Genomic DNA, 57,671 nt, shown 5'->3' with positions numbered 1-57,671 from the left:
GATGTAGCCTTCTCTTTGGGCACAAGAATAGAATCAGAAGATTTCATAACAGAAATATCCTTCGATGAGCCTATGCTTCTGTTAACCGCCCCTGGACATCACTTAATAGATAAGTCCGAAGTGCTACCAGAAGACATAGCAAAGGAACCTCTTATATTAACGGAGCTTGGCTGTAGCTACAGAGCTGTGTTTGAAAACATGTTAAACAGCTTAAACCTTAAGGCAAATGTTGTTTTAGAAACTGGTAGCGTTCAAGCAATAAAGCAGTTTACCATGAGCGGCCTTGGTGTTACACTGTTACCAAAAGTAGCTGTTGAGGAAGAGTTGAATAGCGGAAGATTAGTTTCTCTTAACTGGTCTGGCCCTGACTTTGGTATAGTATCCCAGGTACTTTATCACAAAGACAAGTGGCTATCTCCTGCTCTAAAGGCATTTTTAAAACTTTCAAGAGAGATGATGTAGATACCAGGATTAACAGATTAATGAAGATGCACACTTCAATACGAAGACAATTTTAAATTCTCCTCTATTTTCTGAGAGGAGAATTTAAAATTATAAACCTAAATATGAAGTGATGCATCTATAGAAAACCTTACTATCGACTATATTTTAATTCTATCACTTAAAGCTTCTACATAACTTTTAGGGTCTTCACTGTTCATAACAGAAGACATCACTGCAACACCATAGGCTCCACATTCCATTACTGAATTCATGTTTTCTTCATTTATTCCGCCAATGGCTATCACAGGGATTTTTACAGTATTACAGATTTCTCTCAAAAATCCTAATCCCCGTCCAGCAAGTCCTTCCTTACAAGAAGTTTCAAAAATATGTCCCGCTATTAGGTAGTCTGCACCTTTATGCTCAGCATCTATAGCCTCTTCCAAGGAATGGATGGACACACCTAAGAGCCCCGAAAATTCATCTTGAAAATCTATAAAGGCACTAAAGCCTAAATGTAATCCATCAGCATTAACTTTCTTTGCTACCTCATAACTTCCATTAATTATTAAAGGTACTCTTCCATTAAGCTTGTTCTTCAACCTATAGGCAAGTTCTAACAATTCATCTGTTTTTAGATACTTTTCCCTAAGTATAATGGCAGCTGCTCCACCTTCTGCACTTTTCTCGCAGATATCTTCAAGTGCCCCTTCTTTAATCAGCTTTCTATTTGTTACAACATATATACCTTTTTTCATAGCTCTACACCTTCAACTATCAGCCTTTTATATAGGGAACCAACTTCAACTATTAATTTATATATGCCCGATAATCACCATAAGTCGATACTATCAAACATGTATAAATTCAGTTTTCGTAAAGGATACCTATTTATAATAAGTTTATTCAAATCAAGTGGTTATAAAAGGAGATGGAATTAATTATCCTCTACTGCCAATCCTTCATGACAGCGCAATAACCTTTATCAGAAAGCATAGCTTTTATCTCAGCTACGCTCCTTTTATCAGAGATTTCAAACTGCCCATCACCTTTATCTTCTTTAGTATGTCCACCTATTTCTGTAGACACTCCTGCTGACATTTTAGTGACTCCTAAAGGTATAAGGTTATCTCTAAAATCTGCACTTTCCCTTGTGGTCATATTTATTCCTGCTCTAGGTATAAATAGCTTAGTAGCAAGCATTATCTGAACTAAGTTCTTATCACTTATTTCATGTAAATCTGTAAAGCTTCCTGCATGAGGCCTTATCCTTGGAATAGATATATTCATCTCCATATGAGGATAATTATCCTCTATATACTTGGCATGTAATCCAGAAAGATAAGCTTCCCTTCTCCAATCTGTAAGTCCATATAAAGCTCCTACACCAATTCCTCTTATACCAGCTTTGCAGGCTCTTTCAGGAGTCTCCAGTCTAAACCTGTAGTCCTTCTTAGGTCCACTAAGGTGTATCTTATCATAAACTTCCATATTGTAAGTTTCCTGATATATAGTCAATGCGTCAACACCAACTTCTACAAGTTCTTTATACTCTTCTTCCTCTAAAGGATATATCTCTATAGCTATGGAGTTAAAATACTTTTTCATTATCTTAACTGCATCCTTTATATAGCTCACAGGACTATGAAATCTTGATTCCCCTGTAAGTAGAATAATATGTCTAAGCCCACTATCATAGATACTTTTACACTCTTTTTCAATCTCTTCCATCGTAAGCTTTTGCCTGTTTATGCTATTGTCTAGATTATATCCGCAATAAGCACATCTATTAACGCAGTAATTAGATATATATATTGGAGTATACAAAACTACTGCTTTTCCAAAGTTGTTTAAAGTCAATCTATGGGCTTTTTGAGCCATTTCCTCTAAAAACTTTTCTGCAACTGGAGAAAGTAGAGCCAAAAATTCTTCTTTACTTATATGATCCTTCTCAAGAATATATCTTATCTTTTCCTCTGTTATATTTTTAAAAAACTCTTCTACGTCGTAATCTTGTAATTCCTTTGCTACATCATAAAAGCTCATATCCTACACTTCCTAAAATTATATTTAGACCTATCTCAAGAAACCAGTTAGGGGTGATGAGGCCTCTGCATACACTTTTTCACTGCCTAACTTTGCTAAGTATCCCTTTCTACCACCTTCTACAGCAAGCTTGAATGCCTCCGCCATAAGTACAGGATCTCCCGCAGTTGCTAAAGCAGTGTTAATTAGTACAGCATCTGCCCCCATTTCCATTGCTTCTGCCGCATCCGATGGCTTACCTATACCTGCATCTACAACTATTGGAACCTTTATTTCTTCAATCAATATCCTTATCATCTCTTTTGTTCTGATACCTCTGTTGCTTCCTATAGGTGAACCTAGAGGCATTATTGCTGCAGCACCTACATCCACCATTCTTCTAGCATCCATAAGGTCGGGGTTCATATAAGGTAGTACAATAAAGCCATCTTTAGCCAAAACTTCTGTAGCCTTTAAGGTCTCATAATTATCTGGTAAGAGATATTTGTTATCAGATATTACTTCAATCTTTACCCAATCTCCACAGCCAGCTGCTCTTGCTATTCTTGCTAGTCTTATAGCTTCCTCTGCATTTCTTGCTCCAGAAGTATTAGGCATAATAACACAGCCCTTTGTATAACTTAATATATTTTCCTCAGCGTCACTAAAATTAACTCTTCTTAAAGCAGCGGTTACTACTTCAGTTCCACTGGCCTTTATTATATCTGGAATTATTTTATTTGAACTATACTTACCAGTTCCTACAAATAATCTGCTATTTAAGCTTATTCCACCAATTACAAGTTTGTCATCCATTTATATATCCTCCCCTAAGATCAATCTTACTGCTGCATTAGCTTCATGATTTGCTGCTACTGCTACTCTAGATGCCATAAGCCCACAGCCTATACCAGCTTCAGTCTCTAAGTCACCTACCATATATAAATTATCCTTAAGCTTTCTTGTTACCACTGAATTACTACTATAAAAACCAGAAACCCCTGAAGCGGCTATTATCTTTTTATCCTTCATGCTGGTTAAGGCTGTCCTTACTAACGTTGCCTTAGCAGTAGGATCATCAAAAGCTTCTATTATTATATCTACATCTTTAAAGGTCTCTACTATATTAGTTTCATCCAGCTTCATATCCTTTACTTCAACCTCTACAAAGGGATTGCATTCACTAATTGTATCCATCATAGCTTCAGTCTTTTTCATACCTATGTGCTTTACAAAGTAATACTGTCTATTCAAATTGCTTGGTTCAACTATATCAAAGTCTATTAATAGAAGTTTGCCTATTCCCATCCTTGCCAAGGCCACCGCTGCATTTGAACCAAGTCCTCCAAGGCCAGCTATTCCAACCTTAGCTTTTTTTAACTTCTCATGAACAAATGGAGTATGTCTTGCTACCATTAAAGCCTCTAGTTCTTCCTTTGATGGCATCTCTCCTCTTTTTATTAATACTATCTTATCAAACTCCTTAACCTCAATATCTTTCTTCAAAGGAAAGGAGTTGTATATCAAGATATCTGCATCACTTTTAAAAGCTTCTCTTATAGAAAAGGCTGTAGCTTTGTCATTAACTTCTCTTAAAACTTCATTAACATATACCTGCATTTTAGCCGCCTCCTACAAACCTTATTAATTCTACTTCTGAAGCAGAGCTTAGTTTTCTTATGGAATATTGATTTTTATCTATTATCTCTCTATCTACTTCCACTACTACTTTGTCTGAGTTTATCTTTAGTTCTTCCAGTAGCTCTGACACAGTAATATTTTCTTTAAAATCTTTGTTTTCACCATTTAAAAGCATTCATTGCACCTCCCAAGTTTTTATTTATATGATCTTATCACCAAATATATTTAAAATTAATTATTCTTAATAATATTGTTGAAATTAAGTGATTATAGAGGATATTCTATGTGAGCGAGCTACTAGAATTAAATGATTTTTTGTGCAAGCTCATTTAAGCCTCTGATGACTGACCTCTTAATTTCAATATTGTACTTTAAGAGTAACTAAGACCTATTAGATATTTAAATCCTCATTGTTAAGTATCTTCTTCATAGTTCTCATGGAGCACATCTTTCCACACATAGTACAGCTATCTTCATTTTCTGGTGAAGATTCTTTTCTATATCTTCTAGCTTTTTCTTGATCTATAGATAGTTCAAACATCTTCTCCCAATCAAGGTCTGCTCTTGCCTTACTCATAGCATTGTCCCAATCAGTTGCTCCCTTTATCCCTTTTGCTATATCGCCAGCGTGGGCTGCTATTCTTGCCGCTATTATGCCTTCCTTCATATCTTCCAAAGTTGGAAGTCTTAAGTGTTCCGCTGGAGTAACGTAGCAAAGGAAGTCTGCTCCGCTGGCAGCAGCTATGGCACCACCTATAGCTGAAGTTATATGATCATAACCTGGAGCAACATCTGTAACTAAAGGTCCAAGTACATAAAAAGGCGCTCCGTGGCATAACTTCTTTTCTAAAAGCATATTTGCTTTTATTTCATTAAGAGGCATATGTCCTGGCCCCTCTATCATTACTTGCACATTTCTCTCCCAAGCTCTCTTAGTAAGTTCTCCTAGGGTTATTAGTTCTTTTATTTGAGCTGGATCAGTAGCATCATTTATAGAACCTGGTCTGCAAGCATCTCCTAAGGAGATAGTGATATCATATTTTTCACATATATCTAAGAGTCTGTCATAATGCTCATAGAATGGATTTTCAGCATTATTAAGTTCCATCCAAGCAAAAAGTAAAGACCCTCCTCTTGAAACTATGTTTGTAAGTCTAGGATTATCTTTTACTATCCTTGCAGTTTCTTTGTTAAGACCAGCATGAATAGTTACAAAATCTACTCCATCTTGTCCATGTTTTTCCACTACTCTAAAAAATTCATCCACAGTTATATCTTTAAGATCTTTGTCATAAAAGCCTATTGCATCATACATAGGAACAGTTCCAAGCATTGCTGTGGACATATCAACAATCTTTTTTCTTAAATGCTCTGTCTTACCATAATTTGATAAGTCCATTATAGCTTCTGCCTTCATAGCAATAGCTGTTCTAACCTTTTCAAGCTCACCATCAAGATTACAGCAGTCCTTAGATATGCCTAAATTTACGTTTATTTTTGTACGAAGTCCCTGCCCTACACCTTCAGCACTTAAAGATTTGTGATTCTTATTTGCAGGAATAACTACCTTTCCTTCTGCGATTAGTTGCCTTAAGGCCTCTACATCAATATGTTCCTTTTCAGCAACTACCTCCATTTCCTTAGTTATAATTCCTTTTTTTGCAGCATCCATTTGCGTTGTATAATTCATAAAACCCTCCTAAAATATAGAATTAGTTTTTAGAACCTAATAATTTACTAAAAAGCAAAAAGCAGTCAGTGCGTGAATGCAAAGACTGCTTTTTAAGCATATTTATTCAAATAAAAAAACTTGCAAAAAGCAAGCTTATTAACACTGAATAAAGCCCTTGCTTCCCTACGATGGTTCTAACCATATCAGGTTCATGGAGTTAGGATAAGTTGTATCCCTCTCAGCCTTGCGGCACCCCCAGCAAATAACTGGTTTATTTAATTTTATTTTTCTTACAATATGATTATAACTCTATTAGCTTTATTTGTAAATTGTATTAATTATTTTTTCTTAATTTTAACACTTTACTTATCAACAGTGATCCTAATGGGAATATTATTTCTGGTATCCAACCATAAAAAACATATATGTTGGTAGCATTAAAGGATTCCTCTACTGATGAATTGTACATAGTTATAGCAAAAAGTGCGCTTATTGCCATAATAGGCGAAACTATATGTTTATAACTTCTTAATTTAAATAGCTGTGAAATACTCATAACAGTAGCATATGCAAATATAGCAATTTTAATAAAAACATTAGTTAATAGCAATACAGCTACTATTACCTCTGCTCTGGTTATTATATCTCCAATATTTATTATCTTCGTTACCTGATAAGAGGATTGAATATCTAAAGAACCACTCCCCCCAAGCACAGCAATATTCCTAACTATTACCATAAAAAAAAGAGCTACCCCAATAAAAAAGCCTAAGAAAGTATGTTCCTTTATGCACTCTTTATTCTTAACCTTAGGAAATATCATAAGAAAGACCATGATTTCACCAAATGGGATAGTTACAATTAAGTCTACACCATGAATAAACTCCAAGGGTTTTATCTGCATAATAGGAAGTAGATTCGTTATGTCTACTTCTTTAATCAACAGCACACTTATCAATATTGCAACTATTCCAGTAACTATAACAAATATAGGTACTATCCTAGATATTACTTCCAACCCTTTTTTCAAAGCATATATACAGGTAATAGCCAATACCACAATAAAAATTATTATTTCTGTTTCCTGCATTAGAAAGCTTCCGTAGAAATCTCCTATAATTCTAAGGTTCGCCGCTACTATAAACCAAAAGTGATAAATATAGATTACTGAAATAACCTTTCCTATATATTTACCGTAAGTTATATCATTAATTTCAATTATGTTTTTTTCAGGGAAAACTTCTGCTAGCTTTATATAACCTAGTAGAAGACCGCACATAATAAAAAAACTAACAAGTATTACAATCCAGGTATCTTGTTTTGTAACTCCGCTTATAAAGGCAGCAGTTAAAGTGGACCCTTGTAAAAGACCTATAACTAAGTACATTAGTTGTATACTTGATATCTTACCCTTTTCTATGTGCATAATGTTCTCCTAAAAACTATATGTTGTACTATAGAAACGATTTGTAATTATGTGTTAATAAAATAATTAATTCTGACACATTTGTAACTAATTTGTTGATTCATTACTTAATATAAAACCTTAGTTAAAAACTTAAATTAAGAACTTCTTTTATCAAAAATTCGAATATCTTCACAGGATTTATGATAGGAATCTTTAGTGCAAAAAAAATCCATAGTGTAAATGCAAGTATGAAAAAAGCACAAAAAACTATTAATTGCCTTAGGTCGCCTTCTTCAATAAGTGGTGGCACTTCAATGTAGCACATAATTGTAAAAGTCAATATTATAATTAACATTTTTACCTCTACTAACTATTTTCCTTGGAAGGTAGCTGGTTTAGTTATCTTTCCCATTCTTCTAACCTTAGTATCAACTACAACCTTAACAGCCACCTTAGGAAATTCCTCTTCCCATTTGTTCTCTACCTTTTTCCACTCTTTTGTCTTAAATTTATATAAATTATCACCAAAACCAAATATATCAGCGTTTAACTCTTTAGCTTTATCCCAGGCTTCCATAACTTGATTTTCTATATAAGTATTCTCAATTTCCTCTATTGCTTTGAAACTTTTAGGATTGGCTAAATCTTCAGATGTAGTCTGTTCCAATATATCTCCTTCAGCCTTGATATTTATATTCATATAGATTATTCCATCTTTTACTTCTGGTCTTATCTTCCCCTTTGCTCTGGTAATCTTTATTCCAACCTTTTCATTACCTGATGGAGAGTTTACTAACATGGTGCCATATTTAACCTTATTCGTTGCCCATAACAATCCCATTGATTCACTTTCATTAAGTTCTCCTACCATCTTTTCCTTCTTGAATACTGCTGTTTTAGCTATATAAGGAATCTTTTGGTTATTATCAATTGGCTTTAAATCTACTATGGGCACTACTGGAGAAGTAGTTTTACTCATAAGCTTCATAGTAAAATCTTTGAAATTAACTATTGGAAGTTGAGATACGTTTTCTTCATTCTTTATTAATTTACCTATGCTAATTCCAGGATCATCCCTGCTACTTGGATTCATATCAAGGATATCTGTTGCCTCACCATTACTTACCATTATCCAAGTCAATGGTCTAGTTTCCCTGTTTCTCAAGAAAAAATCTATTTCCGAGCTTATTCCTTGATATGCAAGCTCTTTATTAATAATTACCACTTGATTATGAGCGAAAAACAAAAGCCTGTTATATTCTCTACTTATGTTTTTTAAGGCTTCTGATACAGTCTTTCCTTTTTCTTTTATATTCACATACTGCTTACTAGCCCCTATTCCTGTATTGGATTTTTCTAGAGAAGGTACACCTATCTGCGTAGTAACAGTAATATCATCACTTTTCTCTTTTTTATCAAGTGCAACACCAACAACTATACCAAGCTTATTCAATTCTACTGAACTCCAGCATCCTGTTAAACTTAGTGATAAAAATAGGTATGTTGCTAAGCTAATTAATTTTATTCTATTTTTCATAATATTATCTATCCTCGCTATGCAGCATTCCTAAAGATAAAATAAACTTTACTACTGATTATTTTCCTCATCATAATCTGGCTTAGCATCCTCACTCTGCCTAAAAACATTTAATAATCCTATCAATTTAGGTCTCTTATTCATTTTCCATAGTGGAGCTCTTATTAGACTATCTTTAATATCTTCTTTTACTAAAGGAGCCAATGGTGTAACATATGGCACTCCAAAGGAATTTAAGGAGACTGCGTGTGCAAGCACTAAAATAACTCCTATACCAATGCCAAAAATACCAAGCACTGATCCTAAAACTAAAAATACTATCCTCAAAATAGATATAACATCCGTAAAAGTGGGAACTACAAAGCTAGAAACAGCAGTCAAAGCTATAACTATTACTAAAAGCCCTCCAACCAAACCTGCTGAAACAGCAGCTTCTCCTATTACCAAAGCTCCAACTATGCTTACCGCCTGACCTACTGGTCTTGGAAGTCTAACTCCTGCCTCTCTCAAAATCTCAAAGGTGATTATCATCAATCCAGCCTCTACAGCTGCTGGAAAAGGTACACCTTCTCTACCAGCAGCCATAGTAAAAAGTAATGTAGTTGGAATTAACTCTTGGTGAAAGGTAGATAGAACTACATAGCTAACAGGAGCAAAAATACTTGAGTAAAAGCAGAAATATCTTAATAGTCTTATAATACTTGTTAAATATGGTCTAGAATAATAATCCTCAGCACTTTGAAATCCTTCTACAAATAACATTGGAACCGTAAGTACAAAGGGGGTTCCATCAACTATTATGCATACTCTTCCCTCTAATATCTTTGATGCTGCTGCATCCGACTTTTCAGAATTCCCTACTGTAGGAAATATTGAATTTGGCTCATCCTCTATAAGCTGCTCTATATAACCTGACTCTAAAACCGAATCTATGTTTATATTTTTCAGCCTTTTTTTAACTTCATCTACCGTTCTAGGATTAGCAATATTTTTTAGATATACTATACAAACACTAGTCCTTGTCTGCTTACCTATTCTCATTGATTCAAATACTAGATTAGGGCTTTTTATTCTACGTCTTATGAGAGCCATGTTTGTTTGTATATTCTCTGTAAACCCTTCTCTTGGTCCTCTTACCACAGCTTCAGTTTTAGCCTCTTCCACACCTCTTGTTTCAAAACCTTCTGAGTGAATTACTAAAGCTCTGTCTGCTCCATCGATAATAAATATTGTTTCTCCAGAGAGACATGCATCTATAATTTGATTTTGATCAGACATATCTCTCAAGTTTGCCACAGACATCATGCTTTCCTTTATAAAGTATATATCTCCAGCCTTTATATTTTTCATATCAGTCATGCTGCTGTCATACATAAAGGATTTCATTATAATATCATTTATAATAGTTTTTTCAGCCAATCCCTCAACATAAATTATAGCCGCTTTTATCTGTTTGTTATTGCCAAAAGAAAACTCTCTAAAAACTACATCAGTGTTTTGCCCAAATATGTTTTTCAAATTATCTATGTTTTCTTGTAAACTGTTAGATAGTTTAATCTCATTTGACTGCTGACTATTGGCTAAGCTGCTATCAAAACAATTAGCGTCTTTATTAATACTTTCATGGTTAATTTTAAATAGTTTATATAAATATCTAAGCATGTTTATTACCCCTATATATATTTATACATATTGTTCCTCTTACTTCTTTTAATATCCATATAACTTATATATTTCTATAACTTATTTACCTTTTCCTTATTTCTTATTTTTATTTCTATTCACATAGTCTACAAATTCTTTATTTTTATATCTAACTTTAAATAGTAATAAAATAACTTGAACAAACAAGTAAACAAGTAAAAATATAAGCAAAACCCATGAGGTTAGTGTAAAAAAGGTTATATACCAATCCCAACCTTTAAAAAATCTTTGAAGGAAGCTTATAACTTCCATGAACCTCACCTTCTCCAATAATAACTAGAATATTAAAATTCAATGCGCTTCTTCTTTATCAGAAGCACCAGTAACAATATAAGTGGAATTATATTAGTGTGTATTATTGCATAATAAGGTGAATCATAATTCACCATCCACTTATGATAAGCGTAGTTAGGTTCAAACATTATAGAAAAAAATAATAAAAATACACCCATGCATAACAGTGATAAATTAAAATTTTTAATTTTAAATATATTTGTAAATACAATATTTATAGCATTTAGATATACTGTCATCTTAAAAAATCCACCTAAGAACATAATAATGACTCCTAAAGCATCAATATTGCTTATAACCCCTTCAATATTGATAAGTTTTATGGTTTCTACCAAAGGAATTGTAGCTATATCTGTATATTCAGCTCCTAAGGCACATATATCCATGATTACAGACATACATAGTAATATACCTGAATAAAAAACAACTTTAACTCCAGTTTTTCTTAATAGTTCTTTTTCACTTGCCATATTCCAATACATAATGAACACAAAAACTTCTCCAAAAGGAAACATGATTACTATAGGAAGTTGTTTTAATACAGGCTTCAGACCATCATTTAATACTGGAAGTAAATTGCTAAACTCAAGTTTTCCGGATATGTAAATAAAAAAGTATATAGCAAGCATGGAAATTATTATGGCATAAAAAATCAATTCTCCTAGCCTTGCAAACACCTCGATTCCTTTAATAAGAACGTGGACGCTGGCACCTATAAAAAATATCAATATTATATACATAGGAGTAGTTGGCAATAGGGTCATAATCAATAATTCACTAAACTCTCTTGTATTTCTAGCACAATGCCATATAAGATCAAACATATACATAAGCACTACTACAGTACCAATTTTATTTCCCAGTATAAGCTTAGCTATTCCTATATAATTTTTGTCTGGAAAGCTTTTTTGTAATTCTGTGTAAATAAACATAAAAATTATTCCTATGACCAAAGCAAGCAATATTACAATCCAAGCATTTTGCTTTGCTCCTATACCTAAAGCAAAAATAGTAGTGCTGCCTATCTCAAATATAAACATTAGGCTAAATAATTGATGATCACTTAATTTATTCATGTACTGTGTTTCCTTCTTTTGTATTTAAGTACTTACTCTATATATGAGCATTTCGCAAGCAAGCTTTTTTACTCAGCCCTTTTTCTGAACTTATGTGAAGAAATTCTAGCAGGAGACATAATTTTGTTTTTACTGTTTACGCTAAATAGCTGTGCTAAGCCCTTTAATTTACTAGGTTTTACTATCAAAACATCTTATATTTATATTAACAGCAAAAAAGCAATATCATTAATAATCTCCTCTTCCTAGAGATTTAATTTTAACCTTAACATTAACTTTTATATCTGAATCACTAACAACCTTATTCCAATCCTTTCCTATGTTTCTTCCATAAGTAGCAGCTGCAACTCTTCCTAGATCTAGCACATCCACTCCATATTTCCTATGAATATCATTTATCAAAGAATTACACTGAATATCTATTTTAGCTTTTAAATCTTCTTCTAAGTTATTCATATACTTCTTTTTTGTATTTAAATTTCTATATAATTCATTAGAAATTATCTCACCACTAACCTTCAAATCAATGGTAAATTTATATCTACCATCTTCTTTAGTACACTTAATTTTTCTTTTAGTTTTGCAAAATACATTTATATATTGTTTTGAATCCTGTTGCAGGGTGATTATGCCTTTTACCCTATTTTCTTTCAGCATGTTTATCACTTTTGCTTCCCTTATATTAGCTTTAGCCACCATTTTATCATTATCAAAAATAGCTATACCTGTGGTTTTTATCTTATCATCAACAATCTCTATATAAGGTAAGAGTACTTCTCTGCCCTCAGCATCTAGCCTTACTATGATATCATTGGTAGTGTATTGCATGGAGAAAAAATTAAACTCCTTAAGATTCTTTATCATTCCCTCTATGAACTCTACAGAACTAGAAACATCAGGAATCTTATATGCCAGCATATCCTTAGCTTTCCCTTTACAAACTACACAGACAGTCCTATCATTATAGAAGGCATTGTTCATATTAATATCTATAAATTGTCTTATTCCAGTTCGAGCTGCTTCTTCACTCATTACATATACTCTACCAACGCCTAAGCTAAGCTTTTTATCAGATTCAAGTTGCCTATCTTCCCTTGTTTCGCCAATGGTAGTTGCCTTTCCAGTAAGTATACTTGGAACAAGCTCTTCTCCTTTTCCTGCAGAGTATGTAAGTAATGGCACTACATATGTTATCTCTCCACCTTTCTTTTCAACATCGGCGCCTACCCCTGCCAACAGCTCTAGATTTTCCACTAACTCTCCTTCAGATCCTATAAAAGAAATAACCAAGATGAATGCAGCAATTATAATAAATATAACTTTACTCTTTCTCATCTTCTCCTCCACTTTCTCTTCTTATTGCTATGGCTATAACTGTTATAAAAAAGAGGTTAAATAAAACATATATTGGCATAATATTTCCTGTCAATTCTCTTCTTTCAATTGAATTTCCGAATTTCAGCGCCATATAAGCAATTAAAGGATATATAATGACAGTAAGCTTTTGTATTGATAACTTATTAGTAATCTGATTGATACCAAAGCATACTGAATAGTAAAACACAGCTATACATTTAAATATAATAAGACTCCATAAAGATAAAAATATATATCTAAAACTATTTATGATAGGTATATTTATTGCATCTGTTAACGCAACTACGGGCCATAAATATTTAGGAGCTATATCTATTCCAAGGTAGTATATAGTCAAAAAAACTGTCCATACATAAACTATCGCTATAAAAATTATACTGATAGCTCCGCATTTAAACATTTTATCTTTTTTATTGAGAAATGGATAAAACAAAAAAATTGTTTCTATTCCAGCATAAAAGAAGGCAGTTTCTTTTGCTGCTTTTAAAAGATTTATTATATTAGCATTAAAGGCTGGTTTTATATTATAAATACTCCCATTAACTAATGCTCCTGATGGAAGTGCTATGAGTATTATAGTAGTGTAGAATATTATTTCATTTACCCTAGCTAAAGGTTTCAATCCTTTATATACCAGATATCCTGTAGCCAATAAAGTAACTAAGATTATCTTAAAATCATCTATAAAATAGGTTACATAGGTATAGAAAGCATTTTTAAAACCGTTTACTTCAGAGGCAAATACAAATATAAAATATGAAACATATACTATGTTAAATAAGTTTCCTATAATTGTTCCGAAATATCTTCTAGATAACATCAATATATTTTCTTCTGGATGCTTACTACACATATACTTAGCGATAATAAGCATATAAAACGGATAGACCGATCCAATTATACAAGCCATCCAAGCGTCTTGATTAGCATACTTTATTAAACCATTAGGTATATATAAAATTCCAACACCTAGTATAGAAGATATTATCATCTGAGAAAATTCACTTGTGGACATACTTATTTTTATCTTACTCATCTTTCTCACTTCCTGCATACTTTTAGCTTGTAAGGTCATTGATTCACATTGTTACAATTAATAGGTCTATATATTATTTTTAAAAACTTCGACTAACTACACTAACCTTCGTTTCTTCTTTTTATAGCTACAGCCATAATAGTTAGAAAGAAAATATTAAAATAAGCGCAAATAGGCATAATAATCCCACTGACTTCTCTCCTTGTAGTCTCATTTCCATATCTAACTGCTACATATACTATAAATGGATATATAAGTATAGCAAGCTTATGAATAGAAATTTTAGTGACTATTTGATTTATACAAAAGCAACTTGAATAATAATATACTGCTATACATTTTAAGATTATAAAACTCCATAGTGCTAAGAATATATATCTAAAACTATTAATAATTGGTATATTTATTACATCCGTTAAAGTTATTACTGGCCACAAATATTTAGGTGATATATCTACTCCTAGATAGTATATAGTTAAAAAAACCACCATTACGTAAGTAAAGGCTATATACCCTACACATATAGATCCATACTTTAACAGCTTATTTTTTTCTTTCATAAAGGGATGATATAGAAAAACAGCTTCTACACCTGAATAAAAAAAGGCAGTTTCCTTAGAGGCTTTTGCTAGTTTTGCTATTGGAGTTTTTAGTATTGGCTGTATATTATAAAGACTTCCTTTTATTAAAGCACCTGCAAGCAGCAGTACAAGTATAATTGTTGTGAAAAATATTATTTCACTAACTCTTGCCAAGGGCTTCAAGCCTTTATATGTTATATAAGTTGCGCCTAATACAACTATGGCCACAACCTTATAAGCACTTATAAAGTTAGTCAAGTATACAACTGAAACATTTTTAAATCCATCAATTTCAGAGGTCAAAAGAAATATGAAAAAAAAAGTGTACAATATGTTCAAAACATTTCCAAACCCACTACCAAAATATCTTCTAGATAAAGCTAGTATATTTTCATCTGGATGCACCTTAGCAATATAACTAGCTAGTAACAACAGATAAAAAGGATATATAGCTCCAAATATACAACTAATCCACGAGTCTTGCTCTGCATATTTTATTATGGTATTAGGTATATAAAGGATTCCTACACCTACCAAAGAAGCTATTAATATCTGAGAGAATTCACTTATTGTTAAAGATATCTTTCCATCATTCATTCTTCTCACTTCCTGTATATTCTTGCCTTACAGGATTGTTATTGGGTATTGCTTCTGGTCTTGTATTAAGTTTTCCATGAGGAGCTCTTACTAAAGTGTCCTTCAAGTCATTTCTATTTATATTAAGATAAGGCACTCCTAAGTTTTCTATTGAACATAAATAGGAAAGTAACACAAACCATCCTACAGTAATCCCTAACACTCCTAACCAATTTGCAAGAACAGTCATAGGGTAAGTTATAAGTCTTATAGCTACTGCCATCTTATAGTTTGATATGGCAAAAGATGCAACAGTTGTTGTACCTGCCACAAGCAACGTAGCTGAACTTACGAATTTAGCTTTTATAGCAGCGTCTCCTATAATTATTCCTCCAACTACGCTCAGTGTCTGACCTATTTTTGTAGGCAACCTTAGTCCGCCTTCCCTCAATAGTTCTATGGTTATCTGCATCATCAATAAAGACATAAAGGGGGTAAGTGCTAAATCCTTTCTGTTTACTACTAGAGTTTTAATAAATTTCAACGGTATCATCTCAGAATTAAATTTTAGAAAAGTAATATATATAGATGGAAAAGTTATAACTATAAAAACCGCAAAAAATCTTAAAATCCTTACAAAGCTTGATATAGCTGTACGCCCATAATAATCTTCTGGAGTCTGTAAAAATTCAGTAAAGGTAGTAGGATAGGTGGTTACATATGGGGTATTATCCAATAAAAAAGCTATTCTTCCCTCAATTATATGAGCCTGTATTACATCTGGCCTTTCTGACCCAAAGGTTTGTGGAAATATGCTAAATTTATTAGCTTCAATAAACTGTTCTACCACTCCATTGGCCTGTATTAAGTCAACATCTATTTTTTCTATTTTTTTTCTTAATTCCTCAAGATACTTTTTATCCACAATATCCTCTATATACATAATAAATAAGTCTGTCTGAGTTCTTGTTCCTAAAGTAAATTTTTCTGTTTTTAAATTTACATCTTTTATTCTTTTTTTTAATAAACTTATATTAGTCTGAACATTTTCTATAAATCCATCTCTTGGACCATTTAAAGAGGTCTCATTTGCTGGCTCTTCAATAGCTCTAAAATTTTCTGATGAAGCATCTAGAACTATAAAATTATCAGCATTTTGAAGAAGTAATACTGTTTTACCTCTCTTTAATCCATTAGTTACACTATTTATATCATTTTCGATTGAAGTATTACTTATGGTAATATATTTTTTACATACATATTCAGAAACATTATCTACTTTTGATATATCTTCATTGACGTCTATCATTAAATGTGTAAGAACATCTCTATCTATAATATTTTTATCAATTAATCCATTCACATAGCATAAGGCAGCTTCAATAGTATTTCCATTTCCAATTAGTATTTTCTTTACAACAAACTCTTGTGGGATACCTAATCTCGATCTTAGGTCATCTATAGTTTTCTGTATATCCACTTTCTCACTCCCTTATCTGAATAAATCCAATTTTCATGTATCTCTAATATTTCCTTGGAATAATATAGTACCTTTTTAAGTTCCAAATGGTATTTCTATTTTGTCCTCATTAAAATTAAATATTTGTGGTAATTTTTCACTATGCCTGATCTTTTTTCATATACCTTTTCTCACCATATATAAAAACCTTCTATCCAACCAGTACGTTTTCTTTCATTACTGTCTATTATTAAAAATAATCTCTTTCTTTTCCATTGATAAACTTATCTCATATAGTAAAAAGCCATGAATAAGCAGCTTAGTATACTGCTAATATTCATGACTTTCGTACTTAACAATTTATATTCATAACTATGAAATACATTAAGAAAAGCTATATTAAGAAAGCACTTCTTTTATAATTTTAAGATCCGGTAGATTTGTAGTGTCTTACTCCATATCTCCATAAAATATTACTAGGTATCAAAAATAATAAGGCTACTATTGGAGAAAACATGTAAAGAACGCTATGTCCCTCTGTTCTACCTATTAGGTATAGAAATGGATAATAGTTTATAAAAGCTAGCGGTACTATAAAGGTAAAAAACTTAACTACCCACTCTTTATATATGTTTATGGGATACTGAGCAAGTTCTCTCCCTCCATCGGTAAATATATTTATAATCTCTAGCCCTTCCAAGGTAAAAAAACATATGGCTGCATATATCATAAATAATCCAGAGAACACACCAATCCCCCCTACCACCATAAGGATTATGGTTATTACCTTTGATATATCCCATTGAATACCTCCCTTAAGGATGGCATAGGTAAATACCATTATTGCCTGTATAAGCCTTCCTACTCTAGTAAATTCTATTCTTGAACCTAGAACTTGAAGTATTTCATTTCTTGGTCTTACCATTATTCTATCAAACTCACCATTGGAAATAATGGAGGAAAATGAATCAAAACCCCTAGCAAAGCATTCTGCCAGTGAAAAAGACATAAATATGGTGCTAAAGCATATAAGTACTTCATTGAAGCTGTATCCATTTATGCTTCCAAACCTATCAAACAAGAAATACATGCTCAAAAATGAAAACAAAGTGGTCATTCCTTGACCTACAGCCGTTAAGAAAAAAGAGGTCTTATACTGCATAGCAGATTTTAAGTGCATTAAAAAATACTTAAAATATAGTTTCATATTTTATCCTCCTTGTACCACTACATGCTTTAGTGCTTTTGACAATATTACCTTACCTACAATAACCAGCAGTACTGTCCAAACTAATTGAAGCAGTAAACTATTTAAGCATTGTGCTACTGGAAGATTACCACTGTATATTCTAAAGGGAGTGTTTTGCATAGAGGCAAAAGGTAATAAATTTATGTATTTCGTAAAATAGTCCGGCAATAAAGGCAAAGGAACTAGACCACCTGCAAGAAAATCAGCTAGCATTACTAAAACCATTCGTATACCCATAGGAGATATAGTATACATTGTAAAAATATATATAAGCATACAATATGCAACCACTAATAAAAAAGCCAATATCATCGATATAAAAAAGAATATTGAGCTTTCTATTGAATATGGCCCATGAAATCTATAGGGCTCTGGTAAAAACATTGAGATAATGAGAATAGGAAAGCATCTAAGTACTGCCTTAGACAATCTAGTAGAGCAATTTCGAGTGAACCATAGATTGTACAAATCAAGAGGTCTTATAAGTTCATAGGCCACATTGCCACTACTTATCAAATCAAAGATATCATTTTCTAGAAACCAAGTCATAAATAATGCTAAGAAGGCTTGCTGAAGCCATATATAACTAGAAAGCTGCCTAAAATCAATAGGTACTTTTGTAGAACTGCTCTTATAAAAAGCTTGATATAACATTATATACATAAAGCCCCAAGCCAACTGAGTTACTATGCCTGCATAAGCTGCTGATCTGTATTGAAGTCCATTAATAAATCTTATCTTGAAGAAAGATATATATGCTCTCATATGTTGTACTCCTTATACATCTTTACTACAACCTCATCAATATTTAGTTCTCCGCCTTCACTAAACTTATGCTTTAGCTCTTCAAAGTTGCCATCTAAAAGTACCTTTCCTTTTCCTATAAGTATCATCCTTTTGCATAAAGCCTCAATATCCTGGGTATCATGGGTTGTAAGTATAACAGTAGTCTTCTTTTCCTTATTTATTGTCTTTATGAAATCTCTTACTGCTATTTTAGAAACTGCGTCCAACCCTATGGTTGGTTCATCTAAAAATAATATCTTAGGACTATGAAGAAGTGATGCTGCTATCTCACAGCGCATTCTTTGACCTAGGCTTAGCTGCCTAGTAGGAGTTTTTATTATATCCTCAAGCTTTAATAATTCGGTAAGCATATCTTTATTACTTTTATACTGGTTATAGGGAATTTTATATATATCCTTAAGAAGTTCGAAGGAATCAGCAACAGGTACATCCCACCAAAGTTGAGACCGCTGTCCAAAAACCACTCCGATATCCTTTACGTAGTCAATTCTATTTTTCCAAGGTACCTTGCCGTTTATGATACAACTACCACTATCAGGATTGAGTATACCACTCATGATCTTAATAGTAGTACTCTTTCCCGCACCATTAGGTCCAATATAAGCTACCATCTCTCCTTCATCAATTTTAAAAGAAACATCTTCCAGTGCTTTAACCAAATCATACTCTCTCTTAAAGAGCGATTTGAAAGCCTTTGTAAATCCTGGACTTCTTCTAAATACCTTAAAGGACTTAGATATGTTTTTTAATTCAATCAAGCTCTAATCCCTCCCCCACATGTTCAATTTATAATTAACTGGCTTAGCTTTAAGATAAGCTACTTTTTTGAAAGCTTCCTATTATAACAGCTTCTGCCACACCAAAGAGTACACTTATAACTAGTTTTATTCATCCAAGCACATTACCTTATTTAAGCACAGCATTGTAATATTATTACAAATAAATCTTATATTCAATAGTTTTCTTTACCATTTATATAAAATTATCAATTTTTATTTAAATATAGGGTTCCAACTTCAACTATTAAGTCATGCATGCCTAAAGTTCATAGGTGCATGATTTTTGAACATGCATAACTTAAGTTTTCGTAATGGAGCCCTATAAGTCCCCTCAACCCGCATTATTCCAATAAATTCTTAACTTTTTAACTTCTTATATTTATTTATTCTTAACAATATAAGAAGTTTTATTGTTATATTTATATAATTAAATAGTTCCTACTGCAATTATTAATTTATACATGGCTAAAAATCCTTAGAACTGGCAATTTTCCAAGGAGTATAAATTAAGTTTACATATAGGAACTCCTAATTATTTTAACTCAAAAAAAAATCAGCCGAACTCTGTAAATTCAACTGATAAAACTTAGGGATCTGTAATAATATTTTATATCTATATAATAAAGCATAAATGTGAACATATGATTTCAAATTTGATAATAAATGGTTAATTAATTAAATTTTCTATCTTGCTCAATCTAAAAAACAGCTACTTTTTTATGCATACTCTCTTTAAACATAAACTGATTTAAAATTATAAATGCTAATAGGCTTAGTATTATAATCTCCTTATAAAAAGTAAAGGTAGCGAACATTATAAGAGTTTCCAAGCAAAGTATTACTAGCAATTTTGTAATACTCCCCTTTTCAAGTATGAACTTTTGAGTATAGTGCATAACTGCCAGCAACCAAGATAAAGTAATTAACCAGAAGCCTGTATTTTTAAGCTTATAATGCCAAGATTCAGTATAGTCTTCTAATGATCTTCTCAGGCCATCATTATGTTCAGCTATCAATGAATCTATATCTGTTTGTTTACTATGGACAGACCAACCATTTTTATTGTTACCTGATACACATTCTCCTGAATTTCTTATTAGTTCCTCTGATACTTTCTTTTCGTAGTGATAAAAGCTCTTTCCACCATTGGTTATATCTAAATAATATAATCCATTATAATTTTCTTCATTATATCCATCTAACCATTTATTTATTTTAGACTTATCATCTTCAGTTAGCACAACTTTATTCTCTATGTAACATTGTATTTTGTTAAGTATATCACTGCCATTAACTAATCTATTTTTTTCATATTCATTTATAAAGTTTTTCTGTGCAATAAGTCCACCTATCCATACTACTGCACCAATTACAAATACTACCACCGCTGTTTTTATTAGCATATTCGTAAATGTTTTCTGCTTCGCCATTATATCTTGCAGTTCGCTATAAAAAGTATCCTCATCTCCAAAATTTTTTATAGCTATACTAAAACTCTCTTTTTCACTATAACCTTGAGACCTTAGATCTTTTACACTATCATAAAGATGAGCCTTCATTTCTTCTTTCAAAATCTGTACTTCTTCATTACTACCATCAAAATTCTTATATACCTTCTCTACATACTTATCAATATTCAAGTTACTTATCCTCCCTCACAAAATTATCTACAAGCATTTTTAAGATATTCCACTCTCCAACCCTATATTTAAAAAACTCTCGTCCCACTTCTGTAATTCTGTAATATCTCCTTCTCCCTCCGCCAGTAGCTTCATTGTCATTCCAATATCCTTCTAAACACTGCTTCTTTTCCAATCTCTTAAGTGATACATATAAAGTAGCTTCTTTAATCTCATAATCTATATTCGATATTTCTCTTATTCTTTTTGCAATCTCGTATCCATACATGTCTTTTTCATTAAGTACAGATAATATCATCATATCTATATAACCTTTTAATATCTCTTTATCAAAATCCACAATTATCCTCCTTTCAATACATATTCATTATTTAAAGTACTTCATAATATAAGGTACTTCCTCATTATAACCAAAGGTACTTTATAATGTAAAGTACTTTTTTCAAAAATCTTCTACTCCTTTTATAATTAACGCTTTATAATAACTTTAAAATTTGATTATATTTAGAATATTATTGAAATTAAGTGGTTAACACTTCATTGCCAAATTATTCTTTTTTCCTATAATGTAATCGAGCTCATTATCAATTACAAAATATATTGATTTAAAACTTTATTTTTATCATTTATTCAATAAAACCATAGACATGTTAATAATATGAGGTTATACTATATAAAAATACTGATAATATGATAAATGCAATGACGGAGATAATGCTTCTATAACTGTAGAAACATTGTAATATTTAATGTGCTAATTACAGAGAACCAATGGATGCTGAGAGTTGGTGTTAGTAAGAATATTATCCTATCACTCCAGAGCTTTTAAGTTGAAATTATAGTAAACTTAGACGTTTGCCTCCGATATAAAGGCTAGGTTTTAAGTATGTAATTATACATATTTGAACTGATTTGAGATACAACTTTTTTGTTGTAATTAAGGTGGTACCGCGAATATAATCCTTCGCCCTTATGTTTTTATAAGGGCAAAGGATTTTTTTATTTATCTTTTTATTTGTATTAATGATTTTTATTTTATTTATTTGAAAGGGGCAATTTTTTATGGAAAGCACAAAATCAAATTTAACCGATGTAACATACGAAGAAACTCTTGTACCAGAAGAGACAAAAGAATCTGCAAAAGATTTGGCATATAAAGCAGCAACAGGAATTGCAAATGCAGTACTTGTTATGCTTGGAATAGGACTTTTATGTGAAACTATAGGTAAATTCATTCACTGGCCAGCCTTTATCGGCATAGGAACCATTGCAAAATCAATGCTTGCACCAGCTATAGGTGCTGGAGTGGCTTATCAGCTTGGTGGCAATACTCTAATAATATTTAGTTCGATGATTGCGTCAACAGTAGGAGCAAATGCAGTAAAGATTACTCCTGCAGGACTTATATTTGTGTCAGGTCAACCTATAAGTGCAGTGGTGGCTGCCTTAGTAGCTATATTTGTTGGTAAAGCTGTAGCAGGAAAAACTCGTCTTGATATGATGGCAATACCTTTTGCTGCTGTTGTTGTAGGTGGTATTTCTGGTCTTGGACTTGCTGCTGTTACTACTCCGGCTTTAAATTGGCTCAGTGCACAAATTGCATACTCAGTTAAGATATCACCATTTATAGGCTCCGCTTTGGTTTCTCTTGCTTGGAGCATTCTACTTATGACACCAGCATCCTCTGCAGCTATAGCTATTGCACTTAAGCTAGATCCTGTATCCAGCGCAGCTGCACTTATAGGATGTACAGTTCAGTTCGTTGGCTTTACACTTATGTCCTTCAGAGAAAATGAAGCTGGTACAAACATAGCTCAAGGACTTATAACTCCAAAGGTACAGTTTCCAAACATAATAAAAAATCCAAAGATTATAATACCTACTTTTATAGCCTCGATAATAGCTGCACCAATAGCTACAGTTTTATTCAAATTCTCCTCTAGTTATGAACTAGCAGGACTTGGGCTCAACTCACTTATAGCTCCGCTTAATATAATTGCTAACCAAGGAGTTAAAGGAATCTTAATCTTTGTATTTACTGGTGTTATAATTCCATCAGCTATAATTCTTCCAATTTATCTTACAATGAAAAAATCTGGACTTATTAAAAAAGGTGATATGCATTTGGATATCCAATAGGCATAGTTGTCATACCATATAATATGGAATCATATTTTTCTCTATGAACTTAACAAACTGAAAGTCCATAATAAAGATAAAATCGCAAAGTTAATCTCTTTGCGATTTTTTGCTTATATGATTTAAAAATTATATTACACCACTTTATAATACTTTTTTAATATTTTTTATAAAGCCAGCTAACAGCATAAGCAAATCTCTTTCTAAACATATCTTCATTATGAACAGCTTCTTCTTCAATGAGAAATTTTAAGCTTGCTTCTGTAAAACCTTTAGCATTAAGAATGTCGTAAGCTATCTTTATATTCTGCACCATATATTTTTGTACAGAACTTTTGCCAATTCCTTCTTTACTTCCAACATCTAAATACATTTTTCTATTTTCTGTTGCTAGCTTTTTCTCCTTCATAAATTCAAGGAAGCCCTCATACCAAAGAGAAGGTGAGATTGCCCCTATTTTACCGAATTGCTTAGGATATGAATAGGCAGCATACAAGGAGATAAGTCCACCAAGAGATGCACCTAATATACCACAATCTTCATAACTTGTAGATGTATCATATTTTTCTTCTATATAGGGTTTTAAATCTCTTAATATAAAATCCAAATACTCTTTACCCTTGCCGCCAAAGTCTTTAAATTTAGAATCTAATGCCTTTGCCTTCCAAGGAGTATACTCATCAATCCTATTATTACTTTCAATACCTACTATAATTACTTCTCTTGATTTACCGGCTTCAAAATAACTTTCCAATTCCTCTAACACATTAGCATCTCTATAAAATAATTTTTTCCCATCCTGAACATATAGTACTGGAAGTTTAATATTTGATCTTGAATAGGAAAGTGGTATATAAATAGTAAGCTGCCTATTTTCAAATATCTCCTCTACTACTCTTCCATTCATCTACCACATCACCCCATAACCTTCTTAATTTTATATAGAACTGTCATATCCATAGCACACTGGTATGCCTTCATCCTCCATGATTTTAGCTTCTATATTAAATACTCTTCTCAATATATCTTTTGTTATTATTTCCTTTGGTTGTCCACTTGCTATTATCTTTCCATTTTTCATAGCAATGATATTGTGAGAAAATCTAGCAGCATGATTTATATCATGTAGCACCATAACTACTGTACAGTTTTGCTCTTTATTTAAATTTTCTACAATCTTTAATACCTCTAGTTGATGAGCCATATCTAAATATGTTGTGGGTTCATCTAGCAATATAATTTTTGTTTCTTGGGCTAGAGCCATGGCTAGCCAAACCTTTTGTCTTTGCCCTCCTGATAGATTCCCTATTTCTCTATCTCTAAGGTCTGAGATTTTAGTTATATCTATGGCCCAATCAATTATAGCTTTATCTTTATCAGTAAGTTTTCCAAGCTTCTTCGAATGAGGAAATCTTCCATAAGCTACTAACTCTTCAACCTTAAGTTCCGGTGGAGCTACTGGATTCTGAGGTAGTAAAGTCAATTTTTTAGCAATTTCTTTTGTATGTAAACCACTCATACTTTCATCTTCTATATAAACTGCCCCTTTAAAGGCTTTTATTATTCTTCCTAAAGTTTTTAGCAATGTGGACTTACCACATCCATTAGGTCCAATTATAGTAGTTATCTTACCTTCTTCTATATCTAAACTAATATCTTCAAACACCTTAAAGTTTTCATATCTTACCTCAAGATGTTCAGCTTTTAATATACTCATATCTTAAATCTCCTACTAAGCCTTGGCTTTAAACAATAAATAAACAAAATAAGGTATTCCAATGATAGATATAACTATCCCCACAGAAAGCTCTGCTGGCGAAAAAATAGTTCTTGCCACAAAATCTGCTGCAACTACTAAAAGTGCTCCTATAAGCCCTGATATTATAACAACTGATTTATGTTTTATTCCAACAAGAGCCTTTGCTATATGAGGAGCTAGTAATCCTACAAATCCAATATTTCCAGATACAGAAACACATGCACTTACTATACCTACTGCTGCCAATAATAATATTATCTTTTCTTTTTCAACTGAAACTCCTAAGCTCTTTATACTGTCCTCTTCAAGCTGAAACAAATCTAAAATAAATGCCTTTCTCACTATTATAGGTACTAAAATAATTATCCATGGAATAATAGCGGTTATGTATCTCCAGTTAGCATTAGAAATACTTCCATTTATCCAAACAGTAGCTGCCTCAAAATCCGATGGATTCATTTTTAAGGAGATGTATAAAGAAATTGCTCCAAACCCTGAGCTTATAGCTATTCCAACTAAGATAAGCCTCTGCATATCTAACCTTCCGTTTTTCCAAGAAAAAATATATATAAGAGCTGAGGCTAATATGCCTCCAATAAGCCCGAATAGTGGCATAACAAAGATAGAGTACCAGTTCTCATTGATAAACTTTCCTTGAAATAAAAAAATAAAGGCTACAATAGCTACACCTGCACCAGAATTTATACCAACTACTCCTGGATCTGCTAAGCCATTTTTAGTTATACCTTGAATCACAGTACCGGCAATACCCAGCCCAAACCCAACTAGAACTGCAATTATGATTCTTGGAAGTCTAAACTGAAAAATCACTAAGTCACTATCTGAATTAGTATTTATTCTAAAAATAGTGCTTACCACATCTTTTACAGACAAGTCATAACTTCCATTAGTAAGGCTAAAATACATAGCAACTATTATTAAAGCTATAATTACTGTAGAAATAAATAGTTGTCCTCTAAATAACTTCTTAACCACTGTTACGCCCTCCTCTAGTCCTTGCTAAGTATAAGAAGAAAGGTACTCCTATCAAGGAAGTCACAACCCCTATTGGTGTTTCAAAGGGATAATTTAAGAATCTGCTAATTACATCTGAAAGCGCTAAGAAAGCAGCTCCAAAAACAGCAGAACAAGGAACTATCCATTTGTAATCACTTCCTACAAAGAATCTTATTATATGAGGAACGATTAAACCTATAAAAGCAATTTTCCCAACAAAGGCCACAGCTGTGCCTGTTAATATAACCACAACCAGCATAGTAACAGCCTTTACTAGTTTTGTCTGTTGTCCTAAGCTTATTGCTACTTCCTCACCTAATGATAGTATGGTTATTGATTTTGACATAATTAAAGCTAGTACCAAGCCTATTACAGCAAAAGGTACCATAAGCTTTAATTTATCAGGGGTAACCAAATTCAACCTAGCATTGTACCAAAAACTAATGTTTTGAGAGATCTGAAAGTAGGAAGCTAAAGCTGCTGATATACTATTGAAGAAAGTTCCGATTATAGTTCCTATGATTGCCAGCCTAACTGGTGACATACCATTAGGAGTAATAGAAGCTAATCCGAATACAACTAAAGTTCCTATGGCAGATCCCATAAAAGAATATATTATAAGAGCAATTGAAGACGTGTTAGGGAAGAATATCATACATATAGTAATAGCAAATACAGACCCGTCAGAAACACCCATTATTGCAGGAGATGCAAGGTAATTCCTTGTCATCCCTTGCATTAAGGCTCCTGAAACAGCTAGTAAGGCACCAACTAATAGTGCAGTTATCACCCTTGGCACTCTAGAGTACATTATTATTTGATGATTTACATTCCCTGCATCAAAATGAGTAAATGCATCTCTTACTGTTGAAAGATTAATATCCTTTGCTCCATAAAGTATGGATAATACTATTATTATAGCTATTACTATGGGTGAAATACTTAGAATAACCATGGGCCCATAAGATCTTTTTTCCATACTAAAACCTATCTCCTGTCTACTTAGCTAATTCTTCAGTTACGGCTTTTAAGAAGTTAATTTTGCTCCAAGCAGTACCTCCTTGTGCTAATGGATCTACAGCATTTATAATAACCTTGCCATTCTTTACAGCATTTATGCTATTCCATATAGGGTTGTTTTGTAAATCTTCTAAAGCCTTTGGCTTATCTTTGTTTTCGTCTTGTGAAAATTGTAGGAATATATAGTCTGGATTAAGCTCTGAAAACTTTTCTAGAGATATAGCTTCTTGAGCCTTTGCAGCCTTAACTTCCGCTGGAACGGCTAGTCCTAAATCACTGTAAAGTACAGGATTTAAGAATACATTCTGAGGATATATAGATATATTTCCTTGTCTTATTCTCACAGAAATAACCTTCTTATCCTTCAATTTATCTGCAAGCTTTTCTTTTGAAGCTTTTACATCTGATTTATATTTTTCTATTAATTCTTTTGCTTTATCTTCCTTGTCACTTAGCTGTCCAAGCAATAATAAGTTGGCTTCCCAGTCAGTTGCTATATGGGATACAGGTATTGTAGGTGCTACTTTGTTTAATTTCTCTAAAGTTTCAGCTGGGAACTTATCAGTTCCTAAAATAACATTTGGTTTTAGAGATAATATTGTTTCTACATTGGGTTGTGTCTTCTCTCCAATAGACTTAGAACTTGCTGTAATAGACTTGAAAATATCAGGGAACTTTCCTCCAACAGATATGGCTCCAGCTGGCTCTACACCTAATAGAAGTGCATCTTCCATAGATTCTAGGCTTCCTGTTATGACTAATTTATTGCTTTTAGATGATATAGTGTAGTCTTTTCCCAAGTAAGTTAACTTCTTATCTGCTTTTTCTTCAACACTTTTTGTACTTTCTGATTTAGTACTATCCTGCTTTGCATTTGTACATGCTACTAATCCAACTGCCATAACCATTGACAAAGTAAGTGTTAAAAATTTTTTCTTCATTAAAAGTTCCCCCTAAATATATTAAATTTAATTTTTATGTATTCGTCCCATTGATATTGATAATGATTTTCAATAGAAATTATATACTACATGTGTTTTTTTTGTCAATGTTTTATTTTTATTTCCTTACATCCTTTTTAATTGAATAAGTAGCTGTATTTACCATAAAAACTTTAAGAATATACTTAATAATATTGTTGAAATTCAGTGGTTGTGAAGGGGATGTATATGAGCGAGCTATTAGCGCAAAACCATCTAAGCATCGGATGACTGACCACTGAATTTCAACACAGTATTTTACCATGGCAACTATAAATATAAAAAAATAGACTACCTCAGATTTCTAATACTCTGATGCAGTCTATTTTCTATATAATAATTTATTTAGTAGCCTCATTAAAGCATCTGGTGCTTAGCACCTAGTTTCAAAACAGCGCTTTAATAGAGATATTATTTATTAAACAGAGATTTGAATAACCCTTTCTTTTGGTTACTCTCTCCACTAATCTTTTTCATCAATTCCTGTTTAGCTTCCATAGCTGAAGTATTGTGATTATCTATCTCTAGCATTCTATCACAAACCAGCAAAGCCTCTTGATAAAGCCCTTTGTAGTTAAGAAGTCTAAGCTTTAATAAAAGTATATCCAAGTTGTTACCATCTAACTTTAAAGCTAAGCTGCATTCTTTTTCTGCTTCTGCTATTCTTTGAAGTTTATAGTAAGACCAACCTTTATTTTGATGAGCCACCACATAATCTGGATCAATTTCTAAAGCCTTATTGCAGTTCTCTATACAAGCTTCATATTTACCTAGGCAATACAAGGAATAACTTATATTTACATAGCAATTTCTCTGGTCTGGATCTAATTCTATGGATTTATAGAAGTATCTAAGAGCCTCTTCGTAGTTTTCTAACTCATTAAATATATGACCTGCAGCATAATAATATGGTGCATAGTTAGGGTCACTAGTTATGGCCTTTTTATATAAATCAAGAGCCTGATTATAGTCATTTCTTCTCTCCATAATATTGCCTTTTAATTCATAAAAACTATCTTTAAACTGAATATCTTGAAGTTCAAGCACTGTGTTTAATAAGTTTAAAGCTTCCTCTTCTCTAGATCCACTTAGAAGACACTGAACCTTGTAATAATAAGAACCTCCATTATTAACATTAATCTCAATTGCCTTATCAAAAGCATTTATAGCTTCCTCATACTTATCGATGTAGTAGTAGCATAAACCTTTTAAGTAGTAGTATTCATCATTATTTTCGTCTAGCTCAAGGGCATAATCACAGTAATCTGCTGCTTCCTCATATCTGCGTAATTTCATCAGAACTCTTGCTTTACAGTGATATAACTTACTATCCCTGAAGCCTAGATCACTGGCTTTATTATAAGTGTCCAAAGCTTCATCATATAAACTCACAGCAGTAAAGGCTTTTATTTTTATGATATAAGCTTCAAGAAGATATTGATATTTATTAAGGGCTAGGTTACAAGCCTCAAAGCAGTCTTCATAAAGCTCTAGGCCTAAAAGAGCTTCCGCTTTATTCTTGTAGGCATGAGCCATATGTGGATCTAACTCTATAGCCTTATCTGCACACTTTAGAGCTTCATTATAATTTCTTAAAATATTAAAAACATAAGCCTTATTGTTATATGCAGCACAGCTATCATTCTTTATACTTATTGCTCTATCATATTGATCAAGAGCCTCTTCATATTTGCCAAATCTGTCTAACATATCTGCTTTTAAAAAGTTAAGTTCGTAGTTGTCTCTATATATATCTACCCCTTCACAAACAGTGGTGTATGCCAGTTCTTCATTGTTCAGTTTAATCAAAACCTGACAAAGAAGGCAGTACATATCTTCTGTAAAACAGTTTTCCTGCCTTAAATCCTTTAAGATATCATAACTTTCCTCTGTTTTTGAAGTTTTAAAATATGCTTCAGCAAGTCTATATCTTAAAACTTGATTTAGATTGTCTTCCTTTAGCTTAGTCAATATATCCTCTATATAAAAATTATAAGCAGAAGTTAGTATTATATTTATGTCATTTCTATATTGATATATTTCATCTACCTTTTCTAAATGCTTAACAGCTTCCTCATACTTATTTAGATTTATACAACATTTTCCTAATGCATATAAGGCTCCAACATCGTCTGATTTTATTTCTAGAACCTTAGTATAGTCATCATAAGCTTCCTTTAGCTCTCCAACTCTATTACTAATCTCAGCTCTATAGAAGTATCCCTCAATGTCCTTTTCATCTTTTGCTATTACCTGAGAAAGTAACTCCTTTGCTTCATTTAGCCTTCCATTTTGCATATAATATCTAGCTTCCAATATACTAAGATCTGGATGATTAGGGCAAATCTCCTTAGCTGAAGCTATATTTTTACAAGCAGTATATAAATCATAATCGTCTAAGGCATTTGAGACCTTATTATATCTAGAGATGAACTCATCTTCTTGTCCTGGTATACAATCTTTTAGATAGTCATAGCGAAAGGTACTTCCTTTATCAATCTTATATATGACAAAATCAATAAAATTCTTAGGAAAATCTTTATATAGATTATCTTTCTTTGAAGTCCAGGAAAAATAACTATCAAACAACTTCCAAACCTGATTGGGAAAGTTATAATTGTCCATTAGAAAAGTTAAAACTTTATTGCTAATTTCTGAAGCAGTATCTATGTTATAGCATATATCTTTTTCTAATAATTCTGTCCAATATTCACTATTAAGTCTTTTTTCAAAGTCTTTATAGCATGCTTTAAATTCTTCCATGAATTCATCTACTGGCGATAATTCTTGTTTAACTTCACTTTCTGCCTCTTTTGCTATACTACAGGCCTCCTCATAGGCTGCTCTTAGCTTTTTGAAACCTTCTGGATCTTGTTCTGGCGAATACTTTGTTAAAAGACTTGAATAAGCCCTTCTTATCTCATTAATATTCTCTGTCTTTTCAATACCTAGAACCTCAAAACAATCCATCTAAAAATCCCCCTTAGTATCTATTGAATCAAATATGTTCTTTACACGTATTCTTGCGTCCTTAATCTCTTTCGGATCTTGTCTCTCTAGAATCTCTTCAAACTCTCTTATAAGCCTTCCAATCTCTTGTCTTGCATCTCCTAAGTTTTCCTCAAATAACCTCTCTCCTCTAGTTATTATTAGCTTATTTTCATGATTTTCTCTAGGATGTATTTTAAGGCTTGCCAAGGCTTCCATTCTTGTAGCTATTTCCTCCTTAGTCATATGACCTGGATTCTTTTCTATAACTACAGTTTTCTTTGTTCCCGTTGATACCACCGTTACTTCTACCTCTAATATTCCATTAATGTCATAGGTATATCTAACATCTATAGCTTCAGTACCTGCCGATGCTGCGGGCACTGATATATTGAGCTCTCCAAGATAAATATTATCCTTAGATAAACGAGATTCCCCTTGAAGTATCTCCACATTTATTACCTTTTGATTGTCATAAACCGTATATAACCTTTCAACTTTACTTACTGGTATTGTAGTATTCCTTTCAATAATTGGAAGGAAGTGTCCACTTTCATAATGTCCATGAGCCTTTCTAACGGATACAGTAGTACCAAGTGTGTATGGACATACATCCGTAAGTATTATTTCCTTAAAGGCAGCATTCTTTCCTTTTAGCGCTGCTTGAACTCCTGCTCCTAAGGCAACTACTTCATCAGGATTTATGTTTATATAAGCTAACTTTCCAAACAACTTACTTACAAAGCTTCTTATTGTAGGCAGTTTTGTTGCTCCGCCCACTAGTAAAATTGAATCTATATCACTTATTCTTAAGGAAGCATCACTTAAAGCTCTTTCCACCGGCTCTCTAAGTCTATTTAAAAGTCCCTTTACTGACTTTTCATAGTCATCAAGGGAAACTTCACATTCTAATAACTCACCATCTATTTTTGAACTTAAGGTCACTACCCTACTCTCAGAAAAGGCTCTTTTCCCAACCTCTGCTTCCTTCTTTAATAAGGAATACTCCTTTTCATTTATTTCATCACTCTTTTTGTTATGGTGTTTCAAAAACATAGCAGCCAATGCCTCTGTGAAGTCTTCTCCCCCTAAGTAGTTATCTCCGGCAACTGCTCTAACTTCCATTATGTTGTTGAATAACTCAAGTATGGATACATCAAAGGTACCTCCACCTAGGTCAAATACTAGAAACTTAGTATCAGATTTAGTATGATGCAGACCATAAGCAAGTGCTGCTGCAGTAGGTTCAGTCACAAGTCTTTCTACTCTAAGTCCAGCAAGCTCCCCAGCTCTCTGAGTTGCCTTTCTTTGACTATCACTGAAGTATGCTGGTACACTTATAACAGCTTCTGTTACTGGAATACCCAAAAATCTCTCAGCATCTTCCTTCAAAGACCTTAATATAAGTGCTGATAACTCTTCCGGTAAAAACTCCTTATCTAAAAGCTTATATACCTTCTTGCTTCCCATGTTTCTTTTAAATACAGAAGCACTACTTTCTGGATGGGATATCTGTCTCTCCTTAGCGATTTGTCCTACCAAAATCTCTCCATTATCATCCACACTTACTACTGAAGGAGTCAGTCTCTCACCTAAAGAATTCGGAATAATTACCGGACCCTGTTCCGTCCAATATGACACTAGACTATTAGTAGTGCCTAGATCAATACCTATGTTAATCATATATATCTACCTCAATTTATTAATTATTAAGTCTTAATCATTTTATATAGTTGAATATTGTAAATCACTTACTGTTAAATCATCACAACTCCCAAAGATTTCTATATAAACCATATCTATATTTTATTATATTCGTTATATAATTCCAATAGTTTATATTACTTGAATTTAAGCATAAAAATTAAGGTCTTATTTTTATAAAGTTCTATGTTTTTCTACTTTAGCCTTTATAGATTCTATCGATAATTATCCTATATACTATTTATTAGTTGGGGGTAAACAAATGACAAAATCTTTAAAGAACAGCTTAATGTTAAAACTTTCTCTTTGTACAGTGTTTCTGATTTTATTAGTAGCCATATTAGGTAGGTTTTTATCATTCTTTACTATGGATGATATGTCAACAATGTCAAATAGCAGTATTGTAATATCTTACTTAATTGCACTAGTTCCAGTAATATTATTAGGTACAGCTTTTTACCTATATAAATTTAAAAGTACTGAGCACGATAGCATTCCTTTATTATTAACTCTTACTTTGACTTTTTCTAGTATTGCAATAATTGCTGTAGGAAATGGTTTAGTTGAGTATCATTTTTCAATATTCATGGTCATAGCCATGATAGCATACTACGATAGTATCAATAATATATTAATAAGCACAGCAATATTTGCGGTACACCACCTTGGAGGATACTTCTTATTCCCTGAGTTACTTTGTGGATCACATCACTATCCATTCCAAATGCTATTACTACATGCAGTATTCTTAATACTAACTAGCGTAGCTACTATATTTATGATTTCTAGTAATAAAAAGAATGAAGCAGCTCTTAATGCTGAAGGCATGAATAAAAAAGAGGAGCTTGAAGAAATTCTTCTTAACCTAGGTAAAACAATAAATGATATAGCTGGTTATTCAGAGAATCTATCTGAAAGTGTAAAAAATAGTTTAGGAACTTCAAACGATATTAACTTTGCTATGAAGCATATAGAAGATGCTAGCTTAAACCAATATAACTATACTTCGGAAAGTTCAAAAGCCTTAGCTGAAGTATCAAAAGGAATTTATGATATAGCTTCTGCTTCCGAAAGAGCTTCTGTAAAAACCAAGGAAACGGTTAAAGAAGCAAAAGATGGAGAAAATGCAATAAAACAAGTAGTTAAGCAAATGAACTCCATTGATGCATCTGTAGGAAATGTAGCTGAAATCTTAGAAGTGTTTAGTAAACAGTCCAAAGACATAGATCAGGTAGTTCAAGTAATAAGCTCTATAGCGGAGCAAACTAACCTTCTAGCACTTAATGCTGCAATAGAAGCAGCTAGAGCTGGAGAGAGTGGAAGAGGCTTTGCCGTGGTAGCTGATGAAGTTAGAAAGCTTGCAGAAGAATCTCAAGGTTCTGCTATAAAGATTTCCGATATGATAAAGAGCGTACAAGAAAATATCAACAATGCAAATAAAGCTATGAATATAGGTATCAGTGATGTTCATACTGGTATAGAAGTTGTTAACGAAACTGGTAAGACCTTTAATAACATACTTTTAGCAATAGACGTGGTAAAAGAAGATATTTCTAAGGTAGCAGTTATATCTCAAGATGTTTCTTCTGCTGCAGAAGAAGTGACAAGCTCTATTGAGCAAGTGGCAGAACATGCAGATAACAACTCTAATAAGACTAAAGAAACAGCTCAGTCAATAATAGAGCAAAACAAACATTTAGAGCAAATGTTTGATATATCAGAGAAACTTGAGTCAACTTCTAGAATGCTTCAAGAATTAGTTGATAAATTTGAAAATAGAAGGAAATAGATTGCAATTAAAAAGTCGCTGAATTAATCTTTATTCAGTGACTTTTTTGCACATCTGTGTCTATACTTTTTTATTAGAGATTCAATCTCTCAATTTCTACTAGGCAAGTATGATATGAGGTTCCATAGCCCATATCTGTAATTCTATCATCTATCAAATTATTTACTGCCATTCTTGTCTTATGTGGCAAACCTTCAAAGATGTTTATAGCTCCAGGCTTTATCCCATCAATAACCTTAGCATTTAAAAACACTTCCCCCCTGTCATTAAACACTCTAACAGCATCTCCAGTAAATATGTTTCTTGCTTCTGCATCAGCTTTATTTATATGAACAACTGTAGTGAATAATTCAGTAAGCTTTTTGCTTTCAGTGAATTGAGAGTTTATTCTTTCTAAGCTATGAGCTGTTATTAGCTGAAGCGGATATTTTAAATAATCTGCTTTACTTGAATACTTACTTTCTTCTGGCTCCTCATAAACTGGCACTGGACTAACTCCCCAATCCCTAGCTATATCTTCAGAGTAAAATTCTATCTTTCCACTGGTAGTTTTAAAGTCTTTATTTCTAAAAGCTATATTATCATAATCTTCGGCAAGATAAGGCTTTTCCTTCATTTTTTCTAAGGTTGTGTTCATAGAACTACTTTCTAGTACCTTATTTAATATTTCTATATCATCTTGTGGTAGATACTTCATATCAAAGTTAAACTTCTGTCCCAAAAGTCTATAAATCTCACGGTCTGTCTTACATTCTCCTGGAGGATTTACAGTTCTCTGCTTTAGTTGAATATAAGGGTGTCCATAAGCCGCAACCAAATCATCTTCCTCTAAAAAAGATGCTGCAGGCAGCACAATATCGGCGAACTTTGCTGTATCTGTAAGAAAATTCTCTGATACCACAATAAAATCTAAGCCTTTAAGTGTTTGTTGTAATTTTTTCAAATTAGGATTACTGGTAAGTGGATTAGCTTTTTCTACCCACATTGCTTTTATTTTTGGCAAATCTAAAGCTTCTATTTCACTAGTTATTCTCCCCTTAGGTATAGCAAGTCTTACTTTTTCAGGCTTATCAGGTAGATAAGGCCACTGAAGCATTCCGCCTGTACTTTCGCCACAATATATGCCACAACCACTTTCTCCTATACTTCCTGTAATAGCAGGAAGCAAAGAAACTGCTCTTATAGTTTGCCCGCCATTGCTATAACGCTGGAACCCATAGCCCATTATCATAGCATACTTTGGATACTGAGCTATTAAATCAGCTAATTTATTCAGTTCTCCCAAATGAACTTCAGTTATATCACATACTTCTTCAAGGGTATAAGTTTCTAAAAACTCTTCATATTTATCAAAACCGTAAGTGTATTTGTCTATAAAATCATAATCTGCTAAGCCCTTTTCTATGAGCAATTTTGCTATACCTATGGCAAGCAAACCATCTGTTCCTCCTCTAGGATATATATGCAGACTACTTTTGCTACTAGATTCATTCTTTCTTGGATCAATAGTGACTAACTTGGCTCCATTTTTAACTGCCTCATTTATAAAGTACATGGCATGAATGTTAGTGTGAGCAGGATTTCCTCCCCACAATATTATAAGTTTACTATTTAATAAGTCATCTAAAGAGTTTTGTATCCTCCAACCATAGCCATATTTCATTCCTTCTTCAGCAGCAGGATCACAAAGATCGCCTATAGTCCCTGTATATCCACCAAACTGATACCAAAAGCCATAAGCATATTTTCTCATAACTCCAAAGTTACCGCTTCCTTGATAATAAAGCACTGATTCAGCACCATGTTCTTGTCTTAAGCTATTTAGTTTAATATACATAAGTTCTAGAGCTTCATCCCAGGATATTCTTTCAAACTTTCCTTCTCCCCTTGTACCTACTCTTTTCAAGGGATATAAAAGCCTTTCTTTACTATTTACAATCTCAGGATAAACTCTACCTTTTGTACATATCTTTCCTCTAGTTATAGGATTATTATCCTTACCTTCGACCTTTACAACCTTATCATCCTTAACATATACCTTTAATGGACAAGTAGCAAAACAGTTTTTTGAGCACACTGTATTAACAACTTTAAATTCTTCATTATGCATATATAAATTATTCCTTCCCCAATTTAAAACTAAACATATATCTATAAATTATACATTAATGTATATAAATAAGGAAACATTCTTCCTATAGCAAATTATTTTTCAAACAATTCTTTAACTTTTAGCTTTCTCACATATTAAAGCCTTTAGGTTTAATTGTATTAACTTATTAACTCCATCTATTAGACTTGATATCGAATTTTCTTTGTAAAAACATTATACCCCCCACGGGTTCCTTTTTATACCATTGAGTATTGAAATTTAATGGACTATAATATCATTAAATTATAAATAAACCTCATATATAGTTAAAATTTTGATTCTTTAAAGTTTGCTTTTTAAAATAACCTGTTAAAATTAAGCGGTCAGTCATATGATGCTTATATTAGCTTACCCAAAGAATTAATGCTTATAATGGATATGAGGATTCGAGGAGGAATATAAATGAAAATTGAAGTATGGTCTGATTTTGCATGTCCATTTTGTTATATAGGGAAAAGAAGGCTAGAAAGTGCATTAGATAAATTTGAATATAAGGATGAGATTGAATTAGTTTTTAAAAGCTTTGAGCTTGACCCATCTGCAAAGAAAACTTATGAGGAAAATATCGATCAACTAATAGCGAAAAAATATGGAATATCAGTTGAGCAAGCTAAAGGCTCAAATAGCCAAATAATAGCACAAGCTAAAGCTCTTGGCCTAGACTATAATTTTGAGGATTTAAAGCCAACAAATACTTTTGATGCTCATAGATTATGTCATTATGCTAAAACTGAAGGAAAAATGAATGAGTTGTCAGAAAGAATTTTAAAAGCCTATTTCACAGATTCTCTTCTAATATCTGATCATCAAGTATTAGCAAAACTTGCAGAAGAAATTGGACTAAACTATCAGACAGCTTTAGAGGTACTTTCTTCTGATAAATATGCCTCCGAGGTAAGAAAAGATGAGGAAAGAGCTTCTAATTTGAGAATAACTGGAGTACCTTTCTTTGTATTTAATAATAAATATGCCGTATCAGGAGCACAACCATCTGAGTTATTTTTAGACGTTCTTGATAAAGTGAGAAAAGAAGAACTTTCCTCACCAGTTATAGAGTTTCTTTCAAAAGAATCTGATGAAAAAGAAGCTGATGCTGGAAGTTGTTCCGACGGTAAATGTGAAATTTAAATTTTTTTAAAATTACCAATATACTCCTAGAAATATGTGCTACTTCAGTCTTAAATGTATTTTCAGAGCTCCTCTTTCTTATGAGAGAGCTTTGAAAAATATAAATTTTAGTATGAAGTGGTACATCTATCTAATTAGTAAAAACAACACCAGTATATTTGCATTTTATAGTGGTTAAGATATTTTCGTAGCAAATATATTAAAAGGAGTGATTGGTGATGGACGAAAAAAGTAAAAAGGTAATAGAGAACTATGTTGATAGCAAAAAGAATGATGCTGAAATAGGTGCTGAAATCACAGGCTTAAAAGATCAACTAAGCGCTATGTCAAGCACTTTAAACCAATTAAAACAACAAAGCTCAATGGCTGGATCACAACAACCTCAAAGTGGTCAGTCTCAACAAAACAACCAAGGAAATAAGGTTATAACTGACCTACAACAACAAATAAAGGATTTCAAACAACAAACTCAGCAGCAACAAATGCAAACTCAACAACAGTTACAATCTTCAATAACAAATGCTATGAATGATTTAAGTAAAGCTAGCCAGTTCTTACAATCAAATCAGACTCTTTCACAGATGAGTCAGCTAATAGAGCAAACTCAACAACAATTAAATCAAATGAGCCAAGGAGAACAGCAACAACAGCAACAGCTACAACAACTTCAACAAACTCAACAACAACAACAACAACAACAACAGCAACAATATGGCGGACAGCAACAAGGAAGTTCAAATATGGGCTCAAACACTGGAGCATCATTCATGAACTCACATAGCCACGGACATACAAGTTCTTTTTAATCTGAGCGTTTTATTGCTTCTTTTTAGAAATATGTTTCACAGTTTTAGTGATTAACTACTTATCACTTCTGCAAAGTAATTTAGAAAGATTTTTGTTTAAAAAGTCTTTTTAAGTATTAGTGATATTTAGTATGTATTTGCATTAATAGGTCGCATTTATATTTTTATAAATGCGACTTCTTTATTATACTTGTTATTTACTAAATGTATATACTTAGGAAAATCACAGTATTTTTTTGTACATACAGTTTTAAAAAACATGCATAAACATGCGCGAAAAGATTTACATTTCGTTGACAGTTAGAAATTAATTAAATATAATAATATAAGTGGTTATAAAATGCCGCCAAATTCTTAGCTTTATTACAATTTATTTTTCACAAATAAAGCTATATTTTTAAAAGTTAATATCTTTAAAAGGGAGTAACTACCCGTAAGGGAGATAAAGTCAACATAATGGTTTGATTAACCTGGCTTTATCATGACGTTTGTCACTGTGAGACTTTTAATACGAGACCATCTTTTTTAGATGGATTATTGTATTATGAGTCTTTTTTATTTTGTCTATGTTAAGTGCTATTATTTAATATAGCGGTAAGTTTCCTATTTAAATAATAAGCTTAATCATATATTTTTTGTTTGCCTAATCTACATTTACTGTATTTATTAAAGTCCCAGCTTTCATAAATACAATACCACAAATAGTCATTAAGGAGAGGATGAAATGGAGTTTTTTCAAGAACCAGTAGAAGAAATCCTTGATCACTTTGATTTGAAAAGCGATCAGGGTCTTACTGACAAGCAAGTAATTAAAAGTGAAGAAAAGTACGGTAAAAATCAATTTTCACCTACTGAAAAGGTATCTCTTTTAAAAAAGATACTGGAAGCACTATCAGAGCCTATGATATTTATACTTATGATAGCAGCTATTATAACTATAGGTATGAATGTCTATAAGCACCTTCAAGGCTTACATGCAGAGTTTACTGAAAGCATAGGTATATTAGTTGCCATAACCCTTTCTGTAAGCATACAAATTATCATGGAAGGTAGATCTGAAAAAGCCTTCGAAGCTCTTAACAATATCAATGAAGATATAAAAGTTAAAGTATTAAGAAATGGTATTATTCAATACATAAATAAAAGAGATATAGTTGTTGGAGATATTATAAAAGTAGAAACTGGAGACAAGATACCTGCCGATGCTAGAATAATAGATTGTCTTCAATTAAAAGTTGATGAATCGATGCTCACAGGTGAAAGCATAGCTGTTAGTAAGGATTATGATGAAATATCCTCTAACTCAAAAGTACCGCTTTCAGAACGAAGTAATATGATCTTTGCTGGTACCTTTGTAAACTATGGACAAGCTACTGCAATTGTTACTGCAGTTGGAGATAGTACTGAGATGGGAAGTATAGCTTCAGAGTTAAAAAAGACAATGTCCAAGTCTACCCCGCTTCAAGAAAAACTTGATAAACTAGCTAAGTCTATATCAGTAATAGGAGTTGCAGTATCTGCACTAATATTTTTCTATGAGATTTTTAAAATATATATCCATAACAATATCTCTTTCGATACAGTTCAAAATGCATTTATGACAAGCGTAGCACTGATTGTTGCAGCTGTACCTGAAGGTCTTCCAACAATAGTTGCCATGACCTTAGCTTTAAATATCATTAAGATGGCTAGAACCAATGCCCTAGTAAAAAAACTAGTAGCTTGTGAAACTGTTGGCTGCATAAATGTTATTTGCTCAGACAAAACTGGTACACTTACAAAAAATCAGATGTCTGTTATAGACGTTTGGAATAATGGTAATCTAATATCACCTGCGGAACTTAAGAGCAGATTTATGATAGAAAACTTTACTGTAAATAGTACTGCTGACATCAACATAAAAGATGGACAAGTAAAGTTCATAGGTAACCCAACAGAATGCTCTCTTTTAAAGGCATTTACCGACACTGTTTGTTCTGTGAATCCAAAACGCTGCCCTCACTACAAGCTTCATAGCTCTGTATGCCAAGGCAAGTGTTCAGAATATAATTCAGAGGAAAGCGAATATATAAGTTATACCGATATACGTAATGCCTCCAGCATAGTTTTTCAGTACCCTTTTAGTTCTGAAAAGAAATCTATGACTACAGTAACACTAGAAGATAATAATTATAATGTATACTCAAAAGGAAGTCCTGAAAAGATTATTTCTTTATGTAATAAAATCATCATAAACGATAAGGTAGAAATCTTAACTGAAGAACTAAGAGAAAAAATAACCGATGAAATAACTAAATTACAAAAAGAAGCTAAAAGAATATTAGCCTTTTCCCATAGAACATACTTAAATAATCATGAGGACTGGTCTTCTGTTCAGGATAAGCTAGAGCATGCTATGATTTTTGACGGCTTTGTATCCATAGCTGACCCATTAAGAGAAGATGTGTTTGAAGCCGTTGAGAAATGTAAGAAATCAGGAATAAGCTTAAAGATACTTACTGGAGATAATATAGTAACTGCTACTTCTATTGCTAAGCAGTTAGATGTGGTAAAGGAAGATAGCATAATTATAGACGCTCAGGATATTGATGAAATGTCAGATGATGAGCTTATTAACATATTAGATAAGATAGTGGTAATTGCTAGAAGTAAACCTATCACAAAAATGAGAATAGTAAACCTCATAAAGAAAGTTGGAGGAGTTGTTGCTGTTACAGGGGATGGAATAAATGACGCCCCAGCTTTAAAAAATGCTGACGTAGGAATAGCTATGGGAATTACAGGCACTGAAGTATCCAAAGAAGCTAGTGATATAGTACTTTTAGATGATTCCTTCTCAACCATAGTCAAAGCCATTGAATGGGGACGCGGTATCTACGAAAACTTCCAAAGGTTCATTCAATTTCAGTTAACTGTAAATCTAGTAGCAGTACTTATAGTAATCATCTGCGAAATATTAGAACTGCCACTACCCTTTACTACTATACAGCTTTTATGGGTTAACCTGATAATGGATGGTCCTCCAGCACTTTCTTTAGGGCTTGAAGCCTTAAGGAAACATCTAATGGATAAGGAACCGGTAAAAAGAGATGCTAGCATAATAACTAAAAATATGATGACCACCATACTTACCAATGGACTCTATATAGTCTTTATGCTTACATTGCTTATAGATAAGAAAGTACTTGGGGGCACTGTAAGTGAGCAATCTAGTATAATCTTTACTACCTTTGTAATGTTCCAACTATTCAACTCCTTTAACTCAAGAGAACTAGGAAATGAAAGCATATTCACTAACTTGCTTAATAATAAACCTATGTTAATAATGATGAGTGGGACTTTTATACTACAAATATTAATTACTCAATTTGGTGGAGAACTATTTAAGACCTCTCCTCTATCAATAGTTATGTGGCTAAAGATAATAGGATATACTTTCTCAGTAATAGTATTTTCTGAAATACTCCATCTATCAAGAAGGATTATCAAAAAATCATAAGTTTTATTCCATTTTGACGTGTCTTACATATGATATTGTAAGCACGTTTTTTTTGGAGGTAGAATTTTGATTCTTTATTATCCGTACATGGGACAAAAAGTTCAGTGCAAGCAAGTCCCAATAACTTTTCCACCACAACATCAGCCAGTTCAGCCTGGTTTAGAATACCTTATGCATCCTAGACCTATATTTGATAATCCTGATTATGTAGGTAGCTGCAAGCTTAAGGATAAGGTTGCAATAATAACAGGTGGTGATAGTGGTATAGGAAGAGCCGTTGCTCTAGCCTTTGCCAAAGAAGGCGCTGACATTGCCATAGTGTATTTCAATGAGCATGAAGATGCAAATGAGATAAAAACAATTATAGAATCTAAAGGAAGAAGATGTATCTTAATTCCTGGTGACTTAAGAGAGGAAGCTTTTTCAAGAGATATAGTTAATATAACACTAGATAAATTAGGACATATAGACATACTTGTTAACAATGCTGGAGTCCAGTTTCCACAACAAAGTATATTAGATATTAGTGCTCAGCAACTTGACGATACCTTTAGGACCAATATATACTCCATGTTTTACTTAACCAAAGCAGTATTACCTCACCTAAGTAGCGGCAGCACAATAATAAATACTACTTCTGTAACCGCTTATGCAGGCAACAAGGAACTTATAGACTACTCAAGTACAAAAGGTGCTATAGCAAGCTTTACACGTTCCTTAGCTCTGTCACTTGTAGATAAAGGAATAAGGGTAAATGGAGTTGCTCCAGGCCCCTTCTGGACTCCACTTCAACCTTCTAGCTGGTCAGCTGATCATATAACCAGCTTTGGCTTAGATACACCTATGAAACGAGCCGGTCAGCCTGTGGAGCTCGGCCCAACTTATGTATACCTAGCTTCTGAGGACTCCACTTATACCACCGGTCAAATAGTTCATGTAGATGGCGGACAATTTGTAGGGTCATAAACTATAAAATATTACTTACTGCTTGATTACACTTTTTAACACTTATTAAAACAATTAAGTAAAAATGAGAGCCATGCATAATAGGGAAAGTTCTATTCCTTATTATACATGGCTTTTATTTAGGCTCTATTAATGTACCCTGCTGAAATTAAGTATTCAATAATAGGATACTTTAACTAGAATGCTTAAAAAACCACTTATCTCGTTACAAGTATAGTGTTCAAACTTCAGCATTAGGTTATGCACGCCTAAAGTTCATAGGCAAATGATTTTTGAACAGGCATAACTTAAGTTTTCGTAGTAGAACCCTATAGTTTAGTCCCTATGAAATTACCATATCTTATACAAACATCTCATATACTCCAAGAATAACTATAATAACACCAGAAACAAAATTTGCATATTTGCCAAAGATTTTAGAGAAGGCAGTATTGCCTATTATGCTTCCAGCTTCTAGAGTAAATATACTAAATATAAAGGTTGCTGCTACGGTAATAGGTATATTAATACCAGTTATACTAGCTGCAACCCCAGTACCAAGATTGTTAATAGTTAGTGCAAGCGCCAGTGATACAGCCTCTTTAATATCTATATAACCTGAATGGTCTACATCTGCAATTTCAGGTGATTCCATTATCTTTTTATATCCTAATACCTCAGAACTTTCCGTATTTAGTGACTTATTATAATCTTTTCTTTCATTTCTTATAAATTCAAAAATGAACCATAAACCTATAGCTATGAGTATTATACTTCCTAAGGAGTTGGCAACTCTTACTGATATTATACTAGTTATTAATCTACCTATGGTCATGGATAGAAAGGTTCCTATGGATGTAATTATAGCTATAAGTATATTGCTGCTTAATTGAATTTTAGTTTTCTTTATTCCATATGCTATCCCAACGGTAAGGTTGTCTATATTGGATGAGAAAGCAAATAGAACAGCTGATAACAAGTGCATTTTTTCTTCCTCCAGTAAATTAAGTGTCTCTTTATTATATTTACTGAAGAGAAATAGGTTACCTGACTATTGATAGAAAACTTGCAGCTTAAACTAATTCATAATTCTTCTTCCAGCATAGAACTTCCATATACCTTCTATTCTAATCTTAGCTCCAGGATACGGTGCATGTATCATTTGATTATCTCCTACATACATCCCAACATGTCCAGGATCAGTGAAAACTAAATCCCCTGGTTTTAGGCTATCTCTAGAAACCGATTGTCCAGAATTTACTTGATTATAAGTTGTTCTTCCTATAGTTTGTCCGAAATTATTGTATACGTATTGAGTAAACCCAGAGCAATCAAAACCTCTAGGGGTTGTACCTCCATATGCATAAGGAGTTCCTAAAAACTTCTTTGCATAATCAATAACATTTTGCCCTCTATTATCTTCTTGTTTTTGCTGAACAGCTGGAGTATCAATGTCATGAACCTTTACCTCTGCATCAAGATTATCTTCTAGCTTCCAGTGGTTAGACTTATTTTGATCATCATTATAAGCCCCTATCTTATTTGTACTAGTAAGATGAAGTTGAAGACCTGTCCTAACATTTTTTATAACATAATAATCGTTACCTACACTGACTATATCCCACATGTTTGATGTATTTTGTTCATCATTATATGCTCTAAAATTGTTGCTTGAATCTAAATGAAGCTGTAAGTTTGACTTAACATTTATTATATTATAATAATTACCTATAGGTCTTAGAATCCACTGATTTGCTGTATTCTTTGGATCATTCCAAGAACCTATGTTATTATTAGCATCCATATGAAGCTGAAGGCCTGTCCTCTCATTTATTATTAAAACCTTTTCTGGTAAGGTAGCTGCGAAAGCTGTCTTAAAGCTAATGGTACTTGTAATGCATAACACAGTACTAAAGGATACTGCAAACATCATTAACTTTTTCGGCATTTTCATCATAAGTACTCCTTTTCTCCATTTTATAGTGTATCAGTTTGTACTTATTGCTATTTTTCAAAGTCTTATATAGTTGATATAACTTGCTTCAAAAATAGCTTCAATATATAAGTGATACAGTTTTGGTTACTACACCTAGGAAAATCTCTGCTATTACGAACTGCCATCGATTACAAATCATAATAGCAGAAGATTATAACTAAGCATATTTATCTATTTAGGGGGATGTAGTAGTATGATGCTCACCCTTATACTAATATAATGATGGCCAAAATGAAAGGATGTATTACTGCCATTGATTCCAGTTTATTCTTAATACTTAAAACCACTCTTATAAATTAATGTTATTTAGATTCATAGATTTTAATTGTAATTTTATACTGTTATAATTGTATTTATATAATAAACAAATAAGTGCATTCATGTAATTAAATAGGAGGATATACATGATAATTGATACAAAAATAATAGATGTCTATCTAAAAGAAAAGTCCTTGAACTCTATAAAAGATCATTGGATATTTACTTCTATTGTAGAAGGTAAGTACCTAATGGATGACTTAGGAAATACAAATATAGATAAATTAAGGTATGTATATGATACTGTCTTAGAAAAAATAAAAAACTTCAAACCTCTGAACCACTTATTATGGAAAGAATTTTTTCAAGATGCATGCATACCACAATCTACTCATATATACTTAATTGTAGGTTCCCCTTATCCTTTCGATGCTATGGTAAGAAAATCTCCCTTAGGCGGTAATGTAATAATATTAGATTTAAATAGAATTAGTGGATACACTGATGACATTAATAAGTTATCTGAAATAGTAATAAGTTTCTTAACTCACGAGATATCTCATATTATAACTAATGAAATCTATCCAGTTCCATGTAAGGATGCCTCTACAATAGATATACTAAAACATGTAATATTTGATGAGGGAATTGCTCACTTTCTAGCCTTCAAAGAAGGTGTGTTGACACTTAACTGGTATAGCTCTGATATGATTCTCCATAGAAAAAACTCATACGCTACATTAATTTCTGAACTCAACACTAACAATGATGCTTATAAAGAAAGTATAATAGAACGGGCTAAGAGTGGATTGTTTTGGGACAAGTTCGGAGCTATTTCAGGGCTATTTGCAATAATAGACTACTACAATGATACTAATAAAGATATAACTTCATTTAGAAGTTTATTTGAAAAAGGACCTGATTTCCTATTTGATTTTATTATAAATAAATGTATCTAGTAATAGGTCCCTACTACTAGATACTCATCAAATCAACTCACTTCAGTGATATTTTTATGTATACAGCTAAACAGTTATTAAATAGCTATATGCTTATTCTACCTCTTTATCTGAAGGGAATATTAGTCCAGCTTTCTTTCTAGCGGTATTTTGTACTTCACACACTATTAGACTATGATCTAGCATCTTATAGCAGCCCTCTAGATCATTACTTTTTATCATATCTGAAAACTCGATGAATTCATTGACCATGCGGTGATTATAATTATTTTCATTTACTGTAGAACTAGCTCCATCATTCATTAGAAGTTCAAATTTCAAGCAAGTATTAGCAGGAGAATCTTGATAAATACAGCCTTCATCCCCTTGAATATTGTTTGCTATAGGTGCCTTACAGTCCTTTGCTCCTACACATACAGCTTTAAACTTTCCATAGTCTAGCATTAGTATTCCAGAGGTATCTATCCCCTTATCTATATTTGGATAATACTCAACATTTATAGGCTTTCCAAATAAACCAACTACATAGTGTACATTGTAAATATTCAAATCCATAAGTGCTCCACCGGAGAACTTAGGATCAAAGGCTGGCAATATCTTTCCTTCCTTGAAGCTGTTATATCTACTTGAATACTGTGAGTAATTGCATTGAACAATTTTTATATTTCCTAAGCTTGGAATCAATTCTTTTATTTTTTTGTAATTAGGCAGGTACTGAGTTGTGATAGCTTCAAATAAAAACAACTTTTTTTCTCTTGCTATATCACTTAATATCTGTGCTTCCTTATAAGTTGTTGTGAAAGGCTTCTCAACTATTACATTCTTATTAGCTTCTAAGGCTTCTTTTGCATAAGAAAAGTGCAGGTTGTTAGGCAATGCTATGTAGACAGCATCCAGATCTGATGCTAGAAATTCCTCATAGTTTAAAAATATATTGCCAATGCCATATTTGTCTTTTAGCTCTTTCATTCCATCCTTAGAGCTTTCTCTACCACAAATAGCTGTTAGTTCTAAATCATTTATTTCATGAGCAGCTGATAAGAAATCTTTAACTATAACTCCTGATCCAACAATACCTAGTTTCATAATAAATCCTCCTTGTATAATTAGGTTGTAACCCTTAATAGAAACCTATTTGTCTTTCTAACAAAGATTACACTTCCTATTTATTTAAATAACTTTCATATCCTTTGTACATCTAAATTAAACTTAGCCTATAAACTTTTCAATGACATAAGCTACTCCATCTTCCTCATTACTCTTTGTCACAAAATCTGCTAAATTCTTAATATCTTCTTCTGCATTGCCCATAGCCACTCCAAGTCCAGCATACCCTATCATCTCTTTATCATTTACCGCATCACCTATAGCAATTACTTCAGAACTATCAATGCCAAGGTACTGAACCAACTTCTCTATTCCAGTAGCCTTATTACAGCCTTTTTTCATAAACTCTAACATGAAATCAAGACTTCTAATTACAGTAAACTCTTCAAATAATTCTTTAGGTAACTGAGCCTGAACTCTGTCCAGTACTTCCTTCTCTTCTTCTAAAACTACCTTAAGAATCTCCTCATCATCCTGAATCTCTTTCATAAAGTCAACCACTCTTACCTTAAGGTTTATTCTCTTTTCTTCATTTTTAGAGAACTTACTTTCAATATTTACTAAGTCTTCTCTCTCTTTGAAAGCATGAACGTAGGCATTTAAATCTTTAACTTTACTGAAGATATATTTTAAATCTTTTCCCTTTAAGGTTTCATTACTGCTTAGCACTGAGTAGTCTTCACATCTACATATCAAAGCTCCATTTAAGCTTATTACGTAATCATCTTTTCCTCTAAGGTTTAGTTCCTCCAAGTAATTCTTTATGCCTTGAATAGGTCTTCCTGAAGTTAGGACTATCTTTACCCCTAAGCTATTTGCTTTAGCTAAAGCCTCTTTGCTCTTCAAGGTAATTGTCTTATCGTCTTTTAATAAAGTACCATCCATATCTATAGCTACAAGCTTATACATAATGTATCCCCCCCTTAAAGCCTAATTAATATTTAATTCTCTTCTATTTAAGCTATTAGCTCTTTAGCTTAATAACTAACTTTTCAGCTTAAATCTCTCATTGACACGCTTATTTGTATGACTTAATTATAATAAATTTCTCCTTATTACTACAAACTATAATATTTCACCGTATACTGTGAAATAATTTATTTTATTAACCTATGACACTTTATTTCCATAGCTTTTAAATATAAATTATAGGAACACTACTTCACAATGAAATCTATGAAAATAAAGCTTTTTATAGGCATCCTTTATGAAAACTTAACTTATACATATAACCATAATCACAACTTTTATGGATTGGTTGCTCCAGGCTTCTGGGAATTATCAAACATATATAGATTAATAGTTTAAGTTTAAATCCTATAAGGTATCCGCTATAAAAGCTTAATTTATACCTGTTCTATAATACAGGCTTTTCCATATTATCTGTCATGCATAAATTAATGGCATAAGTTAGAATCCTATAGTGTATCATTGCTTATTGATATGATTATTGAAGTACTCACTAAGCATATTGATATCAGTCTGCTCAAACTCTGGACTTATCTTAACGAAAGGAATATCAGTAAGGTCTGCTATAGTTGATGTAGTAACTATAAACTCTATATCCTTAAGATTTTCTTCCTCTTCAAACATAAACTGTTGATAGTCGAAAACTCTTAAAAGCTCCACTCTTTCTCCAAAAAGCTTCTTAAGCTTATATTTTATCAAACTTATTATAGCCTCATCATAATCGCAAACTATAGCTGTTTTTAATTTACGTTCTTCTGTTTCGCAGATAGCTACTAAATGAACTGTTATGTAGGCTAACTCTATAAGTTCAACATTTAGTTTTAGTCTTCTTTTTATAATGCCAGCTATTTCACTTGCCATTTCAAAGTGTTTTTTATATGTCCTAGTAATTCCCTCACTTATTTTCTCAGCTATACAGTGTTTGTATCTTAAACGGTTTATCATGGGAGCTACATATAGTAATAATGCTTCTTTATTAGAGCTTAAATCAACCTGGAACCTGTGCTTTAAAGTTTGTATGAATTCATCCACTATTTCCACAGCTTCTTCATTTTCAAAGTTTGTAATACTAGTAGGCTTAATAAATTGCTTTGATTTGAAGTAACACTGTATATTAAGCCATTCTAACTCTGACAGCTTCACCTTTAACAGCTTTTCTACCGCTAACTTTATATCCATTAATACCGGCAATACTGGAACAAAACATTCCTTTGTAATATCTTCTTCCTTCAAATTAAAGCCCAACTCACAGCGTTTAGCTGATACTAATATCTCATAGCAAAGAAGTTGATAACTATGTCCTGATAAATAGTAGCTATGCTTTTTTGCATTAGCACTTACTATATGGTAGAACTGCCTTGCCCTTTCTATAACATCACTTTCTTCAAATATGTAGTTCCAATACTTCGCAATAGTACTTACATTTGTTTTTCTAGATAAAACCCAGCTTATTATATTCCTTTTTTCTACTTCCCCTGCATTAACACTAATGCCATCATTTAAGGAATAACCTATCCTAAGGTTTAATTCCTTCTTAAGCCACTTATTGATAGCAGCTACATCATTGTTAATAGTTGCTGTGGAAACATAAAGTGCCTCTGCAAGCTCTTCCACTTCCATATTCTCTTTTACTATAAGCTTTAATAATATGTACATCTGTCTATCTATTGGAATACTTGGTGTTTCGATTATATATTGATAATCTAATACTTTCCTTATTATATTGCTTTCCTTCATAATAGACTTGCTTTTATCATCAAAAAAATATCCCCTTTTTACGTTAGAATTAATTTCAACCTCATATTCTTTAAGCAATATATTTATATCCTTAATATCCTGTCTTATAGTTCTCACACTTACCTTACAAAACTTAGCTAGCTCACTTCCAGTAATAGCTTCATCTGTATTTAAAATTATGCTTAGAATATCTCTATACCTTCTGTTCAAGTTTCTGTCCACATCCTTTGTATACAAGTTTAACTATTTATTAATTACATTATACTGCAAATTAGAAGTGACAGGGGGACGGAGCTATTGTCCCACTAATAATAATTTGCTAAGGTGTTTTTTAATAAAAATTCATGTATTAAGACTAGAGAAGTTTTTTACTATATGACCTTAGAAAAAACACAAAAATTTCTTATATTCAATGAGTAATACTTTATAAATTAATACTGGATTATTTAATAACTTAGTCTCTATTAAAGTGCTGTGTTTAAGCGGAGGCATCACATATTAATTACATACATTTTAATTTAAATTATGGATCAGTAGAAAAAAATTAAGAAACTGTGAATTATCTTAACTTATAACCAATATCATAATCCATATATGATATAATTTTACAAATAATACATATAGACATTTAAGCATCAAATAGGGGGATTAAAATGAGTTTTTCAATCAGTTTTTCAAGTATAAATAGTATGATATAGTTGTGCAAAAGACTTGCAAATGGACATATTGAAAGAAATGCTATAGAAAACCTATTAGACCACGAAGATTATAAATTCGAATTAGAACGCTATAAGGGAAGAATCTCCAAGGATGAGTTTATAGATTACTTTCTTGAATTAAACAACTTAGAGGAAGAGGATATTGCAAATATTGATTTAAAGAGTCACCACAGATACTACAAAGATTTGTTAAACAATGTGGATTATTACTTTGAAAAATTAAAGGAACTAGAAAGTATACTGACACCAGAGCTTATAGAAGAACAAGTATCTATAGCCATAAGAGGACTACCTGACGATATAATCCTTCCAGATATAAAATTCATCTTTACAATTAGCATAGGAAGAAGCTTTGGCTATGTTTATGAAAATTACACCCACTTTGATTTCTTACAACTAGTAAAAGATCAATCTATCAGTGCTTTCTGTTCAACTATTGCTCATGAAGTACATCACGTTGGATTAAATACAATTCTCCAACAAATTGATGAAGAAAAACTATCTCTTGAAGGATTGTTCTACCTTTATTTTTCTGGAGAAGGTTTAGCAGTAAAGTATTGTAACAACGCTGAAGGAGTATTGTCCAAAAGTATATACAATACTACTAAAAACCAAGGTTTGGATGCCTTCACGTGGAAATATCTAAATAATGATTTCTATAACACAATGGACAACTTTAGAAAGACAGTTAAAGACATAAGAACAGGTGTTATAAAATCACCTAATGACTTAAACAAGCTTATGTCAGAATATTGGACTAATCCTTATACAGAAGAACAAGATAAAAGTGAAATTCCAAAACTAAGACATTTTAGAGTATACACCTTTGGAAATGATATCTGGGGAGTAATTCACGATTGCTTTGGAAAAAATGTAGTTTTTGAAGCCTTAAGAAACCCTGACAACTTTCCTGTAGTATTTAATAAAGCCTTAGATAAAATTGGATATGGTCAGTTTAAGATTTGATAAAGTAGAGGTAATATTATGCATAAATAATGTTTAATTGATAGGCTTGATGAATAAACCAATAGCTACCAATTCATTTTAATTCTCTTGGCGTATATACACACAGAGAAGCTTTTGATACAGATGTAATCTATGTAAACCCATGTAGTTCACTGTCCCTAGTTAACTTTTATTATGGATTTCATGAAAAACTCGATGAATATTGTGGTTCTTTAGGATTTGAATATTCAGCTAAATGTGGAAACCCTGTTTTTCATTCAACCATATCAATTTGCAATAAAAATGACTTTAATAACCTCTTTGATTATTTAAGAGATAATTTTATTGCCACAAGTGGAAGAATAGTTGCTCTCGAAGTTTATTAAATCCCATTTAGATTAATTAATAGATTTGAATTAATTAATGACTAATACTCAATTAGTTATTAAAAAGGATTAATTAAGCTGCCCCCATTATTAAAAAACATTGATATGTATAGTTTTTTATATACTCATATCATTACAGTCAAGATTAGATAAGGGGAACTATTATGAAATCATTAATATATAGAAATCCACTAATATCAGCAATCATCATAAATACAATAGCTTTAATACTAAGTATATACTTAATAATAAATAATGCTATTTACTTTATACCTCTACTTACCTTCATAGGTATTGCAAACAGGAAGATTATTGATAACGGCCAGGGTGTTACCAAAAAGAAGGAAGTATTTATTTTGATAAGCTTTTTTCTTATGATAATTATCTTCTTAGCTTTTGGTTCATACATGCATGATTTAAGAGAAATGGAAATCGATAATAGAACTTTAAGATAGCAAGTTTAATTAAAGTACTAAAGAACTTAGATAAGAATACTTTACTGGATGACTTAATAAGTTTTCTTCCATGCAAACTATAAGGTGCTTACATTTAGTTTAACTCTACTCTTTAATTAAGGATTTAACTAAAAACTGTAGACTATCAAGCACTTAACCATAAATCAATAACTAAAACAAAGAAACAGATCAATACCTCTACTACTCCTAGTAAAGTATTGCTCTTAATATTTATGGATCTATATCTATAACTTATTATTCTGCCTCACTTTTAAGCTCTTTATATAAGTAAGTAGGTCCTTCATACCACATCTTGGTATCTTCTTTTTCCAGTACACTATAGACATTAGAGTTATAGACTTCAAGCAATGCTTCTTCCCAAATTATATTTTTGTCTTTTGTTAACATCTCAGTCACCTTTGCAACTTTTAACGGAATGAATATATGGACATTATCTTGTGTTATCTCTGGGAATGACATACTAAATCACCTCGCATTCAATATTATATTATGTGTGCAATATATCATAGTTCTCATCTAAATCAATTCCATTGCTTCTATTAAATAGCTTAGCGACGTCCTTCATATTCACTCAGTACTTCATTTAAAATTTTCTATGAAAAAAATTCTATTTACAATCGATCAACTTGTAGACTATGCCTTTTTTGTATTTAGGTTATTTATTATATCACATATAAAAAAAGTCCAACCATAAAAACAGGTTGCTTTTTTCAGGTTCCAATAGATGCGTTTATCTATACAAAAGAACTTTTTAAAGCCATTTTATATTTTCATTAAAGATCAAAACTAGATTCGCTACGCAGTACGTAGCGATTGTTGAACTCATTGTCAAATGGGCATTGAGTTGCTCCCTAGTAAAATTCTAATGCAATTGAGCTTGGTATAATTAGATAATAACTTATAAGTGAATTACGCGTATAACATCCTCTATATAGTGACATGATTTGAAGTTAGAAGAAAATGTCCCTCCAGTTAGATTGAGATTTATCTAATTTATCCGCTAAAATCTATTATCTCTCACTCATGATGTACCTCTCCAGCCCTTGTGATCTTATATACTTTTCACTGTCATATTACCTACCTATTGCCTTTAGTTATTCTCATATCATCTAAGCTAATTAGCATTCCAACTTTTTTATTATGATAATTGTTGTAGATTGCTTGGAGTAAGTGATTCTGCTATCAAAAAGATTTCAGACTATAACTTCTTATTTAAATCAAATTCTATAAACACCTTTAATATGTTATAATATACTCAAGAAATATAGATTTAGGTAGCAAAAACAGTAGTCTTGGACATAATTAAATATATATCATATTTAAAATGATGTGATTATAATTAACAATAAAAATACCATGTTTTATATAAACGGAACTGGTTATGATGATTTTATAATGTCACCTAAGATAGACTTTGTATTTAAGCTTATTTTTGGAGATGAGAAAAATAAGGATATATTAATTGCATTCCTAAGTGCAACCCTTAGGTTAAATAAGGAAGATTTTCAAGGTATAGAATTTTTGAATACAGAACTTCTAAAAGAATTCAAAGAAGATAAAAAAGGCATTTTAGACGTCCGAGTAAAAACAAAAAACAATGAACATATAGATATTGAGATACAGATATTCCCTACAGAATTCATGGCTGAAAGAAGTTTATTCTATTGGTCAAAGATGTATAATAGCCAGGTAAGTCCTGGTGATACATACGATAAATTAAAGAAATGTATTACAATAAATATAGTTGATTTTGAGAGGATACCGCTAGATAAGATTCATACGACTTTTCATATTTTAGAAGATGAAACTGGCTATAAGCTTAGTGATGTTCTAGAAATACATTTTTTAGAATTACCTAAACTATCAAAATTAGATAGTATAAAAGATTTAGATGCCCCCATACTAGATTGGCTTGAATTTATAGACTCTGATTCAAAGGAGGAAATGGAAATGATAGCAGAAAAAAATGAAAATATTAAGACTGCCTATGAAATCTTACAAAGAGTAAGCAAAAGCAAGGAAGCTAGAATGGCCTATGAGGCTAGGCAAGCAGAAATTATGGATCAACTAACAAGAGAAAAAGCTGCAAGAGAAGAAGGTTTCGAGCAAGGTACTAACCAAAAAGCTATTGAAATTGCAAAAAACTTGCTCGGCTTAATTGATGATGAAACAATTGCCATTAAAACTGGCCTACCTCTTGAATTAGTTAAAAATTTAAAGAATTAATTCAATTATACATTTCAAATTTAGGAGTCATTACACGACTCCTTTTTGTTTTACAATCGCTAATTTAAGACTCTTAATTTCAAATTAGACCTAGTAAGCGACTATTCACCATTCCTACCCTAATTCATAATGCAGTTTTGGTTTCAAATCATCGTAATCATCTGCTCTTCACTAATAATCATTAAACTTAAGATTCCGATTATACTATGAAGTTTATTAGACTTACTAGCTACTAATATTAAAAGGAAGATCAATATCTTCAACACTCCTAGTAAAGTATTGCTCTTCCTATTTATAAATCTATATAAAACATCTTATTAATTTACTGCACATAAGGAGACTTAGGATACCCCTCCCTATACTTCCCCCTAGTTTGAAGCCCTCCTATTCCCTTTATCCCTGTTATTGTATTCTCAATAACATAAGTTATAGACACTACCTGATTTATCCTTGTGTAAGCTATCTTTTCGCATACAAATACAGGATCTAGGCAGTGGATTAAAACGCGCTTGGGACTTGAGGCGAAGTTTGCGCCACCAAACTGAACTCAAGTTCAACATTTAAGAAGATTTTTTCTTCCTATCAATTAAATTTATATGCTGAAATGTATAAGGATTTTTTAAAAAATACACTTGTTGATTTATAAAAAATTAGTTTTCTCTCAATTTGGATAAACCACAATATAGTATATTAAACTATTATAAACAGTATACTTTACTGTCAAGTAATTCTCTAAGAATTTAGAATCTTACTCCTTAAATTTATTTCTTGAAACCAGTATATAGATTTCTTTGATTTAAATATCCCTTTATAGTGTTATTTGGACATACAATACTCTTTCAATAATCACCTTATACTTGAACTTGATTTGTATTTATTCTTTATCTCTTTCATAAACACCCATTTAGCATCTACTTTTCATCTCTAATAGCTGATTTTATATTCCTTTTATCCTCAATAATATAATTAATAATTTCTTCCTCTTCTTAAATGTACAATCATCTGTATGCCTATATGTTTAACTGAATCATCAATTTTAACTGTATTAAGATTTAATCTTCTTATAAATCTTATAAGTTTCCTAATAAAAATATCATAAAAATTGCAAGACGAGCAAAAATAATCTACATACAGTTACCTTGAAAATGCGAAATAAATTAATCCTAGTAAAGCATCTTTTTTGCCTTACTAGGATATTTTAATTATACCTATTTAAGTTATTAAAGATACCAAATCTTTCATGCTACATAGTTTTATACCTATCGTTTATAATCTATATTCCTACGTTGCCTGTCTATCTCATATAATATTATGGAAGCCGCACATGCAACATTGAAAGATGTTATCTCACCATACATTGGTATTTTAATCAAATCATCAGCAATATCTTTATAGGCCTTGCTTAAACCATAAGTTTCATTTCCTATTAATAATGCCATTGGGCCTGTTAAATCTACTTCATCAACAAATTTATTAGATTTAGCAGTTGATCCTACTATCTTAAAATTAGGTAACTTATCTTTGATATTCTTGAACCATTGAATTAATTCATTATGCGACTCTAATCTAATGGTAGGAACGGAAAAAAATGTTCCCATACTTGATCTAATAGTTTTAGGATCATACAGATCAACAGCGTGACCAGTAATAACTAATGCATCTACTTTTAATGCTTCACATGAACGTATAATAGTTCCCAAGTTTCCATGGCTAGACGGTCTATCAAAAACTGCTATCACCATATCCTCATTTACTTTTATATTGGTCAAATCATTGCTAGCCATTGATACAACAGCTATAATTTCAGAGTAGTCTTCATCTTTCTCACTAATTTTATGCATCAACTTTAAGGAGAGTTCAAAATGAATTTCAGCTTTTGAGTTTGCCAAAATTTCCTTAGCCCACTGTGAAAGAGGTTTTTCTTTTGAATAAACAAAGCTTTTTATGTTCCAATTATTTTTAATTGCATAATTTATGGACTTGACCCCTTCAACAAAGAACTCTTTATATTTATTTCTTTTTTCCCTGTTTCTCTTTAAAACTTCAATACGCTGAAAGTCACTATTTTCTGAATATATCTTTTTCACTTTAACTGACATTTTAATACCTCTTTTATTTTCAAAATTTAAGAATATAGTTAACTCGTTATACTAATTAATTTATTATGATTATTTACAAATAGAAAAACTCTAGAACAATATGTAAACATATTATTAAAAAGTTTTACCACTATGATAATAAAGATAAATATACATATAGAATAAATCACTATGACTCCACAAATAATAACACAAAATCACGTAAAAATAAACATCTGAATTTTGAAGATCATATGCTTACCTAGCTTAGTCTAAAGTAGAAACTTTCATCTTATAAAATATCCAAAGGTTAGATAATCAAATCAACAGTATCTCAAATGGAATTAATCGTAGAACTACCAGACAAATAAAGCAAGGAAAGTATGTTAAGTGTGGAAGTTATACCTTTATAATATCACACTCGCATCCTTTCCTTTATTAACAGTTTCTATCAGCAATATTGGCTTTAGCATTGCACTTAGAACTCCTGTTATAGCTTTCCTTATTATAAATATGCCCTACTGTAGATTGTCAAGTACTTTTGGTTCTCTCGCAATTTTGGTGATACTTTTATTGGAAACTAT

Annotated in this window: 44 protein-coding genes, 2 pseudogenes and 1 riboswitch (1 of these 47 running past the window's edge); of the genes and pseudogenes, 11 read left to right on the top strand and 35 right to left on the bottom strand. The window is 32.0% G+C overall.

Annotated features, from left to right (window positions below):
* Positions 1-462, top strand: the 3' portion of a protein-coding gene (locus tag GXK57_RS15955) for a LysR family transcriptional regulator (protein ID WP_160678294.1). It extends 420 nt beyond the left edge of the window; 462 of the gene's 882 nt are visible here — the last part of the coding sequence; its start codon lies beyond the left edge, outside the window; it ends in the stop codon at positions 460-462.
* A 140-nt stretch (positions 463-602) separates the two neighbouring features.
* On the opposite strand, the gene GXK57_RS15950 is transcribed toward GXK57_RS15955, so the two are convergent.
* The 19 genes from GXK57_RS15950 to GXK57_RS15860 form a co-directional block, all read right to left on the bottom strand.
* Positions 603-1,202, bottom strand: a complete 600-nt coding sequence (locus GXK57_RS15950) for a thiamine phosphate synthase (RefSeq protein WP_160678292.1) — start codon at positions 1,200-1,202, stop codon at positions 603-605.
* Between the two features lie 190 nt (positions 1,203-1,392).
* Positions 1,393-2,490 carry a 2-iminoacetate synthase ThiH gene (gene thiH, locus GXK57_RS15945; RefSeq protein ID WP_160678290.1) on the bottom strand — a complete coding sequence of 366 codons (1,098 nt, stop codon included), beginning with the start codon at positions 2,488-2,490 and terminating at the stop codon, positions 1,393-1,395.
* 30 nt (positions 2,491-2,520) lie between these two features.
* A complete protein-coding gene (locus GXK57_RS15940) occupies positions 2,521-3,285 on the bottom strand; it encodes a thiazole synthase (protein ID WP_160678288.1) in 765 nt (254 codons plus the stop codon).
* Positions 3,286-4,089, bottom strand: a complete 804-nt coding sequence (thiF, locus tag GXK57_RS15935; protein ID WP_160678286.1) for a sulfur carrier protein ThiS adenylyltransferase ThiF — start codon at positions 4,087-4,089, stop codon at positions 3,286-3,288.
* Position 4,090: 1 nt separating this feature from the next.
* Entirely contained in the window at positions 4,091-4,285 is a 195-nt protein-coding gene (gene thiS / locus GXK57_RS15930) for a sulfur carrier protein ThiS (RefSeq protein ID WP_160678284.1), read from the bottom strand.
* A 216-nt stretch (positions 4,286-4,501) separates the two neighbouring features.
* Positions 4,502-5,800 (bottom strand): phosphomethylpyrimidine synthase ThiC, encoded by a 1,299-nt coding sequence (gene thiC, locus GXK57_RS15925; RefSeq protein ID WP_160678282.1) that lies wholly within the window; start codon positions 5,798-5,800, stop codon positions 4,502-4,504.
* 145 nt (positions 5,801-5,945) lie between these two features.
* Positions 5,946-6,049: riboswitch (TPP riboswitch) on the bottom strand.
* Positions 6,050-6,116: 67 nt separating this feature from the next.
* The gene (locus GXK57_RS15920; RefSeq protein ID WP_160678280.1) at positions 6,117-7,208 is read right to left on the bottom strand and encodes an endospore germination permease; all 1,092 of its coding nucleotides are present in this window, start codon (positions 7,206-7,208) and stop codon (positions 6,117-6,119) included.
* A gap of 352 nt (positions 7,209-7,560) precedes the next feature.
* Positions 7,561-8,727, bottom strand: coding sequence for a Ger(x)C family spore germination protein (locus GXK57_RS15915; RefSeq protein ID WP_160678278.1), 1,167 nt, complete (start codon positions 8,725-8,727; stop codon positions 7,561-7,563).
* Between the two features lie 51 nt (positions 8,728-8,778).
* On the bottom strand, positions 8,779-10,389 hold the full coding sequence (locus GXK57_RS15910; RefSeq protein WP_160678277.1) for a spore germination protein: 1,611 nt from the start codon (positions 10,387-10,389) through the stop codon (positions 8,779-8,781).
* A 326-nt stretch (positions 10,390-10,715) separates the two neighbouring features.
* Positions 10,716-11,801 carry a GerAB/ArcD/ProY family transporter gene (locus tag GXK57_RS15905; protein ID WP_160678276.1) on the bottom strand — a complete coding sequence of 362 codons (1,086 nt, stop codon included), beginning with the start codon at positions 11,799-11,801 and terminating at the stop codon, positions 10,716-10,718.
* Between the two features lie 228 nt (positions 11,802-12,029).
* The gene (locus GXK57_RS15900) at positions 12,030-13,136 is read right to left on the bottom strand and encodes a Ger(x)C family spore germination protein (RefSeq protein WP_160678275.1); all 1,107 of its coding nucleotides are present in this window, start codon (positions 13,134-13,136) and stop codon (positions 12,030-12,032) included.
* Positions 13,123-14,214: a GerAB/ArcD/ProY family transporter gene (locus GXK57_RS15895; protein WP_160678274.1), complete on the bottom strand. Its 1,092-nt coding sequence runs from the start codon at positions 14,212-14,214 to the stop codon at positions 13,123-13,125. Before GXK57_RS15895 ends, GXK57_RS15900 begins: the two co-directional genes overlap by 14 nt.
* 101 nt (positions 14,215-14,315) lie before the next feature.
* Entirely contained in the window at positions 14,316-15,392 is a 1,077-nt protein-coding gene (locus tag GXK57_RS15890; RefSeq protein WP_160678273.1) for a GerAB/ArcD/ProY family transporter, read from the bottom strand.
* Entirely contained in the window at positions 15,385-16,851 is a 1,467-nt protein-coding gene (locus GXK57_RS15885; protein ID WP_160678272.1) for a spore germination protein, read from the bottom strand. The genes GXK57_RS15890 and GXK57_RS15885 overlap by 8 nt, the downstream gene beginning before the upstream one ends.
* 403 nt (positions 16,852-17,254) lie before the next feature.
* Positions 17,255-18,037, bottom strand: a complete 783-nt coding sequence (locus GXK57_RS15880) for an ABC-2 family transporter protein (RefSeq protein ID WP_160678271.1) — start codon at positions 18,035-18,037, stop codon at positions 17,255-17,257.
* A 3-nt stretch (positions 18,038-18,040) separates the two neighbouring features.
* The gene (locus tag GXK57_RS15875) at positions 18,041-18,844 is read right to left on the bottom strand and encodes an ABC transporter permease (RefSeq protein WP_160678270.1); all 804 of its coding nucleotides are present in this window, start codon (positions 18,842-18,844) and stop codon (positions 18,041-18,043) included.
* Positions 18,841-19,644, bottom strand: coding sequence for an ATP-binding cassette domain-containing protein (locus GXK57_RS15870; RefSeq protein ID WP_160678269.1), 804 nt, complete (start codon positions 19,642-19,644; stop codon positions 18,841-18,843). Before GXK57_RS15870 ends, GXK57_RS15875 begins: the two co-directional genes overlap by 4 nt.
* Before the next feature lie 719 nt (positions 19,645-20,363).
* On the bottom strand, positions 20,364-21,305 hold the full coding sequence (locus tag GXK57_RS15865; protein ID WP_160678268.1) for a permease prefix domain 1-containing protein: 942 nt from the start codon (positions 21,303-21,305) through the stop codon (positions 20,364-20,366).
* A gap of 1 nt (position 21,306) precedes the next feature.
* A complete protein-coding gene (locus GXK57_RS15860) occupies positions 21,307-21,645 on the bottom strand; it encodes a PadR family transcriptional regulator (RefSeq protein WP_160678266.1) in 339 nt (112 codons plus the stop codon).
* A 722-nt stretch (positions 21,646-22,367) separates the two neighbouring features.
* Between GXK57_RS15860 and GXK57_RS15855 the strand changes: the two genes are divergently transcribed.
* On the top strand, positions 22,368-23,444 hold the full coding sequence (locus GXK57_RS15855; RefSeq protein WP_160678264.1) for a PTS sugar transporter subunit IIC: 1,077 nt from the start codon (positions 22,368-22,370) through the stop codon (positions 23,442-23,444).
* A gap of 157 nt (positions 23,445-23,601) precedes the next feature.
* Here the strand turns inward: GXK57_RS15855 and GXK57_RS15850 are convergent, their stop codons facing one another.
* From GXK57_RS15850 to GXK57_RS15820, 7 genes are all read right to left on the bottom strand, one after another.
* Positions 23,602-24,351, bottom strand: coding sequence for an alpha/beta hydrolase-fold protein (locus tag GXK57_RS15850; protein ID WP_160678262.1), 750 nt, complete (start codon positions 24,349-24,351; stop codon positions 23,602-23,604).
* Positions 24,352-24,381: 30 nt separating this feature from the next.
* Positions 24,382-25,161 carry an ABC transporter ATP-binding protein gene (locus tag GXK57_RS15845; protein ID WP_160678260.1) on the bottom strand — a complete coding sequence of 260 codons (780 nt, stop codon included), beginning with the start codon at positions 25,159-25,161 and terminating at the stop codon, positions 24,382-24,384.
* A 15-nt stretch (positions 25,162-25,176) separates the two neighbouring features.
* Positions 25,177-26,199, bottom strand: coding sequence for an iron ABC transporter permease (locus GXK57_RS15840; RefSeq protein WP_243156454.1), 1,023 nt, complete (start codon positions 26,197-26,199; stop codon positions 25,177-25,179).
* On the bottom strand, positions 26,192-27,199 hold the full coding sequence (locus GXK57_RS15835; RefSeq protein WP_160678258.1) for an iron ABC transporter permease: 1,008 nt from the start codon (positions 27,197-27,199) through the stop codon (positions 26,192-26,194). The genes GXK57_RS15840 and GXK57_RS15835 overlap by 8 nt, the downstream gene beginning before the upstream one ends.
* A 19-nt stretch (positions 27,200-27,218) precedes the next feature.
* On the bottom strand, positions 27,219-28,181 hold the full coding sequence (locus tag GXK57_RS15830) for an ABC transporter substrate-binding protein (protein WP_160678256.1): 963 nt from the start codon (positions 28,179-28,181) through the stop codon (positions 27,219-27,221).
* Between the two features lie 450 nt (positions 28,182-28,631).
* Entirely contained in the window at positions 28,632-31,190 is a 2,559-nt protein-coding gene (locus GXK57_RS15825; protein ID WP_160678254.1) for a tetratricopeptide repeat protein, read from the bottom strand.
* Positions 31,191-32,891: a molecular chaperone HscC gene (locus GXK57_RS15820; protein WP_160678252.1), complete on the bottom strand. Its 1,701-nt coding sequence runs from the start codon at positions 32,889-32,891 to the stop codon at positions 31,191-31,193.
* 283 nt (positions 32,892-33,174) lie between these two features.
* On the opposite strand from GXK57_RS15820, the gene GXK57_RS15815 reads away from it, so the two are divergent.
* Positions 33,175-34,701 carry a methyl-accepting chemotaxis protein gene (locus GXK57_RS15815; protein WP_160678250.1) on the top strand — a complete coding sequence of 509 codons (1,527 nt, stop codon included), beginning with the start codon at positions 33,175-33,177 and terminating at the stop codon, positions 34,699-34,701.
* Between the two features lie 73 nt (positions 34,702-34,774).
* Here GXK57_RS15815 and GXK57_RS15810 read toward each other — a convergent pair whose 3' ends face one another.
* Positions 34,775-36,811 carry a molybdopterin-dependent oxidoreductase gene (locus tag GXK57_RS15810; RefSeq protein WP_160678248.1) on the bottom strand — a complete coding sequence of 679 codons (2,037 nt, stop codon included), beginning with the start codon at positions 36,809-36,811 and terminating at the stop codon, positions 34,775-34,777.
* A gap of 444 nt (positions 36,812-37,255) precedes the next feature.
* Between GXK57_RS15810 and GXK57_RS15805 the strand changes: the two genes are divergently transcribed.
* From GXK57_RS15805 to GXK57_RS15790, 4 genes are all read left to right on the top strand, one after another.
* Entirely contained in the window at positions 37,256-37,981 is a 726-nt protein-coding gene (locus GXK57_RS15805) for a DsbA family oxidoreductase (protein ID WP_160678246.1), read from the top strand.
* A 218-nt stretch (positions 37,982-38,199) separates the two neighbouring features.
* Positions 38,200-38,787 (top strand): hypothetical protein, encoded by a 588-nt coding sequence (locus GXK57_RS15800; protein WP_160678244.1) that lies wholly within the window; start codon positions 38,200-38,202, stop codon positions 38,785-38,787.
* Between the two features lie 724 nt (positions 38,788-39,511).
* Positions 39,512-42,286, top strand: a complete 2,775-nt coding sequence (locus GXK57_RS15795) for a cation-translocating P-type ATPase (RefSeq protein ID WP_160678242.1) — start codon at positions 39,512-39,514, stop codon at positions 42,284-42,286.
* A 66-nt stretch (positions 42,287-42,352) separates the two neighbouring features.
* Positions 42,353-43,252 (top strand): SDR family oxidoreductase, encoded by a 900-nt coding sequence (locus tag GXK57_RS15790; protein WP_160678240.1) that lies wholly within the window; start codon positions 42,353-42,355, stop codon positions 43,250-43,252.
* A gap of 340 nt (positions 43,253-43,592) precedes the next feature.
* Here GXK57_RS15790 and ytaF read toward each other — a convergent pair.
* Both ytaF and GXK57_RS15780 read right to left on the bottom strand, forming a co-directional pair.
* Positions 43,593-44,243: pseudogene (gene ytaF, locus GXK57_RS15785) on the bottom strand (sporulation membrane protein YtaF); the annotation flags it as partial.
* A gap of 66 nt (positions 44,244-44,309) precedes the next feature.
* Positions 44,310-45,188 carry an NlpC/P60 family protein gene (locus GXK57_RS15780; RefSeq protein WP_160678238.1) on the bottom strand — a complete coding sequence of 293 codons (879 nt, stop codon included), beginning with the start codon at positions 45,186-45,188 and terminating at the stop codon, positions 44,310-44,312.
* A 443-nt stretch (positions 45,189-45,631) separates the two neighbouring features.
* Here GXK57_RS15780 and GXK57_RS15775 point away from each other — a divergent pair, with 443 nt between their 5' ends.
* Positions 45,632-46,444, top strand: coding sequence for a hypothetical protein (locus GXK57_RS15775; RefSeq protein WP_160678236.1), 813 nt, complete (start codon positions 45,632-45,634; stop codon positions 46,442-46,444).
* A gap of 93 nt (positions 46,445-46,537) precedes the next feature.
* Here the strand turns inward: GXK57_RS15775 and GXK57_RS15770 are convergent, their stop codons facing one another.
* The 3 genes from GXK57_RS15770 to GXK57_RS15760 all read right to left on the bottom strand — a co-directional run bounded on the left by GXK57_RS15770 (position 46,538) and on the right by GXK57_RS15760 (position 50,467).
* A complete protein-coding gene (locus tag GXK57_RS15770) occupies positions 46,538-47,530 on the bottom strand; it encodes a Gfo/Idh/MocA family oxidoreductase (RefSeq protein ID WP_160678234.1) in 993 nt (330 codons plus the stop codon).
* A gap of 123 nt (positions 47,531-47,653) precedes the next feature.
* Positions 47,654-48,460: a Cof-type HAD-IIB family hydrolase gene (locus GXK57_RS15765; RefSeq protein ID WP_160678232.1), complete on the bottom strand. Its 807-nt coding sequence runs from the start codon at positions 48,458-48,460 to the stop codon at positions 47,654-47,656.
* 519 nt (positions 48,461-48,979) lie between these two features.
* On the bottom strand, positions 48,980-50,467 hold the full coding sequence (locus tag GXK57_RS15760; protein ID WP_160678230.1) for an HTH domain-containing protein: 1,488 nt from the start codon (positions 50,465-50,467) through the stop codon (positions 48,980-48,982).
* Positions 50,468-50,955: 488 nt separating this feature from the next.
* Here GXK57_RS15760 and GXK57_RS15755 point away from each other — a divergent pair, with 488 nt between their 5' ends.
* Positions 50,956-51,942 (top strand): DUF5700 domain-containing putative Zn-dependent protease, encoded by a 987-nt coding sequence (locus GXK57_RS15755; protein ID WP_160678228.1) that lies wholly within the window; start codon positions 50,956-50,958, stop codon positions 51,940-51,942.
* 529 nt (positions 51,943-52,471) lie between these two features.
* Positions 52,472-52,762 carry a hypothetical protein gene (locus tag GXK57_RS15750; protein ID WP_160678226.1) on the top strand — a complete coding sequence of 97 codons (291 nt, stop codon included), beginning with the start codon at positions 52,472-52,474 and terminating at the stop codon, positions 52,760-52,762.
* Between the two features lie 255 nt (positions 52,763-53,017).
* Here GXK57_RS15750 and GXK57_RS15745 read toward each other — a convergent pair whose 3' ends face one another.
* The gene (locus GXK57_RS15745; protein WP_160678224.1) at positions 53,018-53,242 is read right to left on the bottom strand and encodes a hypothetical protein; all 225 of its coding nucleotides are present in this window, start codon (positions 53,240-53,242) and stop codon (positions 53,018-53,020) included.
* 936 nt (positions 53,243-54,178) lie between these two features.
* Here GXK57_RS15745 and GXK57_RS15740 point away from each other — a divergent pair.
* Positions 54,179-55,009, top strand: a complete 831-nt coding sequence (locus tag GXK57_RS15740; RefSeq protein ID WP_243156452.1) for an Rpn family recombination-promoting nuclease/putative transposase — start codon at positions 54,179-54,181, stop codon at positions 55,007-55,009.
* Positions 55,010-55,331: 322 nt separating this feature from the next.
* Here GXK57_RS15740 and GXK57_RS15735 read toward each other — a convergent pair.
* Positions 55,332-55,544: pseudogene (locus GXK57_RS15735) on the bottom strand (sporulation peptidase YabG); the annotation flags it as partial.
* 724 nt (positions 55,545-56,268) lie between these two features.
* The gene (locus GXK57_RS15730; RefSeq protein ID WP_160678220.1) at positions 56,269-57,108 is read right to left on the bottom strand and encodes a TrmH family RNA methyltransferase; all 840 of its coding nucleotides are present in this window, start codon (positions 57,106-57,108) and stop codon (positions 56,269-56,271) included.
* Positions 57,109-57,671 lie beyond the last annotated feature (563 nt).

Source organism: Clostridium sp. C8-1-8 (assembly GCF_009928445.1).
GTDB lineage: Bacteria > Bacillota > Clostridia > Clostridiales > Clostridiaceae > Clostridium_AR.
Note: the sequence above shows the minus strand (reverse complement) of the source record. Positions and strands in the feature narration are given on the sequence as shown.

What these genes read in the sequence shown, in the direction of transcription:
- GXK57_RS15780 (WP_160678238.1), bottom strand. Translation starts at nt 45,188, where the DNA reads ATGATGAAAATGCCGAAAAAGTTAATGATGTTTGCAGTATCCTTTAGT.
- GXK57_RS15875 (WP_160678270.1), bottom strand. Translation starts at nt 18,844, where the DNA reads ATGAGAGCATATATATCTTTCTTCAAGATAAGATTTATTAATGGACTT.
- GXK57_RS15880 (WP_160678271.1), bottom strand. Translation starts at nt 18,037, where the DNA reads ATGAAACTATATTTTAAGTATTTTTTAATGCACTTAAAATCTGCTATG.
- GXK57_RS15895 (WP_160678274.1), bottom strand. Translation starts at nt 14,214, where the DNA reads ATGAGTAAGATAAAAATAAGTATGTCCACAAGTGAATTTTCTCAGATG.
- GXK57_RS15850 (WP_160678262.1), bottom strand. Translation starts at nt 24,351, where the DNA reads ATGAATGGAAGAGTAGTAGAGGAGATATTTGAAAATAGGCAGCTTACT.
- GXK57_RS15915 (WP_160678278.1), bottom strand. Translation starts at nt 8,727, where the DNA reads ATGAAAAATAGAATAAAATTAATTAGCTTAGCAACATACCTATTTTTA.
- thiH (WP_160678290.1), bottom strand. Translation starts at nt 2,490, where the DNA reads ATGAGCTTTTATGATGTAGCAAAGGAATTACAAGATTACGACGTAGAA.
- GXK57_RS15750 (WP_160678226.1), top strand. Translation starts at nt 52,472, where the DNA reads ATGAAATCATTAATATATAGAAATCCACTAATATCAGCAATCATCATA.
- thiF (WP_160678286.1), bottom strand. Translation starts at nt 4,089, where the DNA reads ATGCAGGTATATGTTAATGAAGTTTTAAGAGAAGTTAATGACAAAGCT.
- GXK57_RS15805 (WP_160678246.1), top strand. Translation starts at nt 37,256, where the DNA reads ATGAAAATTGAAGTATGGTCTGATTTTGCATGTCCATTTTGTTATATA.
- GXK57_RS15855 (WP_160678264.1), top strand. Translation starts at nt 22,368, where the DNA reads ATGGAAAGCACAAAATCAAATTTAACCGATGTAACATACGAAGAAACT.
- GXK57_RS15940 (WP_160678288.1), bottom strand. Translation starts at nt 3,285, where the DNA reads ATGGATGACAAACTTGTAATTGGTGGAATAAGCTTAAATAGCAGATTA.
- GXK57_RS15810 (WP_160678248.1), bottom strand. Translation starts at nt 36,811, where the DNA reads ATGCATAATGAAGAATTTAAAGTTGTTAATACAGTGTGCTCAAAAAAC.
- thiC (WP_160678282.1), bottom strand. Translation starts at nt 5,800, where the DNA reads ATGAATTATACAACGCAAATGGATGCTGCAAAAAAAGGAATTATAACT.
- GXK57_RS15740 (WP_243156452.1), top strand. Translation starts at nt 54,179, where the DNA reads ATGTCACCTAAGATAGACTTTGTATTTAAGCTTATTTTTGGAGATGAG.
- GXK57_RS15765 (WP_160678232.1), bottom strand. Translation starts at nt 48,460, where the DNA reads ATGTATAAGCTTGTAGCTATAGATATGGATGGTACTTTATTAAAAGAC.
- GXK57_RS15800 (WP_160678244.1), top strand. Translation starts at nt 38,200, where the DNA reads ATGGACGAAAAAAGTAAAAAGGTAATAGAGAACTATGTTGATAGCAAA.
- GXK57_RS15910 (WP_160678277.1), bottom strand. Translation starts at nt 10,389, where the DNA reads ATGCTTAGATATTTATATAAACTATTTAAAATTAACCATGAAAGTATT.
- thiS (WP_160678284.1), bottom strand. Translation starts at nt 4,285, where the DNA reads ATGCTTTTAAATGGTGAAAACAAAGATTTTAAAGAAAATATTACTGTG.
- GXK57_RS15775 (WP_160678236.1), top strand. Translation starts at nt 45,632, where the DNA reads ATGATAATTGATACAAAAATAATAGATGTCTATCTAAAAGAAAAGTCC.
- GXK57_RS15815 (WP_160678250.1), top strand. Translation starts at nt 33,175, where the DNA reads ATGACAAAATCTTTAAAGAACAGCTTAATGTTAAAACTTTCTCTTTGT.
- GXK57_RS15820 (WP_160678252.1), bottom strand. Translation starts at nt 32,891, where the DNA reads ATGATTAACATAGGTATTGATCTAGGCACTACTAATAGTCTAGTGTCA.
- GXK57_RS15900 (WP_160678275.1), bottom strand. Translation starts at nt 13,136, where the DNA reads ATGAGAAAGAGTAAAGTTATATTTATTATAATTGCTGCATTCATCTTG.
- GXK57_RS15890 (WP_160678273.1), bottom strand. Translation starts at nt 15,392, where the DNA reads ATGAATGATGGAAAGATATCTTTAACAATAAGTGAATTCTCTCAGATA.
- GXK57_RS15745 (WP_160678224.1), bottom strand. Translation starts at nt 53,242, where the DNA reads ATGTCATTCCCAGAGATAACACAAGATAATGTCCATATATTCATTCCG.
- GXK57_RS15825 (WP_160678254.1), bottom strand. Translation starts at nt 31,190, where the DNA reads ATGGATTGTTTTGAGGTTCTAGGTATTGAAAAGACAGAGAATATTAAT.
- GXK57_RS15730 (WP_160678220.1), bottom strand. Translation starts at nt 57,108, where the DNA reads ATGTCAGTTAAAGTGAAAAAGATATATTCAGAAAATAGTGACTTTCAG.
- GXK57_RS15770 (WP_160678234.1), bottom strand. Translation starts at nt 47,530, where the DNA reads ATGAAACTAGGTATTGTTGGATCAGGAGTTATAGTTAAAGATTTCTTA.
- GXK57_RS15920 (WP_160678280.1), bottom strand. Translation starts at nt 7,208, where the DNA reads ATGCACATAGAAAAGGGTAAGATATCAAGTATACAACTAATGTACTTA.
- GXK57_RS15950 (WP_160678292.1), bottom strand. Translation starts at nt 1,202, where the DNA reads ATGAAAAAAGGTATATATGTTGTAACAAATAGAAAGCTGATTAAAGAA.
- GXK57_RS15845 (WP_160678260.1), bottom strand. Translation starts at nt 25,161, where the DNA reads ATGAGTATATTAAAAGCTGAACATCTTGAGGTAAGATATGAAAACTTT.
- GXK57_RS15795 (WP_160678242.1), top strand. Translation starts at nt 39,512, where the DNA reads ATGGAGTTTTTTCAAGAACCAGTAGAAGAAATCCTTGATCACTTTGAT.
- GXK57_RS15830 (WP_160678256.1), bottom strand. Translation starts at nt 28,181, where the DNA reads ATGAAGAAAAAATTTTTAACACTTACTTTGTCAATGGTTATGGCAGTT.
- GXK57_RS15905 (WP_160678276.1), bottom strand. Translation starts at nt 11,801, where the DNA reads ATGAATAAATTAAGTGATCATCAATTATTTAGCCTAATGTTTATATTT.
- GXK57_RS15835 (WP_160678258.1), bottom strand. Translation starts at nt 27,199, where the DNA reads ATGGAAAAAAGATCTTATGGGCCCATGGTTATTCTAAGTATTTCACCC.